A 56,797-nucleotide genomic window follows, 5' to 3' on the forward strand; every position below is an offset into this window, starting at 1 on the left:
GCCGCGGCATCCGGGAAGCCCGCCGCCGCGGCGGCCTGGCCGAGCTCCTCCTCGGCCTCGCCGAGTCGCGCCCGGGCCTGCGCGCAGGCCCGGGCGGCGGCGGAAGCGGCGGCCACCTCCTCGGCGAGCCGGGTGAGAGCCGCAGCCCGGTCGGCGACGGAGGACGCCTCGCCCCGGGCGGCCGCCACCTTGGCGGTCAGCTCCCGCTGCTCGGCGTCCAGCGCCTGCAGACGGTCGGTGAGGACGGCGGCGCGCTCCTTGGCCTCGTGCAGCTCGTCCAGGCGGCGGGCGCGGTCCTGGGCCAGCCGGTCGATCTCCTGCTCGACCCGGCCGAGCGTCTCCGCCTCGAGCAGCGCCTCGCGGTGCTCGCACTCCAGCCCGGCCAGGGACTGCGCGAGCACGTCCGTACCGTCCGGCCCGGCCGCCCCGGCGGCGGTCGCCTCGCGCACCCGCAGCGCGGTCAGGGCCTGGTCGGCCGCCGTCCAGGCCTGCTCGGCGGCGGCCTGGACCCGCCGGGACCGCTCCTCGTCCTCGGCGCTCACCCGGCTGCCGGCGGCGGCCTCGGCGGGCGCCGGGTGCTCGGGCGAGCCGCAGACCCGGCAGGCCTCGCCCACCCGCAGCTGCTCGGCCAGCTCGGCGGCCATCCCGGCCAGCCGGCGGTCCCGCAGGTCCAGGCTGTGCTCGCGGGCGTTCAGCGCGGCGGTGCGCAGCTCGACGACCCGGGGCTCGGCGTCCGTGATCTCGGCCCGCAGGCCGTCGCGCTCCCGGGCCGCGCCCAGTCGGCCGGCCAACTCGGTGCGCTGACCATCCAGTTGCTCGATCCGGGCACTCGCCGCCTGGGCCCGGGACTGCCGCTCCTCCAACCGGCCCAGCTCGCCGTCGAATTCGGCCAGCCAGTCCTCGGCCTCCTCGGCCAGCTCCTCGGCGGCGCTCCGCTCCTGAGCCAAGGCGCGCTGCTCACGGGCGAGTTCGGCGCAGCGCCGCTCCTCCGCCCGGGCCGCCTCCAGCCGGACCACCTCGGCCCGCAGCCGCAGCTCGGCCTCGGCCAACTCGGCGGCGCCGGCCTCGGCGTCGGTCGCGGCTTCGACTTCGGCCCCGATTCCGGCTCCGGCCAGCCTGCGGCCCTCGGGGCCGGAGCGGGCCAGCGACTCCCGGTGCCGCTGCTCCGCCTCCCGCGCGCGCCCGAGTGCCTCGGCCGCGCTGTCCCGCAGCCGCAGCGCTGGCTCCACCCCGACGGCCTCCTGCGCGGCCGCCAGCCGCTGCCGGTCCCGCGCCGCGGCGGGTTCGAACCCGGCCAGCCGCTCGGCCTCGACCAGTGCCTCCCGGTGCCGACGCTGCCGCCCGGCCAACTCCTCGGCGGCCTCCCGGCCGTGCTGGGCCGCCCGCTGCGCAGCCTCCGCGCCCGCGAGTGCGGCCTCGGCGACGGTGAGCCGCTCGGCCGCGCCGCTGCGCAGCACCGCCGCCCAGCCGAGCACCCCGGCGATCAGGCCGGCGTCGCCGTCCTCGGCCGGCACCCAGCCCTCGGCGGGCTCGGCGTCGGGCCCGGCCGCCTGCTCGGCCTTGCTGGCGAGGTCGCGCAGGCGGCGCCGACCGGCCTGGACGGCGGCCTCCTGGGCGCGCCGCTGATCGGCGAGCCAGGACTCGACCAGCCCGTACCGCTCGGTGTCGAACAGCCGTCGCAGCAGCTTGCCGCGCTCCTCCGAGTCGGCCTTGAGGAATCGGGCGAAGTCACCCTGCGGCAGCAGCACCACCTGGCAGAACTGCTCCCGGCTCATGCCGATCAGCCGGTGGATCTCCTCCCCGGCCTCCTGGTGCGACTTGCTGAGTGGCCGCCAGCCGGGCGCGCCGTCGCCCGCGTCGGCCGTCCACTCGCGCAGTAGGGTCTGCGGCCGCTCGACCGTGGTGCCGGTGCCGACCTTCTTCGGCCGGCGCTGCTCGGGCAGCCGGGTGATCTGCAGCCGCCGCCCGCCGAGCGTCAGCTCCAGCTGCACCTGGGTCAGCTGTTTCGGGTCGGCGTGGTCGCTGCGCAGCCGGTTGGCCCGGCGGGCGTTCGGCGTCTCGCCGTAGAGGGCGAAGCAGACCGCGTCCAGCACGCTGCTCTTGCCCGCGCCGGTCGCACCGCGCAGCAGGAACAGACCGCCGGCGGCGAGCGCGTCGAAGTCCACCGTCTCGCTGCCCGCGAACGGGCCGAAGGCGGTGACGGTGAGCCCGTGCAGCCTCATCGGGGCAGGTCCGCCTTCCGGTCGGTGGTCTGCCGGACGCGCTCGAAGCCCTCGCGCAGCCAGCAGAGCTCGTCCGGCTCCGGCTCGGTGCCGGGGCGGACGTGCCGCAGGAAGCCCTCGGCGATCTCCAGGTCGTCCCGGCCGCTGACCCTGGCCGCGTACGACTCGGACGGCCCGGCCTCGCTCTCCTCGGGGTCGAACAGCAGCTGGAGGGTGTTCGGGAAGCGGCGGCGCAGCTTCTCCATCGGCTCGCTCGGGCGGGCCGCGTCGGTGAGCGTGGCCTGCACCCAGGACCGCTCGTGCTCGGTGTACCTCTCGTCGGTGAGCAGCGCGTCGAGCGTGTCGCGCAGGGTGGCGAGCGGGCGGGGCTGCGGGCAGTCGATCCGCTCGGCGGCCACCGAGCCGTCGGCCGCGAGGTCGACCAGCCACATGGTCTTGCGCTGGCTCGCCTCGGAGAAGGAGTAGGCGAGCGGGGAGCCGCTGTAGCGCAGGTGCGGGGCGAGGGTCTGGCAGCCGTGCAGGTGGCCGAGCGCGGCGTAGTGCACCCCGTCGAACACCGAGGCCGGCACGGAGGCGACCCCGCCGACCGCGATGTCCCGCTCGCTGTCGCTCGGCGCGCCGCCGGTGACGAAGGCGTGGGCCAGCACCACGGCCCTGGTCCCCTCCGGGCGCGCCGCCAGATCGGCCCGGACCTGGTCCATCGCCGCGCCGAGCACCGCCGCATGCCCGCCCCTGGCCAGCCCGAACCGCTCGCGCACCAGCGTCGGCTCCAGGTACGGCAGCCCGTACACCGCCACCGGCCCGTGCTCGTCCGCCAGCAGTACGGGTTCGGCGCACTCGCCCGGATCGGTCCGCAGGTGGATCCCGGCCCGCCCGATCAGCCCGGCGCCGACCCCGAGGCGGCGGGCCGAGTCGTGGTTCCCGCTGATGAACACCGTCGGCACCCCGAGGCCCGCCAGCCGGTGCAGCACGTCGTCGAACAGCGCGACCGCCTCCAGGCCCGGCAGCGCCCGGTCGTACACGTCCCCGGCGACCAGCACGGCGTCGATGCCCTCGGACCGCACCACTGCCACCAGGTGGTCCAGGAAGGCGCGCTGGGCGTCGTGCAGGCTCTCCCGGTGGAACGAGCGCCCGAGATGCCAGTCGGAGGTATGCAGGAGTCGCATGGTCCCCGACCATAGCGCCCGGCACTGACAGTCCCGCCGGGCTCAGGTGTCACGGGCCCCTCAGGGCCGCTCGTCACCACCAACCGAGGCAGGTGGTCCCGCCGCCCGCGCCCGAGATCGAGCCGCAGACCCGGAACCTCCGGGAGTTCGGCGGGCTGGTGGGGTGGGCGGTCCGCGATCGCTGATGCGACCTGCCCACTGGCAGCGGTCCCAGGATCGAGTCGTTCGCGGTCGCAGGAGGGCGTGACTGATCGGCAATGGCCGAACTTCCGGCGCGAAATCGCCAGGACCGTTCGATGCGCGACCGTACTCCCGGACAACCCTGGCCTGTTCGATTACTCGGGGTCGATTGTCAGTGGCTCTGTGTATGTTCCGTGGCGTCGGCGACTCCGGGAGTCGGAGTGGCCGGTGCGGTCCGGCGCTGTCCGGTGCTGGCCGGTGCTGAGAGGGCGAGCGGGAGGAAACCCATGACTGTGCGGGAGCCGGTGTACGAGGTGTTGGGCACCGCGGTGGTGCGCGGCGGGCCGCCGCGGGGGCGGCGGGTGCTGGTGTTCGGCGGGCCGCGGCCCGGGGCCGGGGTCGGCGGGGTGCCGACCGGCGGTCCCGGTGGGTCGGCGCCGCCGGGAGGTGGGCGGCCGCCGGGCGGGCGGGCCGGTGGGGCCGGGGCCCGCGGGCGGCGTGGCGGCCGGGCCCGGGGTGCGCCGCCGCAGCCGGTGGCGGTCGCGCTGGCCGCGGAGGCCGCCGACTTCGCCGGGCTGGCGAAGTACGGGCTGTTCGGTGCGCTCGGGCACCAGGAGTACCTACGGCGGGCGGAGGAGCAGCTGAGGGGCCTGTACGGGCAGGGGCTGGAGGTGCACCTGCGCGTCCTGGAGGCGGGTGACTTCGAGGACTACTGCGCGGCGCTCGGGCTCGACCCCCGGGCGTCCGCCGCGCGGGTCGCGTACGCGGGCGATCCGGAGCTGGCCGGGGAGCCGTTCGTCTACGCGGGGGAGCGGTTGGCCGAGCTGCTGCCGGTGCTGATGGACGACCACCGGGCGCGGGTGCGGATGTCCGTCGCCTGCGCGGCGCTGCTGGACGCGGTCGGCGACGACCCGGCCGGGCAGCGGCGGATGGCGGCGGTGATGCGGTACGTGACCTCGGTCTACCTGGCGCTGGCCGAGGGCGCGGGGGAGGGCTGCCACCTGCTGACGCTGCGGTGCCACGGTCCGGAGGACGGTGAGGACCTCACCTCGGCGGTGGACGTCTGCGTGGAGGCGGGGCGCCTGCACCCCGCCGGACGGGACACGGAGGCCTTCTGCGTCACGCTCGCGGCGGGCGTGGCCTCGGGCGGCGAGGGGGCGCTGCTGCTGCACGGCGATCCGTCGAGCGGGCCTCCGGTCGACTCGCCGGCTGACTCGCCGGGCGACGCGCCGGGTGGGTCGGCGGCCGACCGGCCGTCCGGGCCACTGGTGCGTGGCTGGGCCCTCGCCGGTGGGCGGCTGCGGCCGATGACCGCCCACGAGGTGTTCGACGAGCTGGCCGACGACGCGGCGCGGGGGGTGCCCTTCCCGCCCGGGGTGGTCCCGCGGCCGGGGTTCCCGCTGCCGGGCTTCCCGGAGGCCGGGGGCGGGGGCGGGCCGCTGGGGTGATCAGCGCGTTCGCGGTCTCCGCATCCACCAAGCGGCGCTGGGGACTGTTCATCGACCGCCTGTTCGGGGAAGATCGGAGAAGATCAACAGCAGGAGCGCCCGGTACCCCACGCCGCCGCTCCGGCCGCTCCGCTCCGAACCGTGTTTCCGCAGGTCCGGCGAGCCCGACACCGAGAGGGGGGACGCACGGCATGGGCCGGATCGAGTTCACGGCGGAGGTCGCCGAGCTGCTCGGGAAGGTACGACGGCGTCCTTCGGCGGGCTGGCCGTGGCGTCCGGGCGAGCAGGTGCCGGACGGGTTGCCGGTGAAGCAGTCCTGGGGCTGGCTGTTCGCCCCGGACGGGCGGGTGCTGACCCTGGTGAACCCGCGGGACGGGATCTGTTCGCTGCCCGGCGGCTCGCTGGAGCCGGAGGACGACGGGGACCCGGCCGCGGCCCTGGCCCGGGAGGCGGGCGAGGAGGCCCAAGCCGTGATCGGTCGGCCGTACTACCTCGGCTACCTCTACGACCGGGTGGGTTCGGCGAACGGCGGACACGAGTGCGCGCGGGTCCGGATGGCGGCGGCACTGCGGGCAGTCGGTCCGAGTGCGGCCGACCCCGCGTCGGGTCGGCACTACCGGCGGCTGCTGGTCGCGCCGGGGCTCGCGGTCGAGCTGCTGGGCTGGGGCGCGCCCGGGCTGCGCCAGGCCCGGGCGGCGGTCGCCACGGCCGTCCAGTGGCTCGGGGTGCCAGCCGCCGCGAACGAGACGATCGAGGAGCTGCCGGTCGAGGGCTGCACGGTCTCCGGCGGGTCGGTGTACGCCGGGCGCGGCCGGTCGGCAGGAAGCTGACCGGGCCCCGGGCGGGGAGCTGAGCCGAGCCTTCGACGGGGAACCGGCCCGGGCCCTCGGGTGGCGAGCTGAACCAGCCTCTCGGGTGGGGCGCTGAACCAGCCCTTCGGGTGGAGCGACGAACTGACGCGGCGGCAGCCGTGCGCTGACCGGCTGTTGACGCTGAGCTGACTTCCCCCCGATTTTCTCATCTACACGCGATGACCGACGCGCGTCGACGTACACCGGCGCCCACCAGCGTGAACTCACGCTCCGTCTGGGGCGGTTCACTTGTGCGCTATCAGACTCACCGTCAATGTCCTTGGCATGAGCGCTTCCGCGTTTGGCTACCGCCTGGTATCCCTTCCTGTGACCCACGTCATACCAGGAGGTGCCATGCTCCGCCCTGCTCGTGCTCTGTCCGTTGCCGCGATAGCGGCTCTCCTCTCCATGGCGACGCTCTTCGCCGCGTCATCGGCCAACGCGGCCGGCGTGAACTATGTCGCCCTCGGGGACTCCTACTCCGCCGGTGTCGGTGCCGGCAGCTACCTGGGGGACAGCGGTAGCTGCAAGCGCAGCGCCAACGCCTACGCGTACCTGTGGAAGAACGCGCACAAGCCGTCCTCCTTCAGCTTCGTGGCCTGCTCCGGTGCGAGAACCGGCGACGTGCTCAACAGTCAGATCTCCGCCCTGAGTTCCGGCACCACGCTGGTCAGCCTCTCGGTCGGCGGCAATGACGCGGGCTTCGCCGACACCATGGAGACCTGTGTGCTGGGAAGCGACAGCGACTGCCTGAACGCCGTGAACACGGCCAAGGGCTACGCCCTCAACACCCTGCCCGGCCAGCTGGACCGGGTGTACTCCGCGATCCACGCCAAGGCGCCGAACGCCCACGTCGTGGTGATGGGCTACCCGCACCTGTACAAGGTGGGCGGTTCCTGCGTCTTCGGCATCGGTGACACCAAGCGCGCCGCCATCAACGGCGCCGCCGACACCTTGGACGGCGTCATCGCCAAGCGGGTCGCCAACGCGGGCTTCACCTTCGGTGACGTCCGGAGCGTCTTCACCGACCACGAGATCTGCGGCTCGCTGAGCACCTGGCTGCACAGCACCACCCTCCCGATCGACGAGAGCTACCACCCGAACTCGGCCGGCCAGGCCAGCGGCTATCTCCCGGTCTTCGGTCGCTCCTGAGGTCAACGCGGTGACGCTCCACCAGGTAACCATCCGTGTAGGACAGTTCATCTCCGCACGGTCGGACTGGCCGTCAACATCCTTGGCCTGAAAGCTTACGCGGCTGGCTACTGCTTGGTATCCATTCTGTGACCCACGTCATACCAGGAGGTGCAATGCTCCGCCCTGCTCGTGCTCTGTCCGTCTCTGCGATAGCCGCTCTCCTCACGCTGACGACGCTCTTCACGGCGTCCTCCGCCAACGCGGCCGGTGTCAACTACGTGGCGCTCGGGGACTCCTACTCAGCCGGCGTCGGTGCCGGCAGCTACCTGAGCGACAGCGGTAGCTGCAAGCGCAGCACCAACGCCTACGCCTACCTCTGGACGAACGCGAACGCGCCGTCCTCCTTCTCCTTCGTCGCCTGTTCGGGCGCGAGAACCGGTGACATCCTCAACAGCCAGATCTCGGCCCTGGACTCCAGCACCACGCTGGTGAGCCTCACGGTCGGCGGCAACGACGCCGGGTTCTCCAGCACCATGCAGACCTGTGTGCTGGGAAGCGACGGCGACTGCCTCAACGCCGTCAGCACCGCCGAGAACTACGCCCTCAACACCCTGCCCGGCCAGCTGGACCAGGTGTACTCCGCGATCCAGGCCAAGGCGCCGAACGCCCACGTCGTAGTGATGGGCTACCCGCACCTGTACCAGATCGACGGTTCCTGCATCTTCGGCATCAGTGACACCAAGCGCGCCGCCATCAACGAGGCCGCGGACACGCTGGACGGCGTCATCGCCAAGCAGGTCGCCAACGCGGGCTTCACCTTCGGTGACGTGCGCGACATCTTCTCCGGGCACGAGATCTGCGGGTCTCTGGACACCTGGCTGCACAGCACCACCCTGCCGATCGACGAGAGCTACCACCCGAACTCGGACGGCCAGGCCAACGGCTACCTGCCGGTCTTCAGCCAGTCCTGAGGCCCCGGCTCCAGCGCGCCGTCAGGTGCGTGACGCGACGGCGGTGCCGCCGTCCCCTCCCACGGCTCGGGAGAGGGCGGCGGCACCGCCGTTTCAGCCGCCGGACGGGGCGGGCCGGACCGGCGGCAAGGGGATTCCGGCAAGGGTCCGCAGCAGTTCGGCCTCCTCGCAGTCGAGGTGAGCCTCCAACTCGGCCGACATCCGGTCCAGTTCGGCCCGGAGCCGCTCGGGTTCGGCGACCGCGATCCCGGCCAGCAGCGTCACCAGCTCCTGCTTGATCCGCCCGATCGCCCGGTGCTGCTCGCCGAGTCGCTCCAGCACCCCGGCCAGCTCCGGGTGGCTGCGGGCGAGCGCCGGGAAGATTGCGGCGTCCTCGCCGGTGTGGCGGTGCGTCAGCCCCTGGCAGAACGCCAGGCAGTGCTGTCGCAGCTGCAGACCGATCCCGGCCGGACGGCCGGGGGAGTGGGTCTGCGCCTCCTGTCGGATGTGACGCAGCTGCGCTCGCAACCAGGTGTGCGCCTCCAGCAGTTTGTCGGCGAGGCTGTTCACCTCGCGGGGTGTGTCGACCGGCGCCTCCGGTCGCTCCAGAGCGATCACCGGCAACTCTCGCGCGGTGTGCGCCTGGTAGTCGCCGTACCCGGGTGCCTTCCGGACGACGGCGGCGAACAGCCGCTCCCGGCGGGCGCCTTGGGCGGGTGCGGCGATCGCCTCGAAGGCCTCGGTGCCGAGCTCGACCCGGACCACCGGGTGAGCCAGCAGGTTGCGGTACCACTGAGGGTGTTCCGGTGCCCCGGCCGCGGAGGCGACCACCAGCACCAGGCCCTCGGACCGGACGTACCCGAGCGGGACGGTGTGCGGGCGTCCGGTGCGGGCCCCCGTGGTGGTCAGCAGAAGCAGATCGCCGCCCTCGAACGGGCCGCCGACCCGGCCGCCGTTGGCGCGGAACTCGTCGATGACATTCAGATTGAAGGAATTGACCGACGTGGAGGATGAATTGGGCATATGTGTGTGGTGAAGTCTCCGGAGAACGCGGGGAAGTCGCGGCCACACGCGGTACCAGCGAAAACGGGCGGACACCGCGGTGGCCGCCAAGGTCAGATCAGGGCAGCGGAGAAAGTACTCATCGCGCATCGTCCCCCTGTGCATAGGGTGCTGGCTCGGCTGCCGACCGGCCCACCGCTCTGTGGCCGACTCCGCGCTGCACGCCCCCATTAGAGCCGCGCCGCGGACGCCCTGTCAACGAACAAGATCACCGTCCGAAGGGGCGGATGACGGCGAACGGATGACAGCTGACAGATTTCAGATGATGAAATTCGTCATCCGTCATGCGTCATCTGTCGGTCAGTCGGCCGGACGCTGTGTCAGTGCAGGGGGTCCACCAGCCCCGCCGGCTTGACTCCGGCGGCGTCGGCGGCGGCGAGGGCGCGCGGCAGATCGGTGGCGAGGGTGTCGGTCCAGTGCATCAGCACCACGTCGCCCGGCGGCAGCAGGCCCGGGTGCCGGATGTTGGAGATGCCCCAGCTGAAGTCGGCGTTCGCCGGGGTGACGGTGAGCGCCGAACTGCCCGAGTGCGCGGTGGCAGCGAACGGCCGGTGAACCGTACCGCCAAGGACGCTGTGCCATGGAGGACGAGACGTCACGTCAGCGATCTCGCAGCATCCATAGTTCAGGAGAGGTACAACTCCTCGATGTCCTCCGCGTAGTACTCCGCGATCGCCGCCCGCCGCAGCTTGAGCGAGGGCGTCAGCAACCCCTGCTCCTGGCTGAACTCCCGTGGCAGCAGCCGGAACGCGCGGATCGACTCGGCCCGTGACACGGCCGCGTTCGCCGCCGCCACCGCGCGCTGGATCTCGACGTGCAGCTGATCGTCCGCGAGCACCGCCCACGGGTCCAGCTGCTCCCGCCCGCGGGTCTTCAACCAGTGCGCCAGCGCGGCCGGGTCGAGCGTGATCAGTGCGGTCACGTACGGGCGGTCGTCTCCCACCACCAGGCACTGGGAGACCAACGGATGCGCCTCTACCCGCTCCTCCAGCGCCACCGGGGCGAGGTTCTTGCCGCTGCTGGTGACGATCAGGTCCTTCTTGCGGCCGGTGATGGTGAGGTAGCCGTCCTCGTCCAGCCGACCCAGGTCGCCGGTGGCGAACCAGCCGTCGACCAGTGATTCCGCCGTGCACTGCGGGTGGTTGAGGTAGCCGCCGAAGACCGAGTCGCCGCGCACCCACACCTCGCCGTCGTCGGCGATCGCCACCGACGCGCCCGGCACGGGCTGCCCGACCGTGCCGAGCTTCTGCCGTCCGGCCGGGTTGGCGGTGATCGCGGCGGTGGTCTCGGTCAGCCCGTAGCCCTCGTACAGCTGGAGCCCGACGCCGGTGAAGAACAGCCCCAACTCGCGTCGCAGCGAGGATCCGCCGCACATCACGCTGCGCACCCGGCCGCCGAGCACGGCGCGCAGCTTGGGGTAGACGGTCCGCTCGTAGGCGAGGTGGCGCAGCCGCAGTGCCGCGCCCGGGCTGGGGCCGCGGCCGAAGGCCTTCTGCTCCCGGGCGGCTGCCCAGTCGACCGCCACCTGCCGGGCCTGCTCGAAGAGTTCGCCGCGTCCGGCCTCCTCGGCGGCGCGCCTGGCCTGCTGGAAGATCTTCTCGAAGACGTACGGCACGACGTGCAGGAAGGTGGGCCGGAAGGTCTCCAGTGCGGGTAGTAGCGCGTCGGTGGAGACCTCGGGGATGTGGCCGATCCGGAAGCCGCCGCGGACCGCCGCGATCTGCACGGCCCGCCCGTAGACGTGCGCGAGCGGCAGGAACAGCAGGGTGGCGGGCTGACCGCCGCCGGTGTCGCGGAAGACCTCGCCCCAGCCGTCGAGCAGCGCGTCGGCCTCGGCGGCCAGGTTGCCGTGGGTGATCAGGCAGCCCTTGGGGCGGCCGGTGGTGCCCGAGGTGTAGACGACGGTGGCGATGTTGGCGGCCGCGACGCCGAGCCGCTGGCGGTGCACCAGCGCGTCGGGCACGTCCCGGCCGTCCTCGGTGATCGCGGCGACGCAGTCGCGGTCCAGCTGCCAGATGCCGGTCAGGTCGGGCAGGGCATCGCAGACCGCGCCGACGGTCATCGCCGCGTCCTCGTCCTCGACCAGACAGGCCACTGCCTGGGTCTCGGCGAGGATCCAGCGCACCTGTTCGGGCGCGGCGGTGGGGTAGACCGGGACGGTGATCGCACCGATCGACCAGAGTGCGTAGTCGAACAGCGTCCACTCGTAGCAGGTGCGGGACATCAGGGCGACCCGGTCGCCGTAGCGCACGCCGCGGGTCAGCAGGCCCTTGGCGAGGGCGAGCACCTGGTCGCGGAACTCGCGGGCGGTGACGTCCTGCCACCGCCCGTCGCCGGTCCGCCGGGACAGCTGGACCAGCTCGGGAGTACGTTCGGCGGTGTCGTACAGGGAGTCGGCGAGTCCTCCGGTGGCCTCGCGCCCGGGCGGGGCGGGGGTGGTGAACTCGCGCACAGTCCTCCCCAGTTCGCGTCTCGCGGCGCTGTCTGCCGGTCCCGGCGGACGGGCGTCGGGGTGGCGGCGCCCGGTCGCGCGGGTGGAGCGAAACTATCGGATCGTCCTGTCACTGCCCAGGGTTGTGACGGTGACCCGACGAGATCGGCACGGGTCCGCTTGGATGGTGACTCGATTGGGGAGGCGAAGGGGAGGAGTTGAGGAGTTGGTGCGCGCGCCGCGTGACCTGGGCATTCGGGTCGCCGGTGGACGATCCGGGCGTGATCCGGGCCGGTTCCGGTCATCGGGCGGGGGCGAAGCGGCCGTGATTGCGGGCGGTTCCTGACGTGTCCTGGGCAAGGTGGGGGGTGGAGTGGTTCGACCCTCGAACGTGCGGTCACGGCGTAGTAGAGTCTCGCAGACCTGAGGCCCGGAGCCCTCCGCAGCTTCCTCCCCATACCTCCGCAAAGTCCGTCCGAGTCGCCCTGTCCACGCCTGCCGAACTCGCCCAAGTCCGTCGAACCCTCCGCACAGCTCACACCGCTTCCTCCGCTCCCCGTCCGCGCCTGGCACTTCCCGACCGAGGACCCCATGCGTCTGCGCAGCAGCTCGATCCGCGCGAAGATCATCGCGCTGCTCCTGGTGCCCATCGTCGCGCTCGCCGCCCTGTGGGTGTACGCGACGCTCGCCACCACCGGGGACGTCTGGAACCAGTTGGCGATCAGCCGTGCGTACAAGGAGTACGGTGCCACGGTCGACCAGTACGCGAGCGACCTGCAGGACGAGCGGCGGGCCGCCGTCCAGCGGCTGGCCGACCCGAACTCACCGGTCGCCCGGGACGCCTTCGAGCACGCCAAGGCCGCCACCGACCGCAGTCTCGCCGCGCTGCGGCAGCGCAAGGACAGCGCCGGCGGCGAGCTCTCCGCCGCCCAGCGGGCCCGCCTGGTGCAGATCCTCGCGGCCGCCGACCAGATCACCCCGCTGCGCGCCCAGGTCGGCCGGCTTGCGCTCAACTGGGAGTTCGCGCTCGGGCAGTACAGCGACCTGGTCCGGCCGGTGTTCGGCTTCCGGTCCGCCTACGTGGCGCGCCAGAGCGGCCAACTCCCGCGGCAGGGAACCATCCTGATCGAGCTGGTGCGCGCCCGCGAGTACCTCTCGCAGGAGGATGCGGCCATGGAGGGCCTGCGCACCAGCGCCACCAAGCCCACCGCCGAGCAGTACCAGGTCGCGCTGGACGCCCTGCACAACCAGCAGGCGCTGTTCACCGTCTACATCGCCGAACTCGAACCCGCCGACCAGGCCGACTACATCGCCCTGCGTGGCGGCGAGGCTTGGGGCGCGCTGGCCCGGGCCGAGGCGGACTTCGTCGGCGCCGGCGGCCCGGACCGGGTCGTGCAGGCACTCAACGGCGACGACTGGCGGGAGACCGCCGACCGTTCGCTCGGCGACCTCTCCTCGATCAACTCCCGGATCGCCGCCGGACTGGACGAGCGCGGGCGGTCCACCGCGATCGCGGCGCTCTGGAGCGGCGGCATCGCCGGCGCGGTCGGTCTGGTCGCCGTCGTCCTGACCATCTTGATCTCCTTCCGGATCGGCCGGGGCCTGGCCCGCGAGCTGATCGGCCTGCGCAACGCGGCCAACGAGCTGGCCACCACCCGGCTGCCCTCCGTCATGCTGCGGTTGCGTCGCGGCGAGCCGGTCGACGTGGCCGTCGAGGCGCCCGAACTGCACTTCGGCCAGGCCGAGATCGGGCAGGTCGGCCAGGCCATCAACGCGGTCCAGCGGGCCGCCGTCGAGGCCGCCGTGGAACAGGCCGCGCTGCGGCGCGGCGTCTCGGCGGTGTTCGTCAACCTGGCCCGGCGCAGCCAGGTGCTGCTGCACCGGCAGCTCACCCTGCTCGACACCATGGAGCGCCGCACCGAGGACCCGGCGGAGCTGGCGGACCTCTTCAAGGTCGACCACCTCACCACCCGTATGCGCCGGCACGCCGAGGGCCTGATCATCCTCGCCGGCGGCTCGCCCGGGCGCGCTTGGCGCAAGCCGGTCCGGATGGTGGATGTGGTCCGCGCGGCGGTCGGCGAGGTCGAGGACTACGCCCGGGTGGCCGTCCGGCCGTTCCCCGGTACCGGCCTGCTCGGCAGCGCGGTCGCCGACGTGACCCACCTGGTCGCCGAACTCGTCGAGAACGCCGCGGTGTTCTCCCCGCCGAGCACCCAAGTCACCGTCCAGGGTGAGGTAGTGGCGCACGGCTTCGCGCTGGAGATCGACGACCGCGGCCTCGGGCTGAGCGAGCAGTTGCTCGCCGAGATCAACGAACGCCTCGCCGTGGAGCAGGAGTTCGACCTTGCCGACACCGACCGGCTGGGACTGTTCGTGGTCAGCCGGCTCGCCCGGCGGCACGGCATCCGGGTGCACCTGCGGCCCTCCCCGTACGGGGGGACCACGGCGGTGGTGCTGATCCCGCGCGAGCTGCTGGCGGAGGCGCCGGACGGGCTGCCGGAGCCGCCGACCTCCGGGGCTGCGGGCGCTTCGGGCGTTGCGTCCGGCCGTCCGGCGAAGCGGGCGGCGGGGCGGCGCGGGCAGCGCGACCTGGTCGCGGTGCCGGACACGGCCTCGGTCTCGGCCTCGGCGTCCGCGTCGGCGTCCGCCGCGACGTCCTCGGCGGGTACGGGCGGCCGCCACCGGGTGACCGGTGGGCCGCGCCCGTCCGCGCCCGAGGTGGGGCGTACGGCCAACGGGCTGCCGCGCCGGGCGGCGCGGACCAAGGGCGGACCGGTGCTGGTGCCCGCACCCGCGTCGGACGTCGAGGGCGCTCCGGGAACGGGGCGGCACCGGCGGGACGAGGCGGCTGCTGACACGCCGGTGGCCGACGCGCCCGTGACCGTTGTTCCCGTGGACGCCGCGCCGGTGGATGCCGTGCCGTTGGACGCCGCGCTCCGGACCCAGGGCGGTCTGCCCCGGCGGGTCAGGCAGGCGAACCTCGCGCCGCAACTCAAGGAGCAGGCGAAGGAGCGGCTCCGGGGTGAGAACGGGTCCGAGGGCCGCGCCGCCCGGGAGGCCGGGTCGGCGGGCCAGTCGGGTGAGGTCCGGGAGCTCCGGGAAGCCCGGGAGCGCTCGCCCGAGGAGGCCCGGGCCACCTTCGCCTCGTTCCAGCGCGGCTTCACCCGCGGGCGCGGTGCCACCGGTCCGACCGACCGTGCCGCCCGGGACCGCGCCGCCCAGAGCCGCACTGCCCCGGACCGCATCCTGCAGGATCGTTCCGGCACGTCAGGCACCCGGCCCACGGCCGTACCCGCCTGGCAGCCGCCGGACCTGTCCCGGCGGGCGATCAGCCCGGCTCCCGCCCCGGCGGCGCTGCCCGCGCCCGCCCCCGAGGACGCCGGCCGGGCCCCGCTCGCCCGCCGTGTCCCGGCCGGGCAGCCGGTGCGGCGGAACCCGGCGCCCGTCCCGCCCGTACAACCAGTGACACTTGCAGCACCCGAAGCAGTTGAAGCGCCCGCAGTACCGGCATCACCCGCATCACCTGCACCACCCGCCCCAGCGGAAGGAACTGATTCATGACCACTTCGACGCAGCCGTCCGGCGACCTCAACTGGCTCCTGGACGACCTGGTGGGACGCGTCGCGGCCCTGCGGCACGCGGTGATCCTCTCCAGCGACGGGCTGGCCACCGGTGCCTCCCGCGACCTCGACCGCGAGGACGCCGAGCACCTCGCCGCCGTCGCGGCAGGGTTCCACAGCCTGGCCAAGGGCACCGGCGGGCATTTCAAGGTCGGCGGGGTCCGGCAGACCATGGTCGAGCTGGACGAGGCCTTCCTGTTCATCACGGCCGCCGGCGACGGCAGCTGCCTGGCCGTGCTGAGCGAGGCCGAGGCGGACATCGGCCAGATCGCCTACGAGATGGCCCTGCTGGTCAAGCGGGTCGGCGAGCACATGGCCGCCGAGCCGCGCACCGAAGCCGCCGCGCCGAGGAGCTGAGCGGTCCGATGGCGGATCCGAAGGCGGACGGGCCGGAGCGCCCCGAGGCGCTCGACGGCCCCCAGGTGCCGGTGGACTCGGCCGAGGCCACCGGCGAGGAGCAGGCGACCACGGACGAACCCGAGGTCGACCTGTTCCAGCCGCGCACCCCGGTCGACGACCGCTGGTTCGACGACGAGGCCGGCCCGGTGGTGCGGCTCTACTCGATGACCCGGGGCCGTACCCGGCCGGTCGAGGAGGGCCTGTTCGACCTGATCTCGCTGGTCACCGCCAAGGACCCCGGGCCGGACGCGGGGGCCGTGCCCGCGCACGTCCTCGACCCGGAGCACCAGACCCTGCTGGCCTGGTGCCGCCACGAGCCGCTGTCCGTCGCCGAGCTCGGCTCCTACACCGACCTGCCGGTCAGCGTCGTGCGCGTCCTGCTCGGCGACCTCTACGACGCCGACCTGATCAGCGTCACCCGACCCGTTCCGCTCGCCGAGCTGCCGGACGAGCGCCTGCTGCGAGACGTGATCAATGGACTCCGTGCGCTCTGACCACACCCCTGCGAGCCCGTCTCCGCAGCGTCGCGGGAACGACAACGACCCGAGCTGGCGCGGCGGTCCGGCCGTCGCGGTGAAGATCCTGGTCGCGGGCGGGTTCGGCGCGGGCAAGACCACGCTGGTCGGCGCGGTCAGCGAGATCCGGCCGCTGCGCACCGAGGAGGAACTCAGCGAGCTGGGCCGTCCCGTGGACGACACCTCGGGCGTCGAGGCGAAGCGCACCACCACGGTGGCCATGGACTTCGGCCGGATCGACCTGCGGCCCGGCCTCGCGCTCTACCTGTTCGGCACCCCCGGGCAGGACCGGTTCTGGTTCGTCTGGGACGAGTTGGCGCGCGGCGCGCTCGGCGCCGTGGTGATCGCGGACACCCGGCGGCTGGCCGACTGCTTCCCCTCGGTCGACTTCTTCGAGCAGCGCGGCATCCCGTTCGTGGTCGCGGTCAACTGCTTCGAGGGCACCGAGCGGTTCGCCCCGGAGGAGGTCCGGGACGCGCTCGACCTCGACCCGGGGATCCCGGTGCTGCTGTGCGACGCGCGGCTGCGGGAGGACAGCAAGGAACTCCTGGTCGCCCTGGTCGAGCACGCCGCCGCCCTCCGCCACCGGGCCCCCGCCCGGGCCTGACATTCGCGCCTGAGGGCCCGGGCCTGACCGTCCGCCGGATACCGCTGGTCAGGGCCCTTCATCCACCCGGCGTCTCATTCCCTCGTCCACATCCCGGACGTTCGGTGCGGTGAAGGTTGCCCAGACCGGCTCGGGCGTGGAAGGCTCTGTGGACGAAGGCCGCGCCGGCCATGCCGTCGGGAGGGCCGGAAACGTCCCGTTCGCACGGTTGTTGACGACCGGTGACGGGCCTTCGACGATCCGACGTGGCACCGTCGGCGCGCACCGGCAGCGGGGCGTCGTCACGCAGAACGAAGGGGAGGGCGCCAGGGATGACCGTCAGTCAGCGACGCATCGCCGCCAAGCCCGGCCCCGTCATGCCGGTGCTCACCGTCCGCCGCTACATCGACCACGCGCTGACCTGCAGCGCCTGTTGTCGCTGACGGCCTCACCCCGCCCCGGTACGTCCCCCGGCAGTTCCGGCCCATCCGGCGCCGCCCGGCGCACCGCCGACCCCCGTCGACCAGGCCGTAGCGGACCGCCCTCCCGGCGTGCCCGCAGCCGACCAGCCGGCCCCGCCTCGCGGAGAAACCACCATTGAACATCGTCTGCCCCAGCCCTGCCCCCGGCGTCGTCGGCCGTACCCGTCCGACCGGGGCGGCTCCCGCGATGTGCGCGGGTCCGCGGACCGGGCGGTGTAACGGGCGCGCGCGCCGCGCCGCGGACAGCCGACAGGGTCGGCTCGACCTCGAGCCGTTCTGGCCGTCTCGGCAGCCGCACCTGTTCGATCAGACGTGTCCGGGCTCGCCCAGCGCGTCCCGGCTCTCCGCCCGCTGACACCGGTTCGGCCCGGTCCAGCAACGGCAGTGCGCCCGGTCGACGCGCAGACGACTCCACCCCGTCCGTCACGCGCGAAATGAGCGGCACACCATGTCTTCCTCCTCCACCGCCATCCTGTCCCTGCCCACCGCGACCCCGCACCTGCGCGCGGTCCGCTCGGATCCCTCCGTCCCCTCCGTCGCCGCTGTCCCCTCGGCCGCCCCGGCCGCCAGGCCGCAGCCCGGGGCGGTCGTCCCGCCGGTGCCGGCCTCGCTGCTGGCCGCGCTGCCGGAGGGGGCGACCGTCGTCGCCGCCCTGCCGCAGGGCGTGCTGCCGCAGGGGCTGGTCGCCCAGTACGGCCCGCAGTCCGGTGGTGCGACGGGCCACCCGATGGTCGGGTACCTGGTGCTGGTCCCGGCCGAGAGTCCGGCGGCTCCGCCCTCGGGGGCTTCCGGTCCCGCCGTCTCGGGCGGCGTCTCAGCTGCCGGACGCCCGGTCCGCCCGGCCGGGCGCGGGATCACCGTCGACACCGAGCGGCGCAACGCCTACGTCGACGGGCGGCTGCTCGACCTCACCTACCTGGAGTTCGAGCTGCTGGCCCACCTCACCGAGCACCCGCAGCGAGTGCACACCCGGGACCACCTGGTCTCGGCGATCTGGGGCTACGGCCACGTCGGGGACGGGCGAACCGTCGACGTGCACGTCGCCCGGCTGCGCCGCAAGCTCGGAACCGCCTACCGGGAAACGATCGTGACGGTTCGTCGGGTCGGCTACAAGTACGTCCCGGCCGGCTGACCGGAGCCGACGCCGGTACCGCGACGAGGGACGGATGACAGCTGACAGTCGACGGCTGACAGACTTCGAAGTCTGTCAGCCGTCGACTGTTCGTCGTCCGGCTCAGCGGCTCAGTCGGTCGATCTCCGCCAGCTCATCCGCCGTCAGGGGTCCGCCCGCCAGCGCGTCGAGGTTCTGGTCCAGCTGGGCCACGCTGCTCGCCCCGATGATCACCGAGACCACCCGCGGGTCCCGCAGCACCCAGCACAGCGCCAGCTGCGCCAGCGTCTGCCCGCGCCTCTCGGCGACCTTGTCCAGCGCCCGCAGCTGCGCCAGCTTGGCCCCGGTCAGCGTCTCCTCGGTCAGGAACTTCCCGACCGACATCCGGGAACCGGCCGGCACCTCGCCGGAGAGGTAGCGGTCCGTCAACAGCCCCTGGGCAAGCGGGGAGTAGGCGATCAGGCTGGTCTGGGTGTCGCCCACGGCGTCCAGCACGCCCCCCTCCTCCACGTACCGGTCGAGGATCGAGTACGCCGACTGGCTCATCAGCACCGGCGTCCCCAGCTCGCGCAGGATCGCCACCGCCTCCCGGTGCTGCTCCGCCGGGTAGTTGGATATCGCCGCGTACAGTGCCTTGCCCGAGCGGACCGCGCTGTCCAGCGCCCCCATCGTCTCCTCGGTCGGGGTGTCCGGATCGTAGCGGTGCGAGTAGAAGACGTCGACGTAGTCCAGCCCCATCCGCCCCAGCGACTGGTCCAGGCTGGCCAGCAGGTACTTGCGGCTGCCGCCGTTGCCGTACGGGCCGGGCCACATGTCCCAGCCGGCTTTGGTCGCGATGAACATCTCGTCGCGGTACGGCCGGAAGTCCTGCGCGAACAGGTAGCCGAAGTTGCGCTCCGCGCTGCCGTACGGCGGGCCGTAGTTGTTCGCCAGGTCGAAGTGCGTGACGCCCCGGTCGAAGGCCCGGCGCAGCACGGCCCGCTGCACCTCCAGCGGTTGGGCGTCGCCGAAGTTGTGCCAGAGTCCGAGTGAGACGGCGGGCAGCTGAACGCCGCTGCGGCCGGCCTTCCGGTAGGTCATCGAGGCATAGCGGTCATCCGAGGCGAGGTAGGTCATGCCGGACATCTTGCCAGCCGTCAGTGGCGGATCAAGCCTTGGCCCGCCCCGCCGTGAACTGCGGTCCGCCGTGCCGACCTTGGGTGACGGGAGCCGGGCCGGCAAGCCCGAACCGCCGTGCGCGCCCGTCTGCCCGCGCAGTGCGCCGCACATCCCTCGCCCGGCGTGACGCCTGCCGCCGTGCGTGACGTGACGCGCGCCACCAGCCGCGGCGGAATGTCCTTTGGCGGCACGGGGGATGACGAACGGTCGAGGGGCCGTGGCCGCCGGGGGGCGGCGCACGGCCCTCAACCATTCCGGCGGCCTGAACCTTCGAGCAGGAAAACTTCTGGCGCTCTGTACCTACTGGTATGTACAGTGATCCACATGAGCACTCAGGACCGCCTCATCGAGAGCACCCAGGCCCTCCTCTGGGAGCGCGGCTACGTCGGCACCAGCCCCAAGGCCATCCAGCAGCGCTCCGGGGTCGGCCAGGGCAGCATGTACCACCACTTCACCGGCAAGCCCGACCTCGCCGCCGCCGCCCTGCGCCGCAGTGCCGAGCAGATGCGCGGCATCGTCGAGGCCGACCTCGGCGCCCCCGGCACCGCCTACGACCGCATCGCCGCCTACCTCCACCGCGACCGCGAGGTGCTGCGCGGCTGTCGGATCGGCCGGATGGCCCAGGACCCGGACGTCGTCGCCGACCCGCAGCTGCGCGCCCCGGTCGAGGAGACCTTCGACTGGCTGCGCGGCCGGATCGCCGACCTGGTCGCCGAGGGCCGGACGAGCGGCGAGTTCGCCCCCGGCCTGGACCCGGCGGACACCGCCGCCGCCGTGGTCGCCGTCGTCCAGGGCGGTTACGTACTGGCCCGAGCCTCGAACAGCGCCGAGCCCTTCGAAACGGCCGTGCGCGGCGCACTCGGCCTGCTCGCCGCCCACCGCCGGGCCTGAAGCCGGACGGCCACGACGGACTGGAGCCCGAACAGCCCGAAGTCCACCCGAAGACCAGGACGAGGAGTCCCGCCGTGCACGCCATGCAGTACGAGATCACCCTCCCCGCCGACTACGACATGGGCATCATCCGCAAACGCGTCGCCGACAAGGGTCACCTGCTCGACGCCTACCCGGGCCTCGGCCTCAAGGCCTACCTGGTCCGCGAGCGCGGCCAGGACGGCTCGCCGGTCAACCAGTACGCGCCGTTCTACCTCTGGCACACCGCCGAGGGCATGAACAGCTTCCTCTGGGGCCCGGGCTTCCGCGGCCTGAGCAACGACTTCGGCCGCCCCGCGGTCCGGCACTGGCTCGGCGCCGGACTCGCCGAGGGCTCCCGGGCCGAGGCCCCGACCAGCGCCACCCGGGCGACCGTACGGCTCCCGGAGACCGCCGACCCCGCCGAGGCCGTCGAGCGGGCACTCGCCGAACTCCCCACGCACCCCGCCCTGCACACGGCCGCCGTTGCCGTGGACCCGAGCCGCTGGGAGCTGCTGCGGTTCGCCCTCTGGCACGGCCCGGCCCCCGAGGACGAGCCCGGCACCCGCTACCGGGTGCTGCACCTGTCCCGCCCCGAACTCGACCGGCTGCCGTCCGGCCGCCACTGGTGAAAGGACCCACCACCGCGATGCCCACCACCACCGCGATGCCCGCGACCGCGACGACCGCCACCCAGGCCCCCGCCATGACCCCCGCCGACCTCACGCCCGCCACGCTCGACCGCGAAGCCGGCTACGCCCTGCTCGCCGACCTGGCCGGCCCGGTCGCCGCCGCGACCCTGGGCGGTCTGGACGGCCTCGCCCCCGGCTTCCCCGACTGGATCGTCACCAGCCTCTTCGGGGGTACCTACCAGCGCCCCGGCCTCGCCCTGCGCGACCGCCAGATCGCCAACCTGGCCGCGCTCACCGCTCTCGGCGGGGTCGAGCCCCAGCTCGCCGACCACGTGCGCAACAGCCTGCGGATCGGGATGACGAGGGGGGAGATCACCGAGGTCCTGGTCCACCTCGCGCCCTACGTCGGCGTCCCCAGGGCCCTGGCCGGCCTCCGCGTCGCCACCGCCACCTTCGCGGCCGCCGACAACCAGGCCGAAGCCGAAGCCCGATCCGACGCCCCGGCCGAGGCCCGCGCATGACCACCACGCCCACCGCCGCCCGCACGGTACGGACCGTCCTGGGCGACCTCGCCCCCGCCGAGCTGGGCGTCACCGACTCCCACGACCACCTCTTCATCCGCAGTCCCCGCTTCCCCGGCCAGGAGCTGGACGACCCGGCCGCCGCCGAGGACGTCCTGCGCGCCTATGCCGCCGCCGGCGGCCGCACCCTCGTCCAGTGGACCCCGTGGGGCCTGGGCCGCGGCGCGGACTCCCTCGCCGAGTTGTCCCGCACGACCGGCGTCCATGTCGTCGCCGCCACCGGCGCGCACCAGACGGCCCACTACGCCCGCGGCCGCTTCCCGACCCTCGGCGACCAGGTGTCCGAACGCCCCGCCCCGTACGCCGACCTAGCCGAGCGCTTCGTCACCGAGCTCACCGCCGGACTCCCCGGCGCGCCCGAGGGCGTCCGCGCCGGCCTGATCAAGATCGCCGACGACGCGGGCCCCAGCACCCGGCACGCCCGCTGGACCACGGCCGCGGCCGCCGAGGCGCACCACGCCACCGGCGCCCCGATCGCCGTCCACCTGGAACCCGACGGCGACCCGTACGGCGTCCTGCGCCGGCTCCACGGCGGGCACGGAGTCCGCCCCGACCGGATCATCCTCGGTCACCTCACCCGCTTCACCGACCGGACCGTGCACCGCGGCCTCGCCGCCGAGGGCGTCTTCCTCGCCCTGGACAGCCCCTCCCGGATCGGTCACCCCGCCGACCTCCAGGCCTTCGACGTGATCGCCGACCTGGTCGAGGCAGGCCACGCCGACCGGCTGCTGCTCGGTGCCGACACCACCACCCGCACGGCCCGCGAGGTCGGCGGCCCCGCCCGGCTGCTCACCGACCTCGCCCCGCGGCTGGCCCGCAGCCACGGGCCCGAGCTGCCCGAGCGGCTGCTGGTCGCCAACCCGGCCGTCGCCCTGGCCGTCGACTGGCGCACCCCCCTGAGCGCGTCCCCGCCGTGCCCGTTCCTGTGGCCGAGTGCGCCCGCCGGGGTTTGAATCCGAGTAGCCCCTGCCGGACCACGCCCCAGAGAGGCGGCCCGACGATGCACTCGTGGCTCGCACCCGCCCGGCTCGCCGTCGCGCTCTTCCTCGCCGTCGCGCTCTGCTTCGCCGGCTACCACGCGGCGACCGACGCGACGGGGATCGTGAACTACTTCAGCTACTTCACCAACCTCAGCAACCTCGCCGGGATGGCCGTCCTGGGCTACAGCGGCTGGGCCGGGCTGACCGGGCGCCGGCCCGTGCCGGACGAGGTGCGCGGGGCGGTGGTGCTCTACCTGGCGGTCACCGGTCTGGTCTACGGCACGACGCTGGCGAACTACCCGGACCTGCTGGTGATCCCGTGGGTGGCGGACGTGGTCCACCGCGCGATGCCGCTGGTCGTGCTCGCCGACTGGTTGATCGACCCGCCCGCCCAGCGCATCCGCCCGGCGGTGGTGTTCAGCTGGATGGCGTTCCCGCTGGTCTACCTGGCGTACGCACTGACCCGCGGCCACGCCGTCGACTGGTACCCGTACCCCTTCCTCGACCCCGCCCGGCACGGCGGCTACCGCCGGGTCGCGGGGGCGTGCTTCCTGATAACGGTGGCCTTCCTGCTGGTCGGCGCCGCCGTCGCCGCGGTGGGCAACGCCCTCGCCGCCCGCCGCGACGCCCGGCAGGGCGCGGTGCCGAACGGACGGCACGCCCAGGCCGGAACCGGCTGACGCCGCTCGGTCGGCCGAGGAGGTCGAGGGCTGGGCCCGGGCCACCGGCGCCAGCACGCTGCGCCTCGCCGTACTCGCGGTGCCCGGCGAACTGCTCGCCGACGGGGTCACCCGCGAACTGCTGATGGCGAAACCGCTGGACCGACCGGCCCGAGCACGCGCGACGTGGGTGCCGCCGTCGATGCGCAGCTCGGTGCCGGTGCCGGGGGCTGGGTTCTGGGAGCGGGCCGGCGGGGAGTACGGGCGGGCCGACCCTCGGCCGATCATCAGCTTTCTCCCAGCTCCCGCTAGGGTTGGTGATCGCGCGCCCCGGCGGGGGAACCGGGGTGACCTCCTCGGATGTCCTGAGCGGAGGGGGCGGGGAGTTCGAGGTGTGGGAGCAAGTAGGACATGGGTCTGACGAGCCACAAGGTGTTGGCGCTGGTCGTAGTGATCGCCGTCGTGATGACGGCCAGCACGGTCTGGCTGTGGCCCAGACTCGCCAAGAAGACCTGGCAGGCGGTGCTCGGCCGGATAGGCACGCTGCTCGCCACCCAGCTCACAGTGCTCGCCGCACTCGGTCTGGTGGCGAACAACTACTTCGCCTTCTACAGCAGTTGGGACGACCTGCTGGGCACCGGCAGCACCGGCCCGGTGGTGATCCACAACAAGGCGGACGCCTCCGGCCGCCTCATGGTCGAGACCATCGGCCACGCCTCGGTCCAGGGCGGGGGAGCGTTGGGCCGAGAGCCCAGCCGGTCCGGTGAGATCCGCAAGGTCCGGATCGACGGCAAGGTCAGCCGGCTGTCCACCGAGGGCTACGTCTACCTGCCGCCCCAGTACTTCCGGCCCGAATATGCGCAGAAGCAGTTCCCGGCCGTGATCGTCAGCACCGGTTTCCCCGGGATCGCCGAGAACCTGATCACCCGCTTCAACTACCCGGGTGCCGCGCTCAAGCTGCTGCAGGAGGGCAGGATGCAGCCGACCGTCATGGTCCTGATGCGCCCCTCGCCCGCCCTGCCGCAGGACACCGAGTGCGAGGACATCCCGGGCGGCGCCCAGTCCGACACCTACTTCGCCAAGGACGTCCCCTCGGCGATCCAGGCCAGCTTCCGGGTCTCCACCGACCCGCAGGCCTGGGCCTTCATGGGCAACTCCACCGGCGGCTACTGCGCGCTCAAGCTGGCCATGCGCCACCCGGACGTCTTCCCGACCGCCGTCGCCCTGTCCGCGTACTACGACGCCGCCGACGACCCGACCACCGGCGACCTCTTCGGCGGCAGCAAGCGGCGCCGTGACGAGGCCAACCTGATGTGGCGCCTGAAGAACCTGCCCCAGCCGAAGATCTCCGTGCTGCTGGCCGGCACCAAGAAGGGCGACGGCAACTACAAGCAGGACACCGAGGCCTTCATCGACGCGGCGCAGAGCCCGATGAAGGTCTCCTACAGCATGCTGGAGAAGGGCGGCCACAACTTCGAGACCTGGAGCGCGCTGCTGCCCTCCTCGCTGGAATGGCTGTCCGACCACCTCAAGGTGCCGAACCAGACCGTCTGACGCCCGCACCGGGCCGGGCAGACCCGACGACCCGAAGAACCTGAGACAGAACTGAACCCCCGGAGCCACGGCCCCGGGGGTTCAGTTCACGTTCAGGAAGCGCCTCAGGCCACCCGCTCCAGCGTCCCGGTGTGCAGCTGACCGACCCGGCCGCCCTCGCCCTCGAAGGTCCAGAAGGCCCTTACGGTCAGCTTGTTGAGGTCCATCACATGGCTGACGGTGATCCCGCTCTGCTCCGTCCAGCTGACGAAGTAGATCTCCGGCGCGACCTCGGCGACGTGCAGCAGCACGTCCTCCCACTGGCCCGCCGACTCGCCGAGGCCCTCCCAGCGCAGCCGCCTGCCGTCGGCCGAGTAGGTGTTGCGGAAGGCCGCGCCGTTGTCGGCCCGGAAGAGGTAGGTACGGCCGGCGAAGGCGGGCAGGGACGCGGTCATGGTGGGGCGGGACCTCTTCTCTGGAGCGTGGACGGACCGTACGGGACGGGCGGGGAGGTGCAGGTCGGGCAGGTCGGGCGGATCGGGCTCGGCGCACTTGTGCACCGCGGAAAATGCCAGGCTTCCAATTTATCCGACCGGGCGGACTCGGGCGGCCCGGTCGCCACGGTACGGGCCGCCACCGCGCCACCGGTCGCGGTGTGCGACCGGCACATGGGCGCCGACCGCACACCGGTCCTACCGTCCACGCCCAGGAGACGCACCCCCACACGCAGCGCCCCCGCGCGAAGCGCCCCGGCCGCACTCTCCGCCGTCCTGCCGGCCATCGCCGCCCTCCTCCTCGCAGCGCTCCCGGGCGGCGGGGTGGCCCACCTCCCACGCTCAGCAGAGTGGTTGACGTGGTGTCAGGGCGTAAGGACCTGCCCGAGCCGGGTCGCGATCTGGCGCATCACCGGTACCAGCGCGGAGGCGCCTGCCTGCTCCTCCAGCGCCCGGATGCGGGCCTCCGGGCCGGACACCGAGAGCGCGGTGGGCGTCGGCGCGCCCGGGACGGCCAGCGCGATGCAGCGGACGCCGATCTCCTGCTCCTGGTCGTCCACCACGTAGCCGCGCTCGCGCGCCTCGGCGAGCTGACCCATCAGTTCCTGCGGGTCGGTGACCGTGTACTCGGTGTGCGCGGGCAGCGGGTCGGGGCCCAGGACCGCGCGCGCCTCGTCCTCCGGGAGCTGGGCGAGCAGCGCCTTGCCGACGCCGGTGCAGTGCGGCTGAACCCGCCGTCCGACCTCGGTGAACATCCGCATCGAGCGCCGCGACTGCACCTGCCCGACGTACACCACCTCGCCGCCCTCCAGTACCGCCAGGTTGGCCGTCTCGCCGGTGGCCTCCATCAGCTCGGCCAGGTACGGGCGGGCCCAGCTGCCGAGCAGGCGGCCGGCGGTCTCGCCGAGGCGGATCAGTCGGGGGCCGAGGGTGTAGCGGCGCGCGGTGTCCTGGCGGACATAGCCCTGCTGGACGAGGGTACGAACCAGTCGGTGGATGGTCGGCATCGGGAGGCCGGAACTGGTGGAGAGCTCGCTGAGCGTGGCCACGCCGCCGGAGTCGGCCAGCGCCTCCAGGAGTTGGAAGGCGCGCTCGACGGACTGCACGCCGCCGCTCGCGCGGTCGGCGCCTGTCGTCGATGCTGTGTCGGGGGTCGCAACCACCGGCGTTCCCTTCGCTGTCGGGGAGGAGTAGAGTCCCGGCGACCTCTTCAACAAACCGTTGAAATTCTGTATCGCGGAAACTAGTCTCCACCTTACAGAATCGAACCCGCCGACAAGCGGGTTCCGATCGAGGAAGTTCCCAAGGAAGTTCCCACCGGAGCTCCCTTCGCCAGGCTCAACCGTCTTAGGAGTGTCCTGCTCATGGCTGCAGATCAGGGGCCCGTCGGCGCCTCCCCCGCCGCTCCGGTCGTCACTGTCGCCGGTCCGCGCGTCCACCGGGCGGAGGAGGTGCTCACTCCGGAGGCGGTCGCCTTCGTCGTCGGCCTCCATCGCGCGTTCGAGGGCCGCCGGCAGGAGCTCCTGGCCAGGCGGAGGGCCCGCCGCGCCGAGATCGCCCGCACCGGCACGCTGGACTTCCTCCCGGAGACCGCCGACGTCCGGGCCGACGACTGGAAGGTCGCCGAGGCGCCGCGCGCCCTCCAGGACCGCCGGGTCGAGATCACCGGCCCCACCGACCGCAAGATGGTCATCAACGCGCTCAACTCCGGGGCGAGGATCTGGCTCGCGGACTTCGAGGACGCCACCTCCCCGACCTGGGAGAACGTGGTCAGCGGCCAGGTCAACCTGATCGACGCGTTCGAAGGCCGGATCGACTTCACCAGCGCGGCCGGCAAGGCCTACACCCTCAAGCCCGCTGCCGAACTCGCCACCGTCGTGGTCCGCCCGCGCGGCTGGCACCTGGACGAGAACCACCTGCTGGTCGACGGCGTCCCGGTGGCCGGCGCGTTCGTCGACTTCGGCCTGTACTTCTTCCACAACGCCGCCCGGCTGCTCGCCAAGGGCGCCGAGGACCCCAACTCCGGCCCGTACTTCTACCTGCCGAAGACCGAGAGCCACCTCGAAGCCCGGCTGTGGAACGACGTCTTTACCCACGCCCAGGCCGAACTCGGTATCCCGCACGGCACCGTCCGCGCCACCGTGCTGATCGAGACCATCACCGCGGCCTTCGAGATGGACGAGATCCTCTACGAGCTGCGCGACCACGCGGCCGGGCTCAACGCCGGGCGCTGGGACTACCTGTTCTCGATCGTCAAGAACTTCCGCGACGCCGGCGAGCACTACATCCTGCCGGACCGCAACAGCGTCACCATGGCCTCGCCGTTCATGGCCGCGTACACCCGGCTGCTGGTGCGGACCTGCCACAAGCGCGGCGCCCACGCGATCGGCGGCATGGCCGCGTTCATCCCCAGCCGCAAGGACCCGGAGGTCAACGCCGCCGCGCTGGAGAAGGTCAAGGCGGACAAGGACCGCGAGGCCGGCAACGGCTTCGACGGCTCCTGGGTCGCCCACCCGGACCTGGTGCCGGTCGCCCGCGCCTCCTTCGACGCGGTGCTCGGCGAGCGCCCCAACCAGAAGGACAACCCGGGGCCGTCCGAGCCGGTCACCGCGGCCGAACTGCTCGACATCGCGGGCGCCGGGGGCACCTGCACCCGCGTCGGGCTGCACAACGCCGTCCAGGTCGGCATCCGCTACATCGAGGCGTGGCTGCGCGGCCTCGGCGCGGTCGGCATCTTCAACATGATGGAGGACGCCGCCACCGCCGAGATCTCCCGCTCGCAGATCTGGCAGTGGATCCACAACGGGGTCGTGCTGTCCGACACCGGCGAGGAGGCCACCGCCGAGCTGGTCCGTACCCTGGTCGCCGCGGAGCTGACCGAACTCCGCGCCGCGCTGGGCGCCGAGGCCTACGCCGCCGGCCGCTGGCGCGAGGCCGCCCAGCTCTTCGAACAGGTCGCCCTGGCCGAGGAGTTCGCGGACTTCCTGACGCTCCCCGCACTTCCCCTGCTGGGCTGAGCACCAATCTATCCGCAGGCGCCGCCGCTGCCGCCTGCCGGGCTGTAGCAGTTCCCCGCCCCTTTGCTCCGTTCCGTACGGCGACGACGTCCACCAGTCCTCTCGTCGCCGTGCGGAACGGCGTTTTTACGAGGAGTCCACGTATGGTTCGCATCTTCTTCAACGGTCAGGCCATGGTCGGCGGCCCGTTCCATGCCAAGGTCGCCGACTCGCTGATCGGCCCGGCCCGTACCGCCCCCGGTTACCGCTTCTTCTCCATCGACGACGTTTGCCCCGGGCTCCTGTACGACGCCACCGTGGACACCGCGATCGAGGGCGAACTGTACGAGATCACCCTGGCGCACCTGAAGGACGTCATCCTGCCCGGCGAGCCCCGGGAGTTGGAGCTCGGCGTGATCGAACTGGAGGACGGCTCCGCGTGCCTGTCCATGCTGCTCGCGCGCGGCGAGGTCGAGCGCGGCGTGCACCGCGAGATCACCCACCACGGGGGCTGGCGCGCCTACCTGGCCACACTCGGCCGCACCGCCTGAACACTCAACAGCGAACAGGTGACGGATGACGACTTTCGTCATCTGTCATCTGTCATCTGTTATCCGTTCGCTGAACGCTGTCAGCCGTCAGCCGCCCGCCCGCCCCCCGAAAGCGCGTAGCCCCGAACCCTCGCCGTGGGTTCGGGGCTACGGTCCGCACACCCGGCCGGGCGTACGGAGTCCGGGTCACGCACCGTCCCTGGGCGGCCCCGGAGCTACTGGAGCGTCAGACCGGCCGGGAGGCCAGCTCCTTGGCCGCGCGGGCGCAGGCACGAGCGATCCGGTCCTCGTTGACGGTGGTCAGCTCGCCCTTCTCGACCACGGCGTTGCCGTTGACGAACAGCACCGCCAGCGGCGGCAACGCGCCGAAGGTGAGGGCTGCGACCGGGTCGGCGATCGAGGAGTGCATGATCCCGTCGATCTTCCACAGCGCCAGGTCGGCGAGCTTGCCGACCTCGATCGAGCCGATCTCGTCCTGCCGCCCGAGCACCCGGGCGCCGCCCATGGTGCCCAGCCGCAGCGCCTGGCGCCCGGTGAGGGCGGTCGGGTAGCCGTGCAGCCGATTGATCAGCAGCGCGTTGCGCAGCTCCGTCCCCAGCTCGCCGGACTCGTTGGAGGCGGTGCCGTCCACGCCCAGCCCGACCGGCACGCCGGCCTTGAGCATGTCGGGCACCCGGGCGATTCCGGCGGCCAGCCGGGCGTTGGAGGACGGGCAGTGCGCGACGCCGGTGCCGGTCTCGGCGAACTTGGCGATGTCGGAGTCGTTCATGTGGACGCAGTGCGCCATCCAGACGTCCTCGCCGAGCCAGCCCACGGACTCGAAGTAGTCGGTCGGCCCCATGCCGAACAGCTCCTTGCAGAACTGTTCCTCCTCGGCCGTCTCCGAGCCGTGGGTGTGCAGCCGTACGCCCTTGCGGCGGGCGAGTTCGGCGGACTGGCGCAGCAGGTCGGTGGAGACCGAGAACGGCGAACAGGGCGCCAGCGCGACGTGCAGCATCGAGCCGAAGGAGGAGTCGTGGTAGCGGTCCACGGCGGATTCGGAGGCGGCCAGGATGTCGTCGAGCTCCTCGACCGCGTGGTCCGGCGGCAGCCCGCCGTCCTTCTTGCTGCGGTCCATCGAGCCGCGCAGCGCGGTGAAGCGCAGGCCGAGCTCCTGGACGGCCTCGATGGAGGCGCCGAGGACGTCGCCGCCGTCCTTGGGGAAGACGTAGTGGTGGTCCGAGGCGGTGGTGCAGCCGGACTTGAGCAGGGCGGCGGCCGAGCCCTGGCTGGCGGCGTGCACGAGCTTCTCGTCGATCCGCGCCCAGGTCGGGTAGAGGGCGACCAGCCAGTCGAACAGGATGTCGTCCTGGGCGAGGCCGCGGGTGATCCACTGGTAGAAGTGGTGGTGGGTGTTGACCAGGCCCGGGGTGAGCAGGTGGCCCTCGCCGTTGATCCGGCGCACCACGTTGTCCAGCCACGCCGGGGCGGGGCCGTTGCCGACGGATTCGATCTCGTTGCCGAGGATGACCACGTGGCCTCGGGCGTACTCGGTGTCGGCGGCGTCGACGGTGGCGATCGCGACGTTCTCGATCACGATCCGCTGGTCGGCGGGCGGGGGCTGGACTGCCATGGTGTCACTCCTATGGGGGGAGGGCCGGGATGGGCGCGTACCGGCGGGTGCGCGCCCCTGCCCGGACCGGTCAGGACGGTGTCGCCGTCGGCACCGTCGCGTCGGAGGTCTGGCCGGATCTGGTCCGGCGGGCGGCTCCGACGTGGTGGAAGAGCAGGTTGAGCAGGACGGCCATCACGCAGCCGGCCGAGATCCCCGAGTGCATCAGGGTCCGGACGGCCTCCGGGAAGGAGTCGTAGAAGGTCGGCACGGCGATCGGGATGATCCCGACCCCGAGCGAGACCGACACCAGGATGGTGTTGGATCCGGACTCCATGCCGGCCTCCGCGAGGGTGCGGATCCCGCTCGCCGCGACCGTGCCGAAGAGCACGATCCCGGCCCCGCCGAGCACGGGCTGCGGCACCAGGGAGACGACCGAACCGAGCACGGGGAAGAGCCCCAGCAGGATCAGGATGCCGCCGCCGGCCGCGACCACGAAGCGGCTGCGGATCTTCGTCAGCGCCACCAGCCCGATGTTCTGGGCGAAGGCGCTGGCGGCGAAGCCGTTGAAGACGGGGCTGAGCGCGGTGGCCAGTCCGTCGGCCCGCAGGCCGGCGGCGAGCGTGGGTTCGTCGGCCTCGCGCTCCACGATCCTGCCGAGCGCGAGCATGTCGGCGGTGGACTCGGTCATCGAGACCAGCATGACGATGCAGAGCGAGACGATCGCGGCAGCGTCGAACATCGGAGCGCCGAAGTGGAACGGGGACGGGAGGGCGAAGACCTTCGCCTCCCTGACCGCGCCGAAGTCGGCCAACCCCAGCGGGAAGGCGATCAGGGTGCCGAACGCCAAACCGACGAGCAGGGACAGCTGCTGCCAGAAGCCGCGCAGCAGCCGGTTGCAGAGCACCACCGCGGCGAGGGTGATCGCGGCGAGGCCGATGGCCCGCATGGAGCCGAACCCGGGGGCGCTCGGCGAGCCGCCGCGCGCCCAGTTCACCGCCACGGGGAGCAGGGACACCCCGATGAGGGTGATCACGGTGCCCTGGACGACCGGGGGGAAGAACCGGATGAGCTTGCAGAAGTACGGCGCCGCGAGGAAGCACAGGATCCCCGCGACGATCACCGCTCCGAAGATCACCGGGAGGGCGGTCCTCGGTCCGTGTTCGTTCGCTATCGCGATCATGGGCGCGACGCCCGCGAACGAGACGCCGTTCACGAACGGCAGCCGCGCGCCGATCTTCCAGACGCCGAGGGTCTGGAGCAGGGTGGCCAGTCCGGCGGTGAACAGGCTGGCCGAGATGAGCAGGGCGAGGCCGGCGGCGGTGAGCCCGACGCCGGCGCCGACGATGAGCGGGGGTGCGACGACCCCCGCGTACATCGCGGCGACGTGCTGGAGCCCGGTGGAGAACAGCTTCATCGGGGGCAGTACCTCGTCCACGGGGTGGGTACCGGACCCGGACGGCTTGCCGGGGAGGCGGTGTGACGTGCCGTCCGGGCCTGGGTTTCTTGCTGGGGTGGAACCGCCGTCTGAACTGCTGGCGTTGCTGGGCGCCATGTCGAGCCCCTCTTGTGCCCGTGGCTCCCGGCGCGCCCGTGGCGCTGGAGATCCCCCGAGGGCGGGACGGCGGAGCAAGGATCCCTCGGGGCGCTTCTCCAGTGCCCCGGGCCGGCCGCCGCGAGGCAGACACGAACTCCGGTTGGTGGGGGTGGAGAAACAGGTGGTGCGGGTGGTGCGGTCCGCCCGGACTCGACCGGCCGGTGCGGGCCGGGGGGGTACGGCGACTCCGGGCGGAGTCCACGCGGCCGGGGGCGGGGAAGGTCAGGCGACCGGGATGACCGGGACGACGCCCTCGCGGTGCACGGTGCCCTCGATCAGGCCGTACATGCGGTCCGCGGCGTAGTAGACCTCGTTCTCGTTCTTGAGGCCGAAGGGCTCCAGGTCGACGAGGAAGTGGTGCTTGTTGGGCAGTTCGAGGCGTACCTCGTCCACCTCGGCGCGGTTGTTGAGGACCCGGGTGCCCATCGCGTGCAGGGTCTGCTGCAGCGAGTAGGAGTAGGTCTCGGCGAACGCCTCCAGCATGTGCCGCTTCACGTGGGTGTATGAGCGGTTCCAGTTGGGCTGGGCCTCGCCGTCCCGGCCGCTGTAGCCGTACTTCCAGCGGGCGGTGACCTGGGTGGCGAGGATGCGGTCGTACGCCTCCTGCAGGGTGGTGTACTTGTCCTTGATGTAGCCCCAGAACTCCGAGTTGGTGGAGTTCATGACGATGAGGTCCTTGAGGCCGGAGATGACCTGGACCTGCTCACCGTCGTAGACGACCTCGGTGGTGCGGGTCTCCTGACCGTTGCGGACGAAGGAATGGCCGACCTCCTCCGAGCCGATGAAGCGGGCCGAGCTGTCCGGTGTCTTGATCCGGTCCCAGCTGTACTCCTCGATCCGGATCCGGGCGCTGTGCACGACTCCGCGCTCGGTGTTGTCGACGAAGTGCCGGGCCAGGATGATGCCGAAGGCCTCGGCGGACTCGATCCCGTACTCCTTGGCGAAGGCGTAGACGGTGTTCTTGGTGGTGTCGGTGGGAAGGCAGTTGGCGTTCGACCCGGTGAGGTGGACGTCCTCGAACTCGCCCTGGAGGGAGACCGAGACGTTCAGGTCCTTGATCTCGTGGCGGGTGGAGTCGCGGTAGACCCGGACGATGCGGTTCTCCGCCTTGCCGTACTGGTTCTGACCGAGCACGTGGGCCATGACAGGCTCCTAAGCTTCCAGGGCGGTCTACTGGCTTCCGCGGTAGACCGAGTATCCGAACGGGTTCAGCAGCAGCGGCACGTGGTAGTGCTGCTGCGCGGGCGCGACCGTGAAGACGATCGAGACCTCGGGGAAGAACGGCGGCTCCGTGGACTCGCGCGCGTAGTGGGCGCCGGTGTCGAAGAGCAGCCGTACGACCGAGCCCGCCTCCACGGCCGGCAGGTCCTTGACCCGGCCGTCGGAGTCCGTGGCGGAGGTGCCGAGCACCTGCCAGCCACCCTCGGTGTGCAGTGCGAGCTCGACCGGGACACCCTCGGCCGGGCGGCCGAGGCTGGTGTCGAGCACGTGGGTGGAGATGCCAGTCATGGGTGAAGTGACCTTACTGATGGCAGAGGTGATGATGCGTCGGTTCTCGGGCGAGGTGCGACATCCGGGCGACACACGCGCCGCCTCATGGAGCATTCTTGACGACGCGTCAAGCCGCGTCGAGGAGGCGGCTGAGCCGGATGTCGTTGATCTTGCGCAGCTCGCCCCGGACGATCTCCGCCTCGGTGGCGGGGTCGTTGGGATAGCGCTCGCGCAGGGCGGCGAGCATGGTGACCGCGGTGCGGCCGGTCGCGCAGATCAGGAACACATGGCCGAACTTGGCCTCGTAGGCGGTGTTGGCCCGGTGCAGTTCGTCGAGGACCGCTTGGTCCACGCCCTGGATGCCGGCCTGCTCGCGCTCGGAGGTGGCGTCGCCCGCCTTGGGCTGGCCGATCCGGGCGTGGCCGGCCATCGCGTCGCGCAGGTCCGCGGCGGTCAGTGCGGCCATCGCCGCCGCGTTGGCGGCGAGCAGGGCCTCCCGACTGGACCAGGGCTGGGCCTCCGCGACGGCGGCGGCCCAACGGGGGCTGGAGCATACCTCCAGCAGGAGCTCTTCCAGCTCCGCGGCATCGGCCGCGGCCAGGGCGTCAAGGGCGTGGGGGTGGTTGGTCACGAGTGGACCTCCTGAAGAGTGGTGCCACCCGGAAAAGCTAGATCGACCTCACCCAGTCGTCAACAGTTTGTTGAACGGTTGGTGGTTACGGTTTGAACCGGCCCGCGATGCGGGGCCCTTTCGTGTGCGATTCGCCAAGTGTGCCCCGCCGTGGGTCGATCCAGACTGTCCACAGCGGCGGGGTCACTCGTTCGGCGGGCCGCTTTCCGGGCTCGCCCGGGAGGGGTCCCGGGCCTCAGGGGGACTTCGTGCCGTCCTGGCGGTTGAGGTAGTTGTACACGGTGAAGCGGCTGACGCCGAGCGCCGAGGCGACCGTCTCGACCCCGTGGCGGACGGTGAAGGCGCCGCGCTCCTCCAGGAGCGCGACGACCCGCTGCTTCTCCCCGCGGTCGAGCTCGGCCAGGGGTCGGCCGTCGAACTGGCGGGTCATCTCGGCCAGCAGCCGGTCCAGCGCACTGCTCAGGTGCGGTAGTCGGACGGCCAGGGCCGGGGTGCCCTCCCACTCCAGGACGACGTCCTCGGTCTTCGCCTCGTCCAGCGGGACGGGCGTCGCGCCGACCGCGTCCAGCAGCGGCTTGACCGCCGCGGCGAGCGGGTGTTCCGCGTGCTCGGTCACGGGGTACCGCCCTCCTCGCCCAGCACGCTGACCTGGACCGAGATCCGGGTCGCGCCGGCGTCCAGAGTCTCCCGGAGCAGCCTGGTCACCGCGGTGAGGACCTGGTCGGCCTCGCCCTCGGCGCCGGTCCCGAAGGGGCCGACCGACACATCCAGGCCGGCCTCGTCGACGGCCTTGCGGGCCGCCGCGGCGTGCTCGGGGAACGTGTCCAGTTCGAACGGTTCTGTCGTGAACTCCACCATCAATCGCACGTGCTCACTGTATCGAGCGGGGGTGGCGGCGGGCAGTGGCCGGGCACCCGTCCGCAGGTCCCGGGTGGTCCGGAGGGCGGCTCCGGGCAGCTTCAACAAAATGTTGCGACACCCTTGACACTCATTCGGCGAGCCGGAGATGCTTCCACCACACAGAATCCCTCTTCCGGATCGTGGAAGTTGCGGATGAAGGAAGAGAGTGAGAGGTGATGGACGTGACGGCGGCCGCCAAGCACGGCTTCACGGTCAACCTGTCGATCCTGTTCAGCGAACTCCCGCTGCTGGAGCGCCCCGCGGCGGCTGCCGCGGCCGGCTTCACGGCCGCCGAGCTCTGGTGGCCCTTCGGTGCGGAGCACAACCCGTCCCGGGCCGAACTGGACGCGCTCCGCAAGGCGTTCAGCGACGCGGGGGTCCGGCTCACCGGCCTCAACTACCTGGACGACCTGAGCCAGGGTGTCCGGGGCGCCGTCTCGGTCCCGTCCGAGAAGGAGCGGTTCCGCGCCAACGTCCCGGTCGCGGCGGAGCTCGCCGCCTCGCTCGGTGCCACCGCGCTCAACGCGCTGTACGGCAACCGGGTCGAGGGCGTCGAGCCGGCCGAGCAGGACGCGCTGGCGCTGGAGAACCTGGTGCTCGCCGCCCGGGCCGCGCACGGGATCGGCGCGATCCTGCTGATCGAGGCCCTCAACCAGGCCGAGTCCCCGGACTACCCGCTGGTCTCCGCAGCCGCCGCGGTCGAGGTGGTCGACAAGGTCAACGCCGCCACCGGCCTGGGGAACGCCAAGTTTCTCTGCGACCTGTACCACCTGGCCAAGAACGGCGAGGACCTGGCGGCGGTCATCGACGCCTACGCAGACCGGATCGGCCACGTGCAGATCGCCGACAACCCGGGCCGCAACGAGCCCGGCACCGGCGAGCTGGACTTCGAGGACCTGTTCGCCCGGCTCAGCGCCGCCGGCTACCGCGGCCCGATCGGCCTGGAGTACCGCCCCTCCACCGGCGTCAGCGCCGACAGCTTCGGCTGGCTGCCGCGCGAGCTGCGCGCGGCCCGGTAGCGCGGTCCGATCGCGCAGCCCGGCAGCGCGGCGTACCCGCCGCTCGGCAAGCCACCGCCCACCCCGCACACGTAAGGAACTCGACGCGATGAGCGACTCCCGCAAGATTGCCTTCGTCGGCCTCGGCATCATGGGCAAGCCCATGGCCGTCAACCTGGTCAAGGCCGGCCACCAGGTGACCGGCTTCGACCTCTCCCAGGCCTCGATCGACGCCGTCGTCGCGGCCGGCGGCCAGGGCGCCGCCAGCATCGCGGACGCGGTGAAGGACGCCGAGGTCGTCATCACCATGGTCCCGGCCGACCCGCACGTCGAGGCGGTCATCCTCGGCGAGGGCGGCGTCCTGGAGAACGTCAAGGCCGGCACCCTGGTGATCGACATGTCCTCGATCACCCCGCAGACCTCCGTCAAGGTCGGCAAGGCCGCCCAGGAGAAGGGCGTGCGTGCCCTGGACGCCCCGGTCTCCGGCGGCGAGGCCGGTGCGGTGGAGGCGGTCCTGTCGATCATGGTCGGCGGTGCGGCGGAGGACTTCGCCGAGGCCGAGCCGCTGTTCGGCGCGCTGGGCACCACGGTCGTCCACGTCGGTCCGGCTGGCGCCGGCCAGACCGTCAAGGCCGCCAACCAGCTGATCGTCGCGGTCAACATCCAGGTGCTCGCCGAGGCCGTGGTGTTCCTGGAGAACGCCGGTGTCGACCTCGCCGCCGCGCTGGACGTGCTCGGCGGCGGCCTGGCCGGCTCGACCGTGCTCAACCGCAAGAAGGCGAACATGCTCAACCGCGAGTTCGCCCCCGGCTTCCGGATCGACCTGCACCACAAGGACATGGGCATCGTCACCGACGCCGCCCGTGCGGTGGGCGCCGCCCTGCCGGTCGGCGCCGTGGTGGCCCAGCTGGTCGCCTCCGCCCGGGCCAACGGCGACGGCTCGCTGGACCACTCGGCGCTGCTGCGCGGCGTCGAGAGGCTCTCCGGCCGCGAGGTAAGTAACACCCTGGGGGCTCCCGAGCGGAGCCCCCGGCCCTGAACTCCTCCTGGTGGCGTGTACCTGATCCGGTCGTGCCCGCGCCGCCAGGAGGCCGGACCCGACCGGCGTGCGGGCCGGGGCTCATCCGCCCGCCCGCCGGTCGATCCAGCCGGTGATGCGTGCACCCTCCCTGGGGGCACTTCGGTCGTGCCCAGTGCGCATTGCCTGGCCCCCTCCCCGCCGAGGGGAGCCCCTCGTACGTCGGAAGCGGGACGAGGGGAACGGCGGGGAGGGGGTCGCACCGCCCGTGCGGGCGTGCGCCACCCGCGCGGGGGGTCGCATCCCCCGGGCCACCGGACACATGCTTGTCGAACCACCGTCATACCCGTACGGAAGTGAGGACCACACCATGCCCCCCACCCCCCACCAGGGCCATGTGGTCGTAGCTCCGGACAAGTTCAAGGGCACCCTGGAGGGGGCCGAGGCCGCCGCCCGGATCGCCGCCGGCATCCGGCACGCCGCGCCCGGCACCGAGGTGCGCGAACTGCCCGTCGCCGACGGCGGCGAGGGCACCCTGGCCGCCGCGCTCGCGGCCGGATTCACCCGCGTCCCGGCCAAGGTGGCTGGCCCGACCGGCCTGCCGGTGGACGCCGCGCTGGCCGTCCGCGGCGACACCGCCGTGGTCGAGCTGGCCCAGGCCTCCGGCCTCGCCCGGCTCCCCGGTGGCCGGACCGCGCCACTCGCGGCCGGCTCCTACGGGGTCGGCCAGCTGATCGGCCGGGCGGTCTCGCTGGGCGCCAAGCGGATCGTGCTGGGCCTCGGCGGCAGCGCCAGCACCGACGGCGGCGCCGGCATGGTGCAGGCGCTCGGGGTCAGCCTCCTGGACTCCGACGGCACCGAACTGCCGCCCGGCGGGGCCGCGTTGCGCAAGCTCGACCGGATCGAGCCCGGCCGGCTGGCCGAGTTGCTGACCGGCGTCGAGATCGTGGTCGCCTGCGACGTGGACAACCCGCTGCTCGGCCCGCGCGGCGCCACCGCCGTCTACGGCCCGCAGAAGGGCGCCGACGGGGCCGACCTGGTGGTCCTGGAGGAGGGTCTGACCCGCTTCGCCGACCAGGTCGCCGCGGTCACCGGCCGCGACGTACGGGAGGCCCCCGGCGCCGGGGCCGCGGGTGGGGTGGGCTTCGCCGCGCTCGCCCTGCTCGGCGCCACCATGCGACCCGGTATCGAGCTGCTGCTCGAACTGCTGGGTTTCGACGAGGCCGTGCGTGGGGCACGCCTCGTCGTGACCGGCGAGGGCTGCCTGGACGCGCAGACGCTCCACGGCAAGGCCCCCGCCGGAGTCGCCGCGGCGGCTGCCCGGGCGGGGGTTCGGGTGGCCGCTGTGGCGGGCCGGTTGGAGCTCTCCGAGCCCGAGTGGCGCGCGGCCGGGTTCACCCTCGCGATCGCCCTCACCGATCTGGCCGAGCAGCCGGGGGACAGCCTGACCAGGGCCGGTGAGCTGGCCGAGGTGGCGGGGGAGCGGTTGGCCGAAGAGCTGCTGCCGGGCTGAGCCCTCGTGCGTTCCTCCATTGACGTTTTGTTGAAGGCGGGCCTAGGCTCCCGGCAATCCTTCGCCTCCACCCGTGTTCCGCCACCCCCAACTCCCAGGTTTCGGAGGTCCCCCATGCCTGTCAGCCAGCCAGCGGTGATCCGCTCCCGCCGGGTGGTGCTGCCCGACGGCGAGCGCCCCGCGGACGTGCTGGTCCGGGACGGGAAGATCGAGCAGGTCGCCGCGCACGGCTCGCTCACGGTCGGCGACGGCGAGCTCGTCGACCTCGGCGGCACCGCCCTGCTGCCCGGCCTGGTCGACACCCACGTGCACGTCAACGAGCCCGGCCGCACCGAGTGGGAGGGCTTCGCCACCGCCACCCGGGCGGCCGCGGCCGGCGGCGTCACCACGATCATCGACATGCCGCTCAACTCGATCCCGCCCACCACCACGGTGGCGGGGCTGGCCGCCAAGCGGAAGACCGCCGAGGGCCAGGCCTGGGTCGACCTCGGCTTCTGGGGCGGCGCCGTCCCCGGCAACGTTCCGGACCTCGAACCCCTGTACCGGCAGGGCGTGTTCGGCTTCAAGAGCTTCCTCGCCCCCTCGGGCGTCGACGAGTTCCCGCACGTCGAGGGTGCCGATCTGGAGGCCGCGCTGGCCGAGCAGGCCCGGATCGGGGCGCTGGCGATCATCCACGCCGAGGACCCGGCCGTGCTGGCCGCCTCGCCGCACCGACCCGGCGTCCACTACCGGGACTTCCTCGCCTCCCGCCCCGCCGACGCGGAGACCGCGGCCGTCGCCCGCCTGCTGGAAGCGCTTCACAAGACTGACTCCCGTCGGACCGGCGCCCGGGTGCACATCCTGCACGTCTCCTCGGCGGCCGTGCTGCCGCTGCTGCGCCGGGCCCGCGCGGACGGCGTCCGGGTGACCGCCGAGACCTGCCCGCACTACCTGACGCTGGCGGCCGAGCAGGTGCCGGACGGCGACACCGCCTTCAAGTGCTGCCCGCCGATCCGCGACGAGGCCAACCGGAACGCGCTCTGGGAGGCCCTGGCGAACGGCGAGTTCATCGCTGTCGTCTCCGACCACTCCCCGTCCACCCCCGACCTCAAGCTGCTGCCAGAGTACGGCGGCAGTGGCGACTTCGCGGCCGCCTGGGGCGGCATCGCCTCGCTGCAGCTGGGTCTGCCGGCCGTCTGGACCGAGGCCCGTCGGCGCGGCCACACCCTGGCCGACGTGGTGCGCTGGATGTCCGCCGGACCGGCCGAGCTGGTCGGCCTCGGCGGCATCAAGGGTGCCATCGCGGTGGGCTGCGACGCCGACCTGGTCGCCTTCGACCCCGACGGCGAATTCGCCGTCCGCGCGGGCGAGTTGCACCACCGCAACCCGGTCACCCCGTACGCGGGACGGACCTTGGTCGGCGCCGTCCGCACCACCTGGCTGCGCGGCCGCGAGGTGGACACCGGCGCCGAGCCGTTCGGCCGCCAGCTCACCCGGCCCGCCAACTCCCTGTCCGGCAGCACTTCTTGAGCCAACACGGCCTGAACCGACACCGCCTTCTGAGGAGAGTCAGTGACCACTGCCGACACCCCGAGCGCTCCGTTCACCGAGCTGGTCAACCTGGCCTCCCGGATGCTCGGCGCGGGCGTCGTCGCCACCAATGAGGACACCTTCGCGGACGCGGAGAACCTGCTGGTCGCCAAGCCCGCAGAGTTCCGCCCGCACACCTTCGGCCACAAGGGCCAGATCATGGACGGCTGGGAGTCCAAGCGTCGGCGGGGCGTCTCCGCCGACCAGCCACATCCCACCGACCAGGACCACGACTGGGCGATCGTCCGGCTCGGCGTCGGTGGCGTGATCCGCGGCCTCATCGTCGACACCGCCCACTTCACCGGCAACTACCCGGAGAGCGCCTCGGTCGAGGCCGCCTCCGTCCCCGGGCACCCCTCGCCCGAGGAACTGCAGGACGTCGAGTGGACCGTCATCCTGCCGCGCACCCCGCTCCAGGGCGACACCGCCCACGAGTTCGCCGTTCAGGACGGCACCCGCTACACCCACGTGCGGCTGAACATCTTCCCGGACGGCGGCGTCGCCCGGCTCCGGGTGCACGGCGAGGTGCTGCCCGACCCGCGCGAACTGGACGGCCTCACCTTCGACCTGGCCGCCCAGGAGTACGGCGGTGTGGCCGAGGCGGCCTCCGACCGCTACTTCTCCTCCCCGCACAACCTGAACGCTCCTGGTCGCGCCTCCGTCATGGGCGAGGGCTGGGAGACCCGGCGTCGGCGCGACAGGGCCAATGACTGGGTACAGATCGCCCTGGCCGGGGGCGGTGAGGTCCTGGCCGCCGAGGTGGACACCACCCACTTCGTCGCCAACGCCCCCGGCTGGGCCGACCTGATCGGCTTCGACGCCTCGACCGGGCAGGACCCGGCCGATGGCGAGTGGTTCGAGATCCTGCCCCGCACCCGTCTGCAGCCCGACACCCGGCACCGCTTCCGGCTCGACGCGGGCCGCCCGGTGACCCATGTGCGGATCAACGTCTACCCGGACGGCGGGCTCGCCCGCCTCCGGCTCACCGGCCGCCTCACCGAGCCCGGCCGCGCGGCCCTCGCGCTGCGCTGGTTCGACGCCGTCCCGGCCGCCGAGGCCGCAGCCGCGCTCACCGCCGTCGGCCTGGCCGGCGAGGAGGCCGCCGCGCTGACCGCCGCCCGTCCGCTGGTGGACCCGGCCGCGGCCACCGCCGCGGTGGCCGGCCTCCAGCCGTCCGACGGCCCCGACGGCGAGCACTCCGCCCGCCGCCGCTCGGCGCTCCGGCGCCTGCTCGGCATCTGAGCCCCGGCGCTCGCCCACCTCTCCACGCACCGCCTTTCGACACCTGAAGGACCCTCCATGTCCAAGATCCTGACCACGGAGTCCGGCGCCCCGGTCGCCGACAACCAGAACTCGGCCTCGGCCGGTGAGTACGGCCCGCTGCTGATCCAGGACCAGCACCTGCTGGAGAAGCTGGCCCGGTTCAACCGCGAGCGCATCCCGGAGCGCGTCGTGCACGCCCGCGGCTCCGGCGCGTACGGCTACTTCGAGGTCACCGACGAGGTGTCGCGGTACACCCGGGCGGCGTTCCTGTCCGAGGTCGGCAAGCGCACCCAGGTCTTCCTGCGCTTCTCCACCGTGGCCGGCAACCTGGGGGCCAGCGACGCGGTGCGCGACCCGCGCGGCTTCGCGCTGAAGTTCTACACCGAGGACGGCAACTACGACCTGGTCGGCAACAACACCCCGGTGTTCTTCATCAAGGACCCGATCAAGTTCCCCGACTTCATCCACTCGCAGAAGCGTGACCCGTACACCGGCGTGCAGGAGGCGGACAACGTCTGGGACTTCTGGGCCCACTCGCCGGCCTCGACCCACCAGATCACCTGGCTGTTCGGCGACCGCGGCATCCCGGCCTCGTACCGCCACATGAACGGCTACGGCTCGCACACCTACCAGTGGGTCAACGCCGAGGGCGAGGCCTACTGGGTGAAGTACCACTTCAAGACCAACCAGGGCATCCGCTCCCTGGACGGCGGCCAGGCCGCCGAGGTGGTCGGCGCCGACGCCGACTCGCACCAGCGCGACCTGCACCAGGCCATCGAGCGCGGGGTGTTCCCGTCCTGGACCCTCTACGTCCAGCTGATGCCGGTCGCCGAGGCGGCGGACTACCGATTCAACCCCTTCGACCTCACCAAGGTGTGGCCGCACGCCGACTACCCGCTGGTCAAGGTCGGGCGCCTGGTGCTCAACAAGAACCCGGAGAACGTCTTCGCCGAGGTCGAGCAGTCCGCGTTCTCGCCGAACAACTTCGTGCCCGGCATCGGCCCGTCCCCGGACAAGATGCTCCAGGGCCGGCTGTTCGCCTACGCGGACGCCCAGCGGTACCGCCTCGGCGTCAACCACACCCTGCTGCCGGTGAACGCCCCGCGCGCCACCGAGGCCGCCAACTACGGCCGGGACGGCTTCATGGCCGTCAACAGCGCCGGCCGCGGCAAGAACTACGAGCCCAACTCGTACGACGGCCCGACCCAGAGCGACAGCGCGCTCGCCGCGCCGGTCAAGGTGGACGGCCACACCGGCACCTTCGCCACGCCGGCCCACACCAAGGACGACGACTTCTTCCAGGCCGGCGAGCTGTACCGGCTGATGTCGGAGGGCGAGAAGACCCGCCTGGTCGACAACATCGCGGGCTTCCTGGCGCAGGTGACGCGGGACGACGTGGTGGAGAAGAACCTGGCCCACTTCCACGCCGCCGACGAGGAGTACGGCGCCCGGGTCGAGGCCGCCGTCGCCAAGCTGCGCGCCGGCGACGAGGGCTGATCCGGGCTCTGGACCCGGGGACCGACTGACCGGCCGACCCTTCCGCACCCTCACCGGCCGCCGGGGCCCGCACCCCGACGGCCGCATGACGGGCCTCTCCCCCCCAGGGCAGTGGGGGAGGGGCCGGTCGGGCGTCGTGCGGCAGGAGTCGTCTCGCGGGGCCCCTTTTACCAGCCGACCGGCAGCTGCTCCACGGAATGTTCACGGATATTCACGGACGCCAGTTGCCGGGGCCGCCGGGTGGATAGGCTGGAGACCGCCCGCGGTCGCTCCGTGGGGGGACATCGGAAGGGGACGACATGTCGACACCAGCCCCGGGTCGTCACGCCGCGCTGGACCAGGGCCTGACGGGCCCGTTCACCTCCCTGCAGTACGCCCTCAGACTGCTGGAGGCCGTCGACCGGCACCCCGACGGTGCCACCCTGGTCGCCCTCGCGCGGGAGACCTCGCTCGGCCTGCCGACCGTCCGGCGGCTCGCCGAACTCCTCGAGATCGAGGGCTACCTCCAGTGCCAGGACGGCGGTTGGGTGCTCGGCGGCACCTTCGCCCTGCTCGGACAGCACAACCGGGAGCAGCTCGTCAAGGCCCGGCTGAACCGCAAACTCGCCGAACTTCGGGACGAGTTGGGCGCTGCGGTGTATTTCGGCCGGTACCACGAAGGTGAGTTGTCGGTCGAGGCGGTCTCGGCCTCCGACTTCGCGCCCGCCGTCCAGGAGTGGGTGGACTTCCGCGCCACCGCGCACGCCAGTGCGCTCGGCAAGTGCCTGCTCAGCCAGCTGGACGTGGACGGCCGGCGCGATCACCTCTCCCGGCACCCGGTCGCCCGGCTCACCTCCCGTACCGTCACCGACGCCGACCAGCTGATGCACCGGCTGGAGCGGCAGCCGGCCACCGTGCCGGTGCTGGACATCCAGGAGTACGCCCTCGGCACGGTGTGCGCCGCGGTGCCGATCACGGCGGGCAGCACGGTCGGCTGCCTGGCCACCTCGATGCCGGTGGACAACATCCACAAGCTGAAGGCCGCCGCCGAGCTGTTGGCAGCCCGGGCGGCGCCGCTGATGCTGGCGATGGCGGTCTGAGCGGCGCTGCCGCGCGCTGCCCGGCCCTGCTCGACGGGCCCCGTCGGACGTGTCGCGTCCGGCGGGGCCCGCCTGCTTTCCGACGGAGTGTTTCCGAGTTCGCGACGGAGTGTTTCCGGGGCCGCCTCCCGGTGCACATCACTTATTAGACTCGATGTCGATAAGAGTCGCCGAAACCCTTGTCGGCCCCGCTACCGGCGAGTACGTTTCCCTGAGCCGAGCCGCCGCTCCCAGGTCAGAAGGGCCTGCCATGCCCCGATCCACCCCCGTTCCCGCCCTCGCCGCCCCTGCCGCGCGCGTGCACGACGGCCTCGTCCTGGAGCCCCGGGACGTCCGCTTCGACTGGGCCCAGCTGCCGCTGCACTGGATCCCGGACGAGCCGATGGCCACCCATGTCATCAACGTGCTGCACCTGCTGCTGCCCGAGGGCGAGCGCTGGTTCGTCAAGGTGTTCAAGGAGGCGCTGCCGCTCATCCGGGACGAGCGGCTGCGCGAGGAGGTGCTCGGGTTCATCGGGCAGGAGGCCATCCACGCCGAGGCGCACCAGGAGGTGCTCGACCACCTGCTCGGCCAGGGGCTCGACCCGCGCCCGTACGTGCGGCAGATCGCCTGGCTGTTCCAGCGCATCCTGGGCGACAAGCCGGGCCTGACACCGGCCCGGCAGCGGGAGAACATCATCGAGCGGGTCGCCTTCATCGCGGCGATCGAGCACTTCACCGCCTTCCTCGGCAACTGGGCGCTCAACTCGCCGGGCCTGGACCGGGCCAAGGCCGATCCGACGATGCTCGACCTGCTGCGCTGGCACGGCGCCGAAGAGGTCGAGCACCGCAGCGTCGCCTACGACCTGATGGTCCACCTGGACCCGGGCTACCTGCGCCGGGTGCGCGGGATGGCGGTGTCCGGGCCGCTGCTGGTCCACCTCTGGGTGCGCGGGGCCCGCTTCCTGCTGGCCGCCGACCCGACGCTGGAGGGGCGGCTCAAGCCCACCTGGCGGGAGGCGGGGCGGATCGCCAAGCGCGGACTGCTTCCGGACCCGCTCCGGTCGATCCGCTCCGGGCTGCGCTACCTGCGGCCGGGCTACCACCCGACCCAGGAGGGGTCCTCCAGCCAGGCGCTGGGCTACCTCGCCACCTCCCCGGCCGCCCGCGCCGCCGCCGCGAACAACTGACAACTGACAGGTTTCAGAAGACAGAGAACGTCATCTGTTCGCTGAAATCTGAAGACTGACATCTGAAATCTGAAACCCGTCAGCTGTCGCCCGCCCCTCTCCCACGCCAAGGACCCGCCCGGATGGACCTGCTCACCCCGCCCCCCGACCTCTACGGCCGCCCCCGCGCCGACGCCTTCATCCGCTTCCTCACGGCCTTCGGCGACCGCTACTCCCCGGCGCTCGGCAGCCCCCTGCTGCGCCGCAACCCCCGCCGCCCGCTCAGTCGCCCCACCCCGCAGCTGCAGCTGGTCGTCACCGCGCGCCGGGAACTCGCCGCCGACGTCGTCGAGTTGAGCCTCGCCCACCCCTCCGGCGGCCAGCTGCCGCCCTGGCAGCCGGGCGCCCACCTGCGCCTCGCCCTGCCCTCCGGCCGCGAGCGCCACTACTCGCTCAGCGGCGACCCGGCCGACCGACGCGGCTACCGGATCGCCGTCCGCAAACTGCCCGAGGGCGCCGGCGGATCCGTCGAGATCCACGACACCCTGCACCCCGGCGCCCGCCTCGCCGCCCGCCGCCCGCGCAACGGCTTCGCCTTCTGCGCCGAGCCCGCCGTCCTGCTGCTGGCCGGCGGCATCGGCATCACCCCGCTGCTGCCGATGGCCCGTGAGGCGCAGCGGCACGGCCTGGACTGGCGCCTGGTCCACGTCGGCCGCAGCGCCGACACCCTCCCGTACGCGGAGGAGCTCCGCTCCCTCGACCCGCACCGCGTGGTGCTGCGCACCGACGACGAGCGCGGCGGCGTCCCCACCGGCGCCGAACTGCTCGCCCACGCCCCGCGCGGCGCGGCCGTCTACTGCTGCGGCCCGGCCCCGATGCTCGCCGCCGTCCAGCGGGCACTGGACGGGTCCCCGGCCTCCGCTCTGCACTTCGAGCGCTTCGGCGCCGCCCCGATCACCGACGGCGCGCCCTTCGCCGTCCAGCTCGGCACCGACGGCCCGGCCCTGGACGTCCCTGCCGACCGCTCCGCCCTGGACGTCCTGCGCGAGGCCCGCCCGGACCTCCCGTACTCCTGCCACCAGGGCTTCTGCGGCACCTGCGAGGTCCGTCTGCTGTCCGGTACGCCAGACCACCGGGACCGCCGCCTCACCCCCGAGCAGCGCGCCGTCGGCGCCCTGCTGCCCTGCGTCTCCCGGGCCGCCGAGGGTGAGACCCTCGTGCTCGACGTCTAACCGCCGCCCAGCCGCAGCGACCCGAGAAGGAGCCTCCCGATGCCCCCGACGGCGAACGCGATGCCGACGTTCTCCTACACCGAGCGCGACCTCGCCCGCTTCCGCGAGACCCAGCAACTCGCCTACCGCTGCGCCGAACAGGTCGCCGCCTGGATCGAACCGGGCGTCACCGAGCGGCAGGCCACCGCCGAACTGCGCCGCCGCCTGGTCGCCGCCGGAGTGCAGGACTTCTTCCACGTCCCCTTCGCCTGGTTCGGCGACCGGACGGCCTTCCGGCACTTCCACACCCCGCTGCAGTTCTTCGCCGGCAACCGCAAGCTGGAGGAGGGCATGCCGTACGTGCTGGACTGCGCGCCCGTCGTGGACGGCTACACCGCCGACATCGGTTACGGCGGCAAGGTCGGCGAGAACAAGGTCTGGGACCGTCTGGCCGTCGACCTCAAGGTCTACCGCGAGCTGATCCTCGCCGAGGTGCGGGCCCGCAAGCCGCTCAACGAGGTGTACGCGGCCGTGGACGCGCAGATCGCCGCGCACGGCTACGACAACCGCCACCAGGTCTACCCGGGCCGGGTGATCGGCCACCAGGTCACCCGCACCATCGTGCGCGGCCCGGCCGGGGTGAACGTCCTCGGGTTCGGCGTGCGCACCCTGCAGACCCTCGGCCGCGAACTCATCTCCGAGCGCCTGCACGGCCGTTCGCCACTGTGGGCGGACGGCCGCTCCTCCCGGCACGCGCCCACCCCGGGCCTGTGGGCGGTCGAGCCGCACATCGGATTCCGTGGCGTGGGCATCAAGTTCGAGGAACTGCTGGTGGTCACCGAGGACGACGCCTACTGGCTCGACGACGACCTCCCACACGTCCGCCGCTGGACCGCCACCGACGAGTCGGCCGACGCCGACCGGGTCGACGCCCAGCCGACCGACGACGATCCGACCGCCCTGGAGGCCACCCGATGACGACCCCGATCCGCCGCCGGACCGTCCACTCCGGCGGCCTCCCGCTCGCCGTCTTCGAGCAGGGCGACCCGAGCGCCCCCACCGTCCTCCTGGTGCACGGCTACCCGGACACCCACGCCGTCTGGGACGACATCGCCGCCGACCTCGCCCGCGACCACCACGTGGTCCGCTACGACGTGCGCGGCGCCGGCGAGTCGGGCGTCCCCGCGAACCGGGGCGGCTACCGCCTGGAGCAGCTCGCCGACGACCTGTTCGCCGTTGCCGACGCCGTCAGCCCGGAGCGTCCGGTCCACGTCGTCGCCCACGACTGGGGTTCGATCCAGTCCTGGGAGGCCGTCACCGCCCCCGGCGCCGAGCGCCGGATCGCCTCGTACACCACCATGTCCGGCCCCTGCCTGGACCACCTGGGCTACTGGCTGCGCCACCGGCTGCGCCGCCCCACCCCGCGCCACCTTGGGCAGTTGCTCCACCAGGGCCTGCACTCCTGGTACATCACCGCTTTCCACCTGCCCTTCCTCGCCCCCGCCGTCTGGCGCCTCGGACTGGCCCGGGCCTGGCCGCGGGTGCTGCGCGACCTGGAGCACGTCTCCCCGCGCGCGGACCACCCGAAGCCGAGCCTGCGCCGTGACGCGGTCCGCGGCATCGAGCTGTACCGCGCCAATTTCCGCTCCACGATGGGCAATCCGCGTGAGCGGTCGACCGAGGTGCCGGTCCAGCTGATCACCCTCACCCGGGACCGCTACGCCGGCACCTACCTCTCCGACGGCCTGGAGCGCTGGGTGCCCGAACTGACCCGACGCACGCTGCACGCCGGCCACTGGGCGGCGCTGCTGGAGAAGGGAGCCACCGTGGCCGGCATGGTCCGCGAGTTCACCGCCCGCATCGAGACCGGGAGCGCGGGCGACACCCGAACCGCCGAGGGCGACGGCCGATTGGTGGTCGTCACCGGCGGCGGCAGCGGCATCGGACGGGCCACCGCGCTCGCCTTCGCCGAGGACGGCGCCCGGGTGGTGGTCTGCGACCTCGACCTCGCGGCCGCCGAGCGCACCGCCGAACTCGCCTCGCTGATCGGCCCGACGGCGCACGCCTACCGGGTGGACGTCGCCGACGGTGCCGCGATGGACGCCTTCGCGCAGACCGTCGCCGCCGAGCACGGGGTGCCCGACGTGATGGTCAACAACGCGGGCATCGGCCACTCCGGAACCTTCCTGCAGACCACCGAGAAGGAGTGGCGGCGGGTCCTGGACGTCAACCTCTGGGGCGTCATCCACGGCTGCCGCGCCTTCGGCACCCTGATGGCCGACCGCGGCCAGGGCGGCCACATCGTCAACGTCTCCTCGGCCGCCGCCTACCTGCCGGCCAAGGCGCTCACCGCCTACGCCACCAGCAAGGCCGCGGTGTTCATGCTCTCCGACTGCCTGCGCGCGGAGTTCGTCGGCCACGGCATCGGCGTCTCCACCATCTGCCCCGGCATCGTCAACACCAACATCACCCGCACCTCCACCTTCTCCGCCACCACCGCGGCCGAGCAAGCCGCCAAGCAGGCCCGGGCCGCCAGGCTCTACGCCCGCCGCGGCTTCCCGCCGGAGAAGGTCGCCGGGGCCATCGTCACCGCCGTGCGTACCGGCAAGCCCGTCGTCCCGGTCACCCCCGAGGCCAAGGTCGCCCGCCTGCTCTCCCGGCTCAGCCCCGGCCTGCTGCGCCTGGCCGCCCGTCTGAAGGTGATCTGAAACGGCGCTGGGGCCCCTGCCGCCGCAGGGACCCCAGCAGTCCCAGCGGTCCTGGCAGCCCCGGTGACATCAGGAGTTGCAGCTTCCTGCCAATCCTTTCGGACCCGGCGACCGGCCACCCTAGGCTTACCGGCAGGTAACTCACGAGGGGAAGACAGGGACTGTGAAGAAGCGTCTGGTTTCGGTAGCGCTCGGTGCGGCCGGTCTGCTCATGGCGATGGCCCCGGGGGCCGTCGCGGCACCCGCCGCCGATGCGTCGAGCGCCCAAACCTGCGACGGTGTGACGCTCACCGGCTCGCTGCCGGTCCCGCCCGCGGGCATGTCGGTCCAGCAGACGGTGACGATCGGTGCGGACTGCAAGCCGCAGGAGGGCCCGGTGACGTACGTCCCGGCCGCCGCCACGACCGCCCGCACCGCCTCCGCCAAGGCCCTGGCGGCGGACACCACCGCCACCGGCCACCGCCGGATCACCAGCGCGAACGAGATGTACGACTGCTGCAACATCCGGATGACCGGTCTGTACACCACCTCGGACTGGAACACCGCCGACGGCCAGATCACCACCGCGGCCACCACCGTGACCCAGGGCTTCAACCGCGAGCCGTGGAACGCCGGCTGGTCGGTGGCCTCCGCCACCAACAGCGACGACTGCACCACCGGCTGCGCCGTGGTCAACTCCCAGGCCCACGCGGACTTCTCCTACAAGGGGATCTTCGACGTCACCGGCAATTGGTACGACAACACCCACCACACGTACCTGACCCTCAACCCCGACCTCACCTACTCCTGCACCTTCGACGTGCAGCTGCGCCACACCTTCGTCGGCTGGAACTGGCAGCGCGGCTGCCAGGTGCAGTAGTCCCGGCACCCCCCGATCCCAGCGGTCCGCGGCGGCAGGCCCAGCCGACCGCGACGGCGCCGGGCCGACGGACCCCGGAAACGGTCCGCCGGCCCCGCCGTCCCGCTGACCCCGAAGGCCTCCCGGCGCCGCTCCCCGAGCGGCACCGGGAGGCCTTCCGCCGTCCGCTCCCACCGGCCGTGGTCATCCGCCGCACGGGCCTGCCTTACGATCGAGGTCCATGGAGATGACAACCGCTCTGTGGTCCTTCGCCCTCGTCGTGGGCCTGCTCACGCTCACGCCCGGCCTCGACACCGCGCTGATCCTGCGCACCTCCGCGCTGGGCCGGCGGCGGCAGGCCTGGGGGGTCGTGCTCGGCATCCAGACCGGCACGCTGATCTGGGGGACGCTGACCTCGGCAGGGGTGACGGCGCTGCTCACCGCCTCCCAGGTGGCGTACGAGGTCCTGCGCTGGGCGGGTGCCGCCTACCTGGCGCGGATGGGCATCGGAATGCTGCGCAGCCGGGGCGGCGAGGCGGCGGCCGAGGAGGAGCCCACCGGGGGCGGCTTCGGTCACGGCTGGCGGCGGGGCACCCTGACCAACCTGCTGAACCCCAAGGTCGGGGTCTTCTACGTGGCCGTGCTGCCGCAGTTCATCCCCGCCGGAGTCTCACACTTCGCCGCCGGCGTGGCGCTCACCTGCGTCCACGTCGTGGAGGGCGTGCTCTGGTCGACCGTCCTGGTCGGCTTCGCCCAGGTGCTGCGCGGCTGGCTGCGCCGCCCGGTCGCCCGGCGCGTGATGGACCGGGTGACCGGCGCGGTGGTGGTGGGCTTCGGCGTGAAGCTGGCGCTCGCCGACTGACGCGAAGCGGGGCTCGGACGGCAGCGAGGCCTCGTCCGGGACGTCGACGACGGGGACCGGGTCCGTACTTCCAGCGTCCCGCCGCCCGCGGGGGCCGTCACGCGGCGTGCGGCGAACTGCTCGCGGCCGCATCCTCCGAAGACGCGGCGGCCACGTCGTGGTGGATCGGTCCGTCCCCGGCGCTCAGCGGCAGGCAGCTGCCGCCGCGCCGGTGGGCGATGATCTCGGCGGCGACCGAGACCGCCGTCTCCTCCGGGGTGCGGGAGCCCAGGTCGAGGCCGATGGGGGAGCGCAGCCGGGCGAGCTCGGCGTCCGTCAGCCCGGCCTCGCGCAGCTTGGCCTCCCGGTCGCGGTGGGTGCGGCGCGAGCCCATCGCGCCGACGTAGCCGACCGGCAGCCGCAGGGCGCGTTCCAGCAGCGGGATGTCGAACTTGGCGTCGTGGGTGAGCACGCACAGCACGGTGCGCCCGTCGATCCGGCCGAGCTGGGAGTCCAGGTAGCGGTGCGGCCAGTCGACCACCACCTCGTCCGCGTCCGGGAAGCGACGGGCGGTGGCGAAGACCGGCCGGGCGTCGCAGACCGTGACGTGGTAGCCGAGGAACCTGCCGATCCGCACCACGGCGGCGGCGAAGTCGATCGCGCCGAAGACCACCATCCGGGGCGCGGGCACGTAGGACTCCACGAAGCAGGTGACCGTGCCCTGCTCCTGCTCGTCGCAGGGCCGCCCGTCCAGGCCGAGCACGACCCGACCGGTCCGCCCGGCGTCCAGCATCGCCCGGGCCTCGGCGATGAGCGCCCGCTCCAGCGAGCCGACGGTGGACGGCCCCACCGAGAGCGCGCCGGAGGCGCCGTCGGCGGTGACCGCGAGGGTAGCGCCGAGCAGTCCGGCCGGTCCGGCGATCACCCGGGCGAGTGCGACCGGGGTCCCGGCGGCGATGCACCCGAGGCCCGCGTCCATCCCGGGGTCCGCCCCCGGCACGACCGGCTGGACGAACACGTCGAGGATCCCGCCGCAGGTCAGCCCGACCGCGAAGGCGTCCTCGTCGCTGTATCCGAAGCGCTCCAGTACCGGCTCGCCAGTCTCGATGGCGGCCTGGCACAGCTCGTACACCGCGCCCTCGACGCACCCGCCGGAGACGCTGCCGACCGCCTCCCCGGCCGCATCCACGGCCAGGGCCGCCCCCGGGTCGCGCGGGGCGCTGCCGGAGACGCCGACGACGGTGGCCACGGCGAAGGAGCGCCCGGACGCGTGCCAGGCCTGCAACTGCTCGGCGATGTCCTGCATGTCGGAGGCTCCTTACACGGTTTCGACAGTAGCGGGAGAGCCGCCGTACGGGAAACGATCCCGTACGGCGGCGGTGGTGCATGACGAACGGCGCCTAGTGCACGCCCAGCCAGGACTTGATCGGAGTGAGCGCGAAGTACAGCACGAAGACCGCGGTGAGGACCCACATCGGCAGCCCGGGCTCGCGCCACTTGCCCTGGCCGGCCTTGAGGACCGAGTACGAGATCACGCCGGCCGCGACGCCCGCGGTGATGCTGTACGTGAACGGCATCAGCACGCAGGTCAGGAAGGCCGGGATGGCGACCTCGCGGTCGGACCAGTCGATGTGCCGGGCCTGGCTCATCATCATCGAGCCGATCACCACCAGGGCGGCGGAGGCGACCTCGACCGGGACGATGCCGGCCAGCGGCGAGAAGAACAGCATCAGGGCGAACAGCCCGCCGGTGACGGTGGAGGAGAGGCCGGTCCGGGCGCCGTCGCCGACACCGGTCGCGGACTCGACGAAGACCGTCTGGCCGGACGCGCCCGCCAGGCCGCCGACCGCGCCGCCGGCGCCGTCGATGAACAGCGCCTTGGACAGGCCGGGCATCCGGCCCTGCTCGTCCGCCAGCCCGGCCTCGGTGCCGACGCCGATGATGGTGGCCATCGCGTCGAAGAAGCCGGCCAGCACCAGGGTGAACACCGCGACCGAGGCGCTGATCGCGCCCATGCCGTGGCCGCCGAAGGCGCCGAACAGGTCGACGTGGCCGAACAGGCTGAAGTCGGGCGCGGAGACCGGGCTGCCGGGCCACACCGGGACGGAGTTCTTCCAGACGGAGGCCGGCACGTGGGCGACCTTGTTGACGATCACCGCGAGCACGGTGCCGCCGGCGATGCCGATCAGGATAGCGCCGCGGATGCCGCGCGCCATCAGCACGAAGACGGACAGCAGGGTGACGCAGAAGATCAGCACCGGCCAGCCGGTCAGCTCGCCGGCCGGGCCGAGCGAGAGCGGGGTGGGGCCGCCGGTGTGCATGAACCCGGCCTTGTAGAGGCCGATGATCGTGACGAACAGGCCGATGCCGATGGTGATCGCGTGCTTGAGCGGCAGTGGGATGCCGTTCATGATCTTCTCGCGCAGGCCGGAGACCACCAGCAGCACGATCAGCAGGCCGTAGATCACGCACAGGCCCATGGCCTGTGACCAGGTGGTGTGGGGGACGACGAGCGCGGAGACCGCGCCGGAGACCGAGAGTCCGGCGGCCAGGGCCAGCGGCACGTTGCCGACCAGGCCCATCAGGATGGTGGTGACGGCGGCCGCGAGCGCGGTGGCGGTGGTCAGTGCGGTGTGGTCGAGCTTGACGCCGTTGACGTCCGCGCCGCTGAGGATCAGCGGGTTGAGCAGGATGATGTACGCCATCGCCATGAACGTGGTGAGGCCGCCGCGCAGTTCGTTGGCGAGGGTCGAGCCCCGGGCCGAGATCTTGAAGTACGCGTCCAGCGCGCCGTTCGGGCGTGGTGCCGGGGACGAGGGGCGGGTCTCGTCCCCGGTAGGTCTGTCTGCTTCGGTGGTGCCGGGCTCCGTGGGGATCCTGGTCATGTCCACTCCCAAGTGTCAAAGGGGGTTGGGGTGGGCGAGCCGACCTGACTGCCAGTCAGCGAAGTGGCGCAGGGGGACGGTGTCGACTCACTGTGGGGGCACTCGTCGGGCGAGTGCCAGCGGTGCAGTCGGGGGTGGTGCGCACCACTGCGGAACCCCGGCGTGGGCAGGGCAGCGGGTGGGGGAGGCCCCCGGGGCGGCGGGGAAGACGCGTCACCGCCCCGGGGAGGTTCGTCCTTCCGGAGCTTCCGGCGGTCGTACTCCCGGAGGTCGTACTCCCGGGATCAGCCCGGCTGTTCGGTGGTCAGGTGCTCGGGCCGGACCGGGATCCGGTTGAGCGCCAGGCCCGTGGCGTTGCGGATGGCCGCCACGATCGAGGGCGTCGCCGACACGGTCGGCGCCTCGCCGACGCCGCGCAGCCCGTACGGGGCGTGCGGGTCGGGAAGTTCGAGGACGTCCACCGGGATCGGCGGAGTGTCCAGGATGGTGGGGATCAGGTAGTCGGTGAAGGAGGCGTTGCGGACCTTGCCGTCCCGGACGATGATCTCCTCCATCACCGCGAGTCCGAGCGCCTGGGTGCAGCCGCCCTGGATCTGGCCGACCACGGAGAGCGGGTTGAGCGCCTTGCCGACGTCCTGGACGGCGGTCAGCTCGACCACCTTGACCAGACCCAGCTCCACGTCCACGTCCACCACCGCGCGGTTGGCGCAGAAGGTGTACTGGACGTGGCCGAAGCCCTGGCCGGTCTCCTTGTCGAAGGCCTGGGTGGGCCGGTGGTGGTGCTCGCGGGTGAGGTCGATGGCCTCGTCACCCAGCAGGTCCACCATGGGGACCAGCACGCCGGCGCTCTCCGAGACCACCTTGCCGCCGGCCAGCGTGATGTCCTTGTGGGTCCAGCCGTAACGGCGCCGGCCCTTCTCGATCAGCTCCCGCCGGACGGCCTCGGCGGCCAGCTTCACCGCGCCGCCGGTCATGTACGTCTGGCGCGAGGCGGAGGTCGAACCGGCCGACCCCACCTCGGTGTTGGCCGGGTGGATGGTCACCTGCTCGACGCCCAGCTCGGTGCGGGCGATCTGGGCGTGCACGGTGACGCCGCCCTGGCCGACCTCGGCCATCGCGGTGTGCACCATGGCGACCGGCTCGCCGCCGATCACCTCCAGGCGCACCCGGGCGGTGGAGTAGTCGTCGAAGCCCTCGGAGAAGCCGACGTTCTTGATGCCGACCGAGTAGCCGACGCCGCGCACGATGCCCTCGCCGTGCGAGGTGTTGGACAGTGCGCCGGGCAGCGCGCGCACGTCCAGGTGCTCGGTGTCCAGCGGCGGCGGCAGCGGCATGTCCTTGGCGCGCTGCAGCAGTTCGGCCACCGGCGCGGGCGAGTCGATCTGCTGGCCGGTGGGCATGAAGTCGCCCTCCGACATCGCGTTCAGCTGCCGCAACTCCACCGGGTCCATGCCGAGTTCGGCCGCCAGCTTGTCCATCTGCGACTCGTAGCCGAACGCCGCCTGCACCGCGCCGAAGCCGCGCATCGCCCCGCAGGACGGGTTGTTGCTGTAGAGCGCGATGGCGTGCATCCCGACGTTCGGGATCACGTACGGGCCGTGCCCGAGCGAGGCCGCGTTGCCGACCACGGCGGGGGAGGCGGAGGCGTACGCGCCGCCGTCCAGCACGATCCGGCAGTCGGCGAAGACCAGCTTGCCGTCCCGGGTGGCGCCGTGCTCGTAGTGCATCCGCGCCGGGTGGCGGTGGACGTGGCCGTAGAAGGACTCGTCCCGGGAGTAGACGATCTTGACCGGCTTGTTGGTGTGCAGGGCCAGCAGGCAGGCGTGGATCTGCATGGAGATGTCCTCGCGGCCGCCGAAGGCGCCGCCGACACCGGCCAGGGTGAGCCGGACCTTCTCCTCGGGCAGGTCCAGCACCGGGGCCATCTGCTCGCGGTCCACGTGCAGCCACTGGGTGGCGATGTACAGGTCGATGCCGCCGTCCTCGGCGGGCACCGCCAGGCCGGACTCCGGGCCGAGGAAGGCCTGGTCCTGCATGCCGACCTCGTAGTCGCCGCTGACGATGACGTCCGCCATCGCCCGCACCTCGTCGGTCACGCCGAGGCCGGAGACCAGCTTCTGCTCGTGGCAGATGTTGCCGTACGCGTGTGACTTGTACTCGTGCGGCTCGTGCACGTACCCGTGGGTCTCCGGGTCCAGGCACTGCTCCTCGGTGACGATCGGGGTGAGCACCTCGTACTCGACCTTGATCTTCTTCACCGCGCGCCGGGCCGTCTCCGGGTGGTCGGCCGCGACCAGCGCGATCGCCTCACCGTGGTAGCGGACCTTGTCGATCGCCAGGGCCGGCTGGTCCTGGATCTCCAGGCCGTAGTACTTGGAGCCGGGGATGTCCTCGTGGGTCAGCACCGCGTAGACGCCGGGCACCCTGAGCGCCTCGGCGATGTCCACCGAGAGGATGTCGGCCCGGGGGTGCGGCGAGCGCAGCGCCATGCCCCAGAGCATGTCCTCGTGCCACATGTCGGACGAGTACGCGAACTCGCCCTTGACCTTCAGGTTGCCGTCCGGGCGCAGCGGCGAGCCGCCGATGCCGTCCTTGGAGGCCTGGTTGATGTTCTGCAGGTTCTTCTGGCCCTGGATGGTCCGCTCGGTCATTCCGAACCAGCCCCCTCACCGGCGCACTTGCGGGCGGAGGCGAGCCGCACCGCGTCCATGATCTTCTCGTAGCCGGTGCACCGGCACAGGTTGCCCGACAGCGCCTCGCGGATGTCGTTGTCGCTCGGCTGCGGTTCGTGATCCAGCAGCGCGTCGGTCTGCACCAGCAGACCCGGGGTGCAGAAGCCGCACTGGACGGCGCCGGCGTCGATGAACGCCTGCTGGACCAGGCCCAGCTCGCCGTTCTCCTCGGCCAGGCCCTCGACCGTGCGCACCTCGCGGTCCTGCACCTGACCGGCCGCGACCAGGCAGGAGCAGACCGGCACGCCGTCCAGGTAGACCGTGCACGAGCCGCACTCGCCCTGCTCACAGGCATTCTTCGAGCCCGGCAGGCCGACCCGCTCGCGCAGCACGTAGAGCAGGCTCTCGCCCTCCCACACGTCGTCGGCCTCGACCGGCTTGCCGTTGGCGGTGAACGTGACCCTCATGCCGCGCTCCTGATCTGCTTGCTGTAGTCGTTCCAACACCACGTGAGGGTGCGGCGGGCCATCACGGCCAGCGCGTGCCGCCGGTAGTCGGCGGTGCCCCGGACGTCGTCGATCGGGGAGGCGGCGGCCTTCACCAGCTCGCCGAAGCGCTGGATCACCTCGGTGCCCAGTAGCTCGCCGGACTCCCAGAGCCCGCGTTCGGCGAGCACACCCTGCAGGTACTCCTCGGCC

49 protein-coding genes and 1 pseudogene (1 of these 50 cut by a window edge) are annotated in these 56,797 nt (G+C 72.6%); 30 read left to right on the forward strand and 20 right to left on the reverse strand.

The genetic code is table 11. The features are described from left to right. Both ACWC9T_RS23475 and ACWC9T_RS23480 read right to left on the reverse strand, forming a co-directional pair. A partial coding sequence (locus ACWC9T_RS23475; RefSeq protein ID WP_449823006.1) for an AAA family ATPase occupies positions 1-2,222 on the reverse strand: 2,222 nt, incomplete at its 3' end. Beyond that, complete coding sequence (locus ACWC9T_RS23480; protein ID WP_449823007.1) at positions 2,219-3,388, reverse strand: exonuclease SbcCD subunit D; 1,170 nt, start codon at positions 3,386-3,388, stop codon at positions 2,219-2,221. The genes ACWC9T_RS23475 and ACWC9T_RS23480, both read right to left, overlap by 4 nt. Before the next feature lie 467 nt (positions 3,389-3,855). Here ACWC9T_RS23480 and ACWC9T_RS23485 point away from each other — a divergent pair, with 467 nt between their 5' ends. The 4 genes from ACWC9T_RS23485 (at position 3,856) to ACWC9T_RS23500 (ending at position 7,972) form a co-directional block, all read left to right on the forward strand. Further along, positions 3,856-5,016 carry a hypothetical protein gene (locus ACWC9T_RS23485; RefSeq protein ID WP_449823008.1) on the forward strand — a complete coding sequence of 387 codons (1,161 nt, stop codon included), beginning with the start codon at positions 3,856-3,858 and terminating at the stop codon, positions 5,014-5,016. A gap of 191 nt (positions 5,017-5,207) precedes the next feature. Then, positions 5,208-5,846, forward strand: a complete 639-nt coding sequence (locus ACWC9T_RS23490) for a hypothetical protein (protein ID WP_449823009.1) — start codon at positions 5,208-5,210, stop codon at positions 5,844-5,846. Between the two features lie 375 nt (positions 5,847-6,221). Then, positions 6,222-7,019, forward strand: a complete 798-nt coding sequence (locus ACWC9T_RS23495) for an SGNH/GDSL hydrolase family protein (RefSeq protein WP_449823010.1) — start codon at positions 6,222-6,224, stop codon at positions 7,017-7,019. Positions 7,020-7,174: 155 nt separating this feature from the next. Continuing rightward, on the forward strand, positions 7,175-7,972 hold the full coding sequence (locus ACWC9T_RS23500) for an SGNH/GDSL hydrolase family protein (RefSeq protein WP_449823011.1): 798 nt from the start codon (positions 7,175-7,177) through the stop codon (positions 7,970-7,972). Between the two features lie 93 nt (positions 7,973-8,065). Here ACWC9T_RS23500 and ACWC9T_RS23505 read toward each other — a convergent pair whose 3' ends face one another. The 3 genes from ACWC9T_RS23505 to ACWC9T_RS23515 all read right to left on the reverse strand — a co-directional run bounded on the left by ACWC9T_RS23505 (position 8,066) and on the right by ACWC9T_RS23515 (position 11,465). Further along, the gene (locus ACWC9T_RS23505) at positions 8,066-8,974 is read right to left on the reverse strand and encodes a nitroreductase/quinone reductase family protein (RefSeq protein WP_449823012.1); all 909 of its coding nucleotides are present in this window, start codon (positions 8,972-8,974) and stop codon (positions 8,066-8,068) included. A gap of 359 nt (positions 8,975-9,333) precedes the next feature. After that, positions 9,334-9,612: a hypothetical protein gene (locus tag ACWC9T_RS23510; RefSeq protein WP_449823013.1), complete on the reverse strand. Its 279-nt coding sequence runs from the start codon at positions 9,610-9,612 to the stop codon at positions 9,334-9,336. Between the two features lie 26 nt (positions 9,613-9,638). Continuing rightward, positions 9,639-11,465, reverse strand: a complete 1,827-nt coding sequence (locus tag ACWC9T_RS23515) for an AMP-dependent synthetase/ligase (RefSeq protein WP_449823014.1) — start codon at positions 11,463-11,465, stop codon at positions 9,639-9,641. A gap of 570 nt (positions 11,466-12,035) precedes the next feature. Between ACWC9T_RS23515 and ACWC9T_RS23520 the strand changes: the two genes are divergently transcribed. The 5 genes from ACWC9T_RS23520 to ACWC9T_RS23540 all read left to right on the forward strand — a co-directional run bounded on the left by ACWC9T_RS23520 (position 12,036) and on the right by ACWC9T_RS23540 (position 18,178). Next, positions 12,036-15,005, forward strand: coding sequence for a nitrate- and nitrite sensing domain-containing protein (locus ACWC9T_RS23520; RefSeq protein WP_449823015.1), 2,970 nt, complete (start codon positions 12,036-12,038; stop codon positions 15,003-15,005). Beyond that, positions 15,002-15,421: a roadblock/LC7 domain-containing protein gene (locus ACWC9T_RS23525; protein WP_393024371.1), complete on the forward strand. Its 420-nt coding sequence runs from the start codon at positions 15,002-15,004 to the stop codon at positions 15,419-15,421. The genes ACWC9T_RS23520 and ACWC9T_RS23525 overlap by 4 nt, the downstream gene beginning before the upstream one ends. A gap of 8 nt (positions 15,422-15,429) precedes the next feature. Further along, a complete protein-coding gene (locus ACWC9T_RS23530; RefSeq protein ID WP_449823016.1) occupies positions 15,430-15,957 on the forward strand; it encodes a DUF742 domain-containing protein in 528 nt (175 codons plus the stop codon). Further along, positions 15,947-16,585 carry a GTP-binding protein gene (locus tag ACWC9T_RS23535; protein WP_449823017.1) on the forward strand — a complete coding sequence of 213 codons (639 nt, stop codon included), beginning with the start codon at positions 15,947-15,949 and terminating at the stop codon, positions 16,583-16,585. Before ACWC9T_RS23530 ends, ACWC9T_RS23535 begins: the two co-directional genes overlap by 11 nt. A gap of 909 nt (positions 16,586-17,494) precedes the next feature. Further along, the gene (locus tag ACWC9T_RS23540) at positions 17,495-18,178 is read left to right on the forward strand and encodes a winged helix-turn-helix domain-containing protein (RefSeq protein ID WP_449823018.1); all 684 of its coding nucleotides are present in this window, start codon (positions 17,495-17,497) and stop codon (positions 18,176-18,178) included. A 102-nt stretch (positions 18,179-18,280) separates the two neighbouring features. Here ACWC9T_RS23540 and ACWC9T_RS23545 read toward each other — a convergent pair whose 3' ends face one another. After that, the gene (locus ACWC9T_RS23545) at positions 18,281-19,273 is read right to left on the reverse strand and encodes an aldo/keto reductase (protein WP_449823019.1); all 993 of its coding nucleotides are present in this window, start codon (positions 19,271-19,273) and stop codon (positions 18,281-18,283) included. Between the two features lie 366 nt (positions 19,274-19,639). Here ACWC9T_RS23545 and ACWC9T_RS23550 point away from each other — a divergent pair, with 366 nt between their 5' ends. The 6 genes from ACWC9T_RS23550 (at position 19,640) to ACWC9T_RS23575 (ending at position 24,630) form a co-directional block, all read left to right on the forward strand. Further along, positions 19,640-20,206, forward strand: a complete 567-nt coding sequence (locus tag ACWC9T_RS23550; RefSeq protein ID WP_449823020.1) for a TetR/AcrR family transcriptional regulator — start codon at positions 19,640-19,642, stop codon at positions 20,204-20,206. Between the two features lie 74 nt (positions 20,207-20,280). Further along, positions 20,281-20,856, forward strand: coding sequence for a DUF4865 family protein (locus tag ACWC9T_RS23555; protein ID WP_449823021.1), 576 nt, complete (start codon positions 20,281-20,283; stop codon positions 20,854-20,856). Positions 20,857-20,873: 17 nt separating this feature from the next. After that, the gene (locus tag ACWC9T_RS23560; RefSeq protein WP_449823022.1) at positions 20,874-21,377 is read left to right on the forward strand and encodes a carboxymuconolactone decarboxylase family protein; all 504 of its coding nucleotides are present in this window, start codon (positions 20,874-20,876) and stop codon (positions 21,375-21,377) included. Beyond that, positions 21,374-22,390 (forward strand): phosphotriesterase family protein, encoded by a 1,017-nt coding sequence (locus ACWC9T_RS23565; protein WP_449823023.1) that lies wholly within the window; start codon positions 21,374-21,376, stop codon positions 22,388-22,390. The genes ACWC9T_RS23560 and ACWC9T_RS23565 overlap by 4 nt, the downstream gene beginning before the upstream one ends. A 47-nt stretch (positions 22,391-22,437) precedes the next feature. Further along, entirely contained in the window at positions 22,438-23,097 is a 660-nt protein-coding gene (locus ACWC9T_RS23570) for a Pr6Pr family membrane protein (protein WP_449823024.1), read from the forward strand. A gap of 390 nt (positions 23,098-23,487) precedes the next feature. Further along, the gene (locus ACWC9T_RS23575) at positions 23,488-24,630 is read left to right on the forward strand and encodes an alpha/beta hydrolase (protein WP_449823025.1); all 1,143 of its coding nucleotides are present in this window, start codon (positions 23,488-23,490) and stop codon (positions 24,628-24,630) included. Between the two features lie 104 nt (positions 24,631-24,734). On the opposite strand, the gene ACWC9T_RS23580 is transcribed toward ACWC9T_RS23575, so the two are convergent. Both ACWC9T_RS23580 and ACWC9T_RS23585 read right to left on the reverse strand, forming a co-directional pair. Beyond that, positions 24,735-25,064 (reverse strand): MoaF-related domain-containing protein, encoded by a 330-nt coding sequence (locus tag ACWC9T_RS23580; protein ID WP_396247737.1) that lies wholly within the window; start codon positions 25,062-25,064, stop codon positions 24,735-24,737. A gap of 404 nt (positions 25,065-25,468) precedes the next feature. Continuing rightward, positions 25,469-26,266 carry an IclR family transcriptional regulator gene (locus tag ACWC9T_RS23585; RefSeq protein ID WP_449823026.1) on the reverse strand — a complete coding sequence of 266 codons (798 nt, stop codon included), beginning with the start codon at positions 26,264-26,266 and terminating at the stop codon, positions 25,469-25,471. A gap of 201 nt (positions 26,267-26,467) precedes the next feature. Here ACWC9T_RS23585 and aceB point away from each other — a divergent pair, with 201 nt between their 5' ends. Continuing rightward, positions 26,468-28,120, forward strand: a complete 1,653-nt coding sequence (gene aceB, locus ACWC9T_RS23590; protein WP_449823027.1) for a malate synthase A — start codon at positions 26,468-26,470, stop codon at positions 28,118-28,120. A gap of 143 nt (positions 28,121-28,263) precedes the next feature. Then, positions 28,264-28,650: an allophanate hydrolase-related protein gene (locus ACWC9T_RS23595; protein ID WP_449823028.1), complete on the forward strand. Its 387-nt coding sequence runs from the start codon at positions 28,264-28,266 to the stop codon at positions 28,648-28,650. Between the two features lie 226 nt (positions 28,651-28,876). Here the strand turns inward: ACWC9T_RS23595 and ACWC9T_RS23600 are convergent, their stop codons facing one another. From ACWC9T_RS23600 to ACWC9T_RS23630, 7 genes are all read right to left on the reverse strand, one after another. Next, positions 28,877-30,262, reverse strand: a complete 1,386-nt coding sequence (locus tag ACWC9T_RS23600; RefSeq protein WP_449823029.1) for an 8-oxoguanine deaminase — start codon at positions 30,260-30,262, stop codon at positions 28,877-28,879. A 70-nt stretch (positions 30,263-30,332) separates the two neighbouring features. Then, positions 30,333-31,796 carry a nucleobase:cation symporter-2 family protein gene (locus ACWC9T_RS23605; protein ID WP_449823030.1) on the reverse strand — a complete coding sequence of 488 codons (1,464 nt, stop codon included), beginning with the start codon at positions 31,794-31,796 and terminating at the stop codon, positions 30,333-30,335. A gap of 264 nt (positions 31,797-32,060) precedes the next feature. After that, positions 32,061-32,981, reverse strand: a complete 921-nt coding sequence (gene pucL / locus ACWC9T_RS23610) for a factor-independent urate hydroxylase (protein WP_449823031.1) — start codon at positions 32,979-32,981, stop codon at positions 32,061-32,063. A 27-nt stretch (positions 32,982-33,008) separates the two neighbouring features. Next, positions 33,009-33,347, reverse strand: a complete 339-nt coding sequence (gene uraH / locus ACWC9T_RS23615) for a hydroxyisourate hydrolase (RefSeq protein ID WP_449823032.1) — start codon at positions 33,345-33,347, stop codon at positions 33,009-33,011. Positions 33,348-33,456: 109 nt separating this feature from the next. Further along, on the reverse strand, positions 33,457-33,960 hold the full coding sequence (uraD, locus tag ACWC9T_RS23620) for a 2-oxo-4-hydroxy-4-carboxy-5-ureidoimidazoline decarboxylase (protein WP_449823033.1): 504 nt from the start codon (positions 33,958-33,960) through the stop codon (positions 33,457-33,459). A gap of 235 nt (positions 33,961-34,195) precedes the next feature. Then, entirely contained in the window at positions 34,196-34,576 is a 381-nt protein-coding gene (locus tag ACWC9T_RS23625; protein ID WP_449823034.1) for a helix-turn-helix domain-containing protein, read from the reverse strand. Continuing rightward, positions 34,573-34,818: a thiamine-binding protein gene (locus tag ACWC9T_RS23630; RefSeq protein WP_449823052.1), complete on the reverse strand. Its 246-nt coding sequence runs from the start codon at positions 34,816-34,818 to the stop codon at positions 34,573-34,575. Before ACWC9T_RS23630 ends, ACWC9T_RS23625 begins: the two co-directional genes overlap by 4 nt. Positions 34,819-35,036: 218 nt before the next feature. Here ACWC9T_RS23630 and ACWC9T_RS23635 point away from each other — a divergent pair, with 218 nt between their 5' ends. From ACWC9T_RS23635 to ACWC9T_RS23695, 13 genes and pseudogenes are all read left to right on the forward strand, one after another. Continuing rightward, positions 35,037-35,879: a TIM barrel protein gene (locus ACWC9T_RS23635; protein ID WP_449823053.1), complete on the forward strand. Its 843-nt coding sequence runs from the start codon at positions 35,037-35,039 to the stop codon at positions 35,877-35,879. Between the two features lie 88 nt (positions 35,880-35,967). Next, the gene (locus ACWC9T_RS23640) at positions 35,968-36,897 is read left to right on the forward strand and encodes a 2-hydroxy-3-oxopropionate reductase (protein ID WP_449823035.1); all 930 of its coding nucleotides are present in this window, start codon (positions 35,968-35,970) and stop codon (positions 36,895-36,897) included. Positions 36,898-37,246: 349 nt separating this feature from the next. Further along, complete coding sequence (locus tag ACWC9T_RS23645; protein WP_449823036.1) at positions 37,247-38,389, forward strand: glycerate kinase; 1,143 nt, start codon at positions 37,247-37,249, stop codon at positions 38,387-38,389. Between the two features lie 114 nt (positions 38,390-38,503). Then, positions 38,504-39,898, forward strand: a complete 1,395-nt coding sequence (gene allB, locus ACWC9T_RS23650) for an allantoinase AllB (RefSeq protein ID WP_449823037.1) — start codon at positions 38,504-38,506, stop codon at positions 39,896-39,898. Between the two features lie 102 nt (positions 39,899-40,000). Beyond that, positions 40,001-40,987 (forward strand): annotated as a pseudogene (gene alc, locus ACWC9T_RS23655) (allantoicase); the annotation flags it as partial. A gap of 270 nt (positions 40,988-41,257) precedes the next feature. Further along, positions 41,258-42,718, forward strand: a complete 1,461-nt coding sequence (locus tag ACWC9T_RS23660) for a catalase (protein WP_449823038.1) — start codon at positions 41,258-41,260, stop codon at positions 42,716-42,718. Positions 42,719-43,017: 299 nt separating this feature from the next. Then, positions 43,018-43,797, forward strand: a complete 780-nt coding sequence (locus tag ACWC9T_RS23665) for an IclR family transcriptional regulator (RefSeq protein ID WP_449823039.1) — start codon at positions 43,018-43,020, stop codon at positions 43,795-43,797. Positions 43,798-44,047: 250 nt separating this feature from the next. Further along, the gene (locus tag ACWC9T_RS23670; RefSeq protein WP_449823040.1) at positions 44,048-44,965 is read left to right on the forward strand and encodes a metal-dependent hydrolase; all 918 of its coding nucleotides are present in this window, start codon (positions 44,048-44,050) and stop codon (positions 44,963-44,965) included. 122 nt (positions 44,966-45,087) lie between these two features. Beyond that, positions 45,088-46,176 carry a PDR/VanB family oxidoreductase gene (locus ACWC9T_RS23675; RefSeq protein WP_449823041.1) on the forward strand — a complete coding sequence of 363 codons (1,089 nt, stop codon included), beginning with the start codon at positions 45,088-45,090 and terminating at the stop codon, positions 46,174-46,176. A 39-nt stretch (positions 46,177-46,215) separates the two neighbouring features. Next, entirely contained in the window at positions 46,216-47,133 is a 918-nt protein-coding gene (locus ACWC9T_RS23680; RefSeq protein ID WP_449823042.1) for a M24 family metallopeptidase, read from the forward strand. Further along, positions 47,130-48,863 (forward strand): SDR family oxidoreductase, encoded by a 1,734-nt coding sequence (locus tag ACWC9T_RS23685; protein ID WP_449823043.1) that lies wholly within the window; start codon positions 47,130-47,132, stop codon positions 48,861-48,863. The genes ACWC9T_RS23680 and ACWC9T_RS23685 overlap by 4 nt, the downstream gene beginning before the upstream one ends. 163 nt (positions 48,864-49,026) lie before the next feature. Then, positions 49,027-49,722, forward strand: a complete 696-nt coding sequence (locus ACWC9T_RS23690; protein ID WP_449823044.1) for a hypothetical protein — start codon at positions 49,027-49,029, stop codon at positions 49,720-49,722. 220 nt (positions 49,723-49,942) lie between these two features. Then, positions 49,943-50,563 carry a LysE family translocator gene (locus ACWC9T_RS23695; protein ID WP_449823045.1) on the forward strand — a complete coding sequence of 207 codons (621 nt, stop codon included), beginning with the start codon at positions 49,943-49,945 and terminating at the stop codon, positions 50,561-50,563. A 97-nt stretch (positions 50,564-50,660) separates the two neighbouring features. Here the strand turns inward: ACWC9T_RS23695 and ACWC9T_RS23700 are convergent, their stop codons facing one another. From ACWC9T_RS23700 to ACWC9T_RS23720, 5 genes are all read right to left on the reverse strand, one after another. Next, a complete protein-coding gene (locus ACWC9T_RS23700) occupies positions 50,661-51,848 on the reverse strand; it encodes an XdhC family protein (RefSeq protein ID WP_449823046.1) in 1,188 nt (395 codons plus the stop codon). Between the two features lie 94 nt (positions 51,849-51,942). Then, positions 51,943-53,427 (reverse strand): NCS2 family permease, encoded by a 1,485-nt coding sequence (locus ACWC9T_RS23705; RefSeq protein ID WP_449823047.1) that lies wholly within the window; start codon positions 53,425-53,427, stop codon positions 51,943-51,945. A gap of 284 nt (positions 53,428-53,711) precedes the next feature. After that, positions 53,712-56,078: a xanthine dehydrogenase subunit D gene (gene pucD, locus ACWC9T_RS23710; protein WP_449823048.1), complete on the reverse strand. Its 2,367-nt coding sequence runs from the start codon at positions 56,076-56,078 to the stop codon at positions 53,712-53,714. Further along, entirely contained in the window at positions 56,075-56,566 is a 492-nt protein-coding gene (locus ACWC9T_RS23715; protein ID WP_449823049.1) for a (2Fe-2S)-binding protein, read from the reverse strand. Before ACWC9T_RS23715 ends, pucD begins: the two co-directional genes overlap by 4 nt. Further along, positions 56,563-56,797, reverse strand: the 3' portion of a protein-coding gene (locus tag ACWC9T_RS23720) for an FAD binding domain-containing protein (RefSeq protein ID WP_449823050.1). The gene runs 653 nt beyond the window's last position; only the last 235 of its 888 coding nucleotides appear in the window; its start codon lies beyond the right edge, outside the window — the gene reads right to left on this strand; its stop codon occupies positions 56,563-56,565. Before ACWC9T_RS23720 ends, ACWC9T_RS23715 begins: the two co-directional genes overlap by 4 nt.

Source organism: Kitasatospora sp. NPDC001159, from assembly GCF_053598235.1.

Excerpts from the sequence above, each read along its gene's own strand:
- ACWC9T_RS23480 (WP_449823007.1), bottom strand. The coding sequence starts at position 3,388 with ATGCGACTCCTGCATACCTCCGACTGGCATCTCGGGCGCTCGTTCCAC.
- ACWC9T_RS23485 (WP_449823008.1), top strand. The coding sequence starts at position 3,856 with ATGACTGTGCGGGAGCCGGTGTACGAGGTGTTGGGCACCGCGGTGGTG.
- ACWC9T_RS23490 (WP_449823009.1), top strand. The coding sequence starts at position 5,208 with ATGGGCCGGATCGAGTTCACGGCGGAGGTCGCCGAGCTGCTCGGGAAG.
- ACWC9T_RS23495 (WP_449823010.1), top strand. The coding sequence starts at position 6,222 with ATGCTCCGCCCTGCTCGTGCTCTGTCCGTTGCCGCGATAGCGGCTCTC.
- ACWC9T_RS23500 (WP_449823011.1), top strand. The coding sequence starts at position 7,175 with ATGCTCCGCCCTGCTCGTGCTCTGTCCGTCTCTGCGATAGCCGCTCTC.
- ACWC9T_RS23505 (WP_449823012.1), bottom strand. The coding sequence starts at position 8,974 with ATGCCCAATTCATCCTCCACGTCGGTCAATTCCTTCAATCTGAATGTC.
- ACWC9T_RS23520 (WP_449823015.1), top strand. The coding sequence starts at position 12,036 with ATGCGTCTGCGCAGCAGCTCGATCCGCGCGAAGATCATCGCGCTGCTC.
- ACWC9T_RS23525 (WP_393024371.1), top strand. The coding sequence starts at position 15,002 with ATGACCACTTCGACGCAGCCGTCCGGCGACCTCAACTGGCTCCTGGAC.
- ACWC9T_RS23530 (WP_449823016.1), top strand. The coding sequence starts at position 15,430 with ATGGCGGATCCGAAGGCGGACGGGCCGGAGCGCCCCGAGGCGCTCGAC.
- ACWC9T_RS23540 (WP_449823018.1), top strand. The coding sequence starts at position 17,495 with ATGTCTTCCTCCTCCACCGCCATCCTGTCCCTGCCCACCGCGACCCCG.
- ACWC9T_RS23545 (WP_449823019.1), bottom strand. The coding sequence starts at position 19,273 with ATGACCTACCTCGCCTCGGATGACCGCTATGCCTCGATGACCTACCGG.
- ACWC9T_RS23550 (WP_449823020.1), top strand. The coding sequence starts at position 19,640 with ATGAGCACTCAGGACCGCCTCATCGAGAGCACCCAGGCCCTCCTCTGG.
- ACWC9T_RS23560 (WP_449823022.1), top strand. The coding sequence starts at position 20,874 with ATGCCCACCACCACCGCGATGCCCGCGACCGCGACGACCGCCACCCAG.
- ACWC9T_RS23565 (WP_449823023.1), top strand. The coding sequence starts at position 21,374 with ATGACCACCACGCCCACCGCCGCCCGCACGGTACGGACCGTCCTGGGC.
- ACWC9T_RS23570 (WP_449823024.1), top strand. The coding sequence starts at position 22,438 with ATGCACTCGTGGCTCGCACCCGCCCGGCTCGCCGTCGCGCTCTTCCTC.
- ACWC9T_RS23575 (WP_449823025.1), top strand. The coding sequence starts at position 23,488 with ATGGGTCTGACGAGCCACAAGGTGTTGGCGCTGGTCGTAGTGATCGCC.
- ACWC9T_RS23580 (WP_396247737.1), bottom strand. The coding sequence starts at position 25,064 with ATGACCGCGTCCCTGCCCGCCTTCGCCGGCCGTACCTACCTCTTCCGG.
- aceB (WP_449823027.1), top strand. The coding sequence starts at position 26,468 with ATGGCTGCAGATCAGGGGCCCGTCGGCGCCTCCCCCGCCGCTCCGGTC.
- ACWC9T_RS23595 (WP_449823028.1), top strand. The coding sequence starts at position 28,264 with ATGGTTCGCATCTTCTTCAACGGTCAGGCCATGGTCGGCGGCCCGTTC.
- ACWC9T_RS23600 (WP_449823029.1), bottom strand. The coding sequence starts at position 30,262 with ATGGCAGTCCAGCCCCCGCCCGCCGACCAGCGGATCGTGATCGAGAAC.
- ACWC9T_RS23605 (WP_449823030.1), bottom strand. The coding sequence starts at position 31,796 with ATGGCGCCCAGCAACGCCAGCAGTTCAGACGGCGGTTCCACCCCAGCA.
- pucL (WP_449823031.1), bottom strand. The coding sequence starts at position 32,981 with ATGGCCCACGTGCTCGGTCAGAACCAGTACGGCAAGGCGGAGAACCGC.
- uraH (WP_449823032.1), bottom strand. The coding sequence starts at position 33,347 with ATGACTGGCATCTCCACCCACGTGCTCGACACCAGCCTCGGCCGCCCG.
- ACWC9T_RS23630 (WP_449823052.1), bottom strand. The coding sequence starts at position 34,818 with ATGGTGGAGTTCACGACAGAACCGTTCGAACTGGACACGTTCCCCGAG.
- ACWC9T_RS23635 (WP_449823053.1), top strand. The coding sequence starts at position 35,037 with ATGGACGTGACGGCGGCCGCCAAGCACGGCTTCACGGTCAACCTGTCG.
- ACWC9T_RS23640 (WP_449823035.1), top strand. The coding sequence starts at position 35,968 with ATGAGCGACTCCCGCAAGATTGCCTTCGTCGGCCTCGGCATCATGGGC.
- ACWC9T_RS23645 (WP_449823036.1), top strand. The coding sequence starts at position 37,247 with ATGCCCCCCACCCCCCACCAGGGCCATGTGGTCGTAGCTCCGGACAAG.
- allB (WP_449823037.1), top strand. The coding sequence starts at position 38,504 with ATGCCTGTCAGCCAGCCAGCGGTGATCCGCTCCCGCCGGGTGGTGCTG.
- ACWC9T_RS23660 (WP_449823038.1), top strand. The coding sequence starts at position 41,258 with ATGTCCAAGATCCTGACCACGGAGTCCGGCGCCCCGGTCGCCGACAAC.
- ACWC9T_RS23665 (WP_449823039.1), top strand. The coding sequence starts at position 43,018 with ATGTCGACACCAGCCCCGGGTCGTCACGCCGCGCTGGACCAGGGCCTG.
- ACWC9T_RS23670 (WP_449823040.1), top strand. The coding sequence starts at position 44,048 with ATGCCCCGATCCACCCCCGTTCCCGCCCTCGCCGCCCCTGCCGCGCGC.
- ACWC9T_RS23675 (WP_449823041.1), top strand. The coding sequence starts at position 45,088 with ATGGACCTGCTCACCCCGCCCCCCGACCTCTACGGCCGCCCCCGCGCC.
- ACWC9T_RS23680 (WP_449823042.1), top strand. The coding sequence starts at position 46,216 with ATGCCCCCGACGGCGAACGCGATGCCGACGTTCTCCTACACCGAGCGC.
- ACWC9T_RS23685 (WP_449823043.1), top strand. The coding sequence starts at position 47,130 with ATGACGACCCCGATCCGCCGCCGGACCGTCCACTCCGGCGGCCTCCCG.
- ACWC9T_RS23695 (WP_449823045.1), top strand. The coding sequence starts at position 49,943 with ATGGAGATGACAACCGCTCTGTGGTCCTTCGCCCTCGTCGTGGGCCTG.
- ACWC9T_RS23700 (WP_449823046.1), bottom strand. The coding sequence starts at position 51,848 with ATGCAGGACATCGCCGAGCAGTTGCAGGCCTGGCACGCGTCCGGGCGC.
- ACWC9T_RS23705 (WP_449823047.1), bottom strand. The coding sequence starts at position 53,427 with ATGACCAGGATCCCCACGGAGCCCGGCACCACCGAAGCAGACAGACCT.
- pucD (WP_449823048.1), bottom strand. The coding sequence starts at position 56,078 with ATGACCGAGCGGACCATCCAGGGCCAGAAGAACCTGCAGAACATCAAC.
- ACWC9T_RS23715 (WP_449823049.1), bottom strand. The coding sequence starts at position 56,566 with ATGAGGGTCACGTTCACCGCCAACGGCAAGCCGGTCGAGGCCGACGAC.